We start from the raw sequence: 55,808 nt of genomic DNA, 5'->3' as shown, positions 1-55,808 counted from the left end.
AGCGCCTTGAGCGCAGTGCCCCTTCCCGGTAGATCTTGCCCGCGCAAAACGGCAACAGGCTTGGAAGGCGAACGCGCGGTGTTTTCCTCTCCGTCCCGGCCAAACACCCGGGTCACGGTATAGGCCATCTGCACCGTGCCACTGGGCTCGGTGGCCAGCAGAGCCGGGGGAACTTTACGATTGATGTCGACCTTGGCAGTTGCCTCGGCAGCGCTCACGGCAGCAAGCGCGCGGGGGGGCTGTGCGCCCCAGATCAGTTGGAGTTTATCGTCCTCCTCCAACAATTCACCTCCGTCCTCGGCGAGCCAGGGGATGGTCACTTGCGCACCTGCGGCGACATCCCCGGGCGTCAGGTTATCTGCCTGTCCGGAGTCATCGCCGACAATGGTGGCCAATTTCAGATTGCCATGCCCTGGCAGCTCCGGATCGGGATCGGGCCCACCCGGCAGCCGCAGGTCGACATTGACGCTCGCCGGGGGCGTCGCTTCGCCGATCTTGAAGCCGGCGCGCCACAGTTCATAGCTGACCGCCACGGCTCCTATCAGCGGCCCAGCACTGGTAAGCGGGTACAGCAAAACCAGTTCCAGCAATGGGTCTGCTGGCGACGGCAATACCTTGACTTCGTGTTCCTCCGAACGTTGCGTTCCCCAAAGCACGACGACCTTGTCGCCGATACGAGCCCCGGTGACGTGGGGAACCACCAGCTTGATGCCTGCACAGGCATCTTTGTCGAGAATCAGCGGGTCGCCCGGCTCGTCAAAGCCTGGCACTTCAGGCGTAGGCAGAACGACGGGTATATCCTGCAACAGCAACTGCAGGGTGTTATGAGGCACGGACTCGACCGAGAGATTCCCCGCCCGATCCTGAGATGTGTAAGTGAATGTGATCGGGGTATTGTCCTGGAGCTTTTGTAGCTCCACCAGCTGCAACGCCACAAGCGTGAGGTCAATGCTGCTGGTGACGGAAAATGGACCGACCGGCACTGTGGTGGAGCCGTCGGTCATTTTTACCATGATCTGGTCACCGGGCTTCTGCGCCACATAGCCCCTGACATGGACCGTGAGCACGCCCTCTACAAAGTCCGTTGTCAGGATGCGCTTCCTGGCCTCGATGTCCGAAGCAAACGATAGCCTGGCGAGCGTACCCGGGCTGCCACCCGGCGCCAGTTTGTCAATGCGGATGACCCGGTTGGGCCCTCTGTCGTATTCAACTGAAAACTGTGGCCGAACCGAGTAACCCACCTGGAAGGTAAGATCCTCCCCATCCCCAATGAAACCCCAATAGGAACTCGGGAGTTCCAGAGGGAACTCGTGATCAGGTTTCGCCGCTTCCATGTCCGTGATCAAATGCCAGGCCCCGTCCACGCCTTCGAGTTCTTCGTCACCGTTTACATACAACGCGATGACCATACCTTCCTCGACGTCATCCCAGTTCGGCACCCTCACTCGCAACGGTTGGCCATGTTCCGCCACCGGCAGGAGTTCAGCAGGATTGTCCACGCCGTCCTCAACCAGCCCCTCGACAATCAGGTCCTTGAATTCCAACACCCCACCCTGTGGGAACAACACTCTGGAGCGTTTACCCGCGGGCCGCAGCAACTGACCGCTGAGTGGTTTGGGTACAGGCTTGTTCATGGCCATTTTCCTAATCGATTCTACAGGTACGCGGCCCTGCACCCTCACGGATTCAGGGGCAACGAGTTCGTCACGACCCAAGGCACTAGCCAACCAGTGATGGAAACACGATCAGGGAGGAAACGGCTGCCGTCGTCGTGCTGTAGATGTAACAAACTCCCGCCCGTCCAACACCTGACAAAAATGCCAGGTGCGGACGGGTTCAGGGTCTGCCGAAGGAAACGCCGCAGGCGCGGGAAACGGACAAGATCAGAGACAATGGCACCCGATCGAAGTATCAGGTAACCACATTCATGCTCGGTTCAAGGCCGGGCATTGATCTGCTGTTGCAAGTTCTGGATCTGGCTCTGCAGGGTATTGATGTTGCGGGTCGTCTGCCCACGGAAGGCATCGAACTCCTGCACCGAAGCGCCGCCTGCAGGGGCGGCCGGGCGATTGTCCACCTGGCTTTTGAGCACCAGCACATCCTGCGCCAGGCTTTCGATGGCCGCGCTCGGATTACCCTGTTTCTTCAGCGCCGCCACCTCATTGCTCAGGCTCTTGAGCTGGCCATCCAGCTTGCCGCCCTCCACCTGACCCGACTTGAGCGCCGCCAGCTCGGCGTTGACTGCCTTGAGCTGCGCCTGCAGTTGCCCTTGCAATTCGGTCACCGTCTTCTGCTGCTCGCGGGTGTCGGCCAGCACTTGCTCCAGGCGCTTGCCCAGGTCGCCCGCCTGCCCAGCGACGCCCTGCTGCTGCTTGCCCTGCTCGGCCAGCGAGGCCTGCAACTGGCGGATCTGCAGCTTCAACGCCTCGCTGCCGGTACTGCTGCTGGACTCGCTGGCATCGACCTTGCCGCTGATCGCCTGCAAGCGCCCGGCCGCCTCCTCGCTGATGCGGGCAAAGCTTTCCTGGGTCGCGACCAGTTGCTGCTCCATCAGCGTGATCTGCTGGAAGCTCCACCAGCCCAATCCGCCCAGGGCGATGAACGAGGCGCCGAGCAAGGCCCACAGCGGGCCGTTGCTGCGTGGGCGCGCCGCCTTCTGGCGGCTGCGGGCCACATGGGCGGGCAGCAGTTCGTCGTCATCGGGGGTGCCGGCACGCAGGGTGGGCACATCGTCAAAATCATCGTGGGCGTCGTTACGCATGGGTGCATTCAACCGCGGTGGTAGCAAAGAGACATGAGTATAAACCGCCTGGGCGGCGCACTGATGACCATCATCCCGCCCACAGGTTCAGCGTTGCCCCATCTGCGCCTGCCACCAGGCACAGAATTCATCCAGCGCGGACCACACATCGGGCTGGGGGCGGTAGTCCAGGTACTGCCGGGCGCGGCCGATATCGAGGGTGAAATCGGTGCTCATCACCCGCACTGCCGTGCGGCTCAAGGTCGGCTGCGGGCGCCCGGGCCAAAGCATGCAAGCGGCCTCGTTGAGCGCCGCCAGGCCATAGGCCAGGCTTGGGGAACGGTAGCGGGTGACCTGCGGCAGTTGCATGCGGCGCATCACGTAGTTGACCACGTCCCATAGCGGCAACGGGTGGCCGTTGCTGATGTTGTAGGCCTGGCCAAGGGCCTGTTCCTCGGCGAAAAGGGCGCTGAGCAACGCCTCGTTGAGGTTGTGCACACTGGTGAAGTCGACCTTGTTCAGGCCATTGCCGATGATCGCCACGCGCCCCTTGGCCTGCATGCGCATCAGCCGTGGGAAAATGCTCGCGTCGCCAGCACCGGTGACGAAACGCGGGCGCAGCGCCAGCACTTCCAGGCCGAACTCCTGGGCGCCAAACACTTTCTGCTCGGCCAGGTGCTTGGTCAGCGCGTAATGGTCATGGAAGCGGCGAGGTACCTGATCCTCGCGGATATCCAGGCGTGAACGGCCGGTGAAGTAGACCGACGGCGACGACAGGTGCACCAGGCGCCGTACATGCTCCTTGATGCAGCCCTCGACCACGTTCTCGGTCAGCACCACGTTGCCCTGGTGGAAGTCCTGGTAGCGGCCCCAGGTGCCCACGGCACCGGCGCAGTGCACCACCGCGTCGACGCCCTGGCACAGGCGCCGGGCCAGCTCGGCATCGCCCAGGTCGCCCGGAATGAACTGCGCCCCGCGCTTGACCAGGTGCTCCACGCCCTCCGCCCGCCGGCCGTTGACCCGCACCTCCAGGCCCTGCTCCAGGGCGAAGCGCGCAAAGCGCCCGCCGATGAAGCCGCTCGCGCCGGTGACCAGAATTCGCATGTAAGACTCCGCCTTGCTTTTTTTCGGATGCAGCTGACGCTAGAAGTGCCTACAAGGGCACTAGCCAGTCCCGCGCCGAATGGCGCAGGTGCTCGGTCAGCTGGGCGAGCAACTGCCCGCCGTTGCGCCAATGATGCCAGTACAGCGGCACATCGATAGGGGTATCGGCGCAGATTTCCACCAGTTCGCCACGGGCCAGCTGTTCGGCCACCTGCCGCTCCGGCACCAGCCCCCAGCCAAGGCCGGCCTCGGTCATGCGCAGGAAACCTTCCGAAGAGGGACACAGGTGATGCAGGAAACCTTCCTGTACGCCCAACGACGCCAGGTAGCGATGCTGCAGGAAATCGTCCGGCCCAAACACGATTGCCGGGACACGGGCCAGGCGCTCGACCGCGAACCCGTTGGGAAAGTAACGCGCCATGAACGCGGGGCTGGCCAGCGCCCGATAGCGCATCGAGCCCAACGGCAAGCTGCGCGCTCCGGCCACCGGCCGTTCGCTGCCACACAGGCAGGCCGCCACTTCACCGGCGCGCATGCGTTTCAGGCCGACGTCCTGGTCCTCGACAACCAAATCGAGCAGCACCTGCTGCTCGGCACAGAACGGCCCCAACGCACCGGCCCACCAGGTTGCCAGGCTGTCGGCGTTGAGGGCGATGCGCAGGCGCTCGGGCATGCCTTCCTGGTCCAGTGCCGGCACCTGGCGTTGCAGGTCGCGCTCGAGCAGGCGCACCTGTTGCACATGGTTGAGCAACTGGCGCCCGACTTCCGTCGGGCTCGGTGGCGTGGCGCGCACCAGCACCGGCTGGCCAACCCGTGCTTCGAGCAGCTTGACGCGTTGCGAGATGGCCGATTGCGACAACCCCAGCACCTGGGCCGCGCGCTCGAAACCACCTTGCTCGATCACTGCGGCGAGGGCAGCTAGCAATTTGTAGTCGAACATCGATTTCTCTAATGACTGATCAGCTCTATTTGTTTTTCTTATAGTGCCACAGCCGCCACAATAGCCACATCTTTCCTGGTGACCCGCGCCGATCCCGCATCGGCGCCCGTGGAGTGTTCCCGCTATGTGGCAAAGCTATCTCAACGGCATGCTGGTGGCCTTCGGCCTGATCATGGCCATCGGCGCGCAGAACGCCTTCGTCCTGGCGCAGAGCCTGCGCCGTGAGCATCACCTGCCGGTGGCGGCGCTGTGCGTGGTCTGCGACGCGCTGCTGGTCGCCGCCGGGGTGTTCGGCCTGGCCACCGTGCTGGCGCACAACCCCACCCTGCTGGCCGTGGCGCGCTGGGGCGGCGCGGTATTCCTCATCTGGTACGGCGCCAAGGCACTGCGCAGCGCGTTTTCCAAACAGAGCCTGCAGCACCGGGAAGGCCAGGGCATGCGCTCGCGCCGCGCGGTACTGCTGAGCGCGCTGGCGGTGACCCTGCTCAACCCCCATGTGTATCTGGACACCGTGCTGCTGATCGGCTCCCTCGGCGCCCAGCAGACCGTACCCGGCGCCTACGTGGCCGGCGCCGCGAGTGCCTCGCTGGTGTGGTTCTCGACCCTGGCGATCGGCGCCGCCTGGCTGGCGCCTTGGCTGGCGCGCCCGGCGACCTGGCGCATGCTCGACTTGATGGTGGCGGTGATGATGTTCGCGGTGGCAGCGCAGTTGATTTTCAACTGAACCGCTCCTATCAAGAATTGCACATCGCCTGGAAGGGGCCGCCTGTCGGCCCCCGCCAACCGCTCTGGAACCTCTATTCCCCACAGATGTTGCGTGGTTAAGCGCCCGGGCCGGTGCTATGATCCAGCCCTCGCGTCGCAAAGAGTACAAACTCGCCGACGCTCATCAGGCCACCCGTGAGGCCTGGCGCAAACCGCAAACAGACCTGAATCAGGAGATCCACCATGGCTTTTGAATTGCCGCCGCTGCCGTATGCCCACGATGCCCTGCAGCCGCACATCTCCAAGGAAACCCTGGAGTTTCACCACGACAAGCACCACAACACCTATGTCGTGAACCTGAACAACCTGGTCCCAGGCACCGAATTCGAAGGCAAGACCCTGGAAGAGATCGTCAAGAGCTCCTCCGGCGGTATCTTCAACAACGCCGCTCAAGTCTGGAACCACACCTTCTACTGGAACTGCCTGGCACCAAACGCCGGCGGCCAACCAACTGGTGCTCTGGCCGAGGCCATCAACGCCGCCTTCGGTTCCTTCGACAAGTTCAAGGAAGAGTTCACCAAGGTCTCCGTCGGCACCTTCGGCTCCGGCTGGGGCTGGCTGGTGAAGAAGGCCGACGGCTCCCTGGCCCTGGCCAGCACCATCGGCGCCGGCAACCCGCTGACCAGCGGCGACACCCCGCTGCTGACCTGCGACGTCTGGGAACACGCCTACTACATCGACTACCGCAACCTGCGTCCGAAGTACGTCGAGGCCTTCTGGAACCTGGTCAACTGGAAGTTCGTTGCCGAACAGTTCGAAGGCAAGACCTTCAAGGCCTGATTGTTCGCCTTGAATGCAAAAGACCCGGCCTGAGTGCCGGGTTTTTTGTTGCCTGGCCGGATGCCGTCGCATTCGGCAACGACATACCTGACAGAAATATTTGCAACCGATCCGTGCGCTCTTGCTCAGACCGCATAGCGCGCTAACATCAACCATCTGGAAAGTTGACGCAGCGCACTCAAGTCGCATGACCGCTCGACCGATACAGAGCCAAGGGCATTTCCATCGACGGACGGGTTGCCTGACGGGGTCTCGGGCCGATAGTCTCTCGCCATGGTTGATGGCAAAATAATGGCATGCGCATGGATTAAGGAAACCCCATTGAAGCTGGAATTTCGAAACAGCTTATCGGTCAAGCTGCTGAGGGTCGTACTGCTCTCGGCGCTGGCTGTCGGCGTCGTACTCAGCTGTGCGCAGATCGTCTATGACGCCTACAAGACCCGCCAGGCCGTGAACAACGATGCCCAGCGCATCCTCGACATGTTCCGCGACCCATCGACCCAGGCGGTGTACAGCCTCGACCGGGAAATGGGCATGCAGGTGATGGAAGGCCTGTTCCAGGACGAGTCGGTGCGCATGGCCTCCATCGGCCATCCCAACGAAACCATGCTGGCGGAAAAGTCACGGCCGCTGCAGGACATGTCCATGCGCTGGCTGACCGACCTGATCCTCGGCCAGGAGCGCACCTACACCACGCAACTGGTCGGCCGTGGCCCTTACAGCGAGTATTATGGCGACCTGAGCATCACCCTCGACACCTCCTCCTACGGCGAGGACTTCCTGATCAACGCCGTGATCATCTTCATCTCCGGCGTGCTGCGCGCCCTGGCCATGGGCCTGGTGCTGTACCTGGTGTACCACTGGCTGCTGACCAAGCCGCTGTCGAAGATCATCGACCACCTGACCCAGATAAACCCCGACCGCCCCAGCCAGCACCAGATTCCGCAGCTCAAGGGCCACGAGCGCAATGAGCTGGGCCTGTGGGTCAACACCGCCAACCAACTGCTGGCCTCCATCGAGCGCAACACCCACCTGCGCCACGAGGCCGAGAACAGCCTGCAGCGCATGGCCCAGTACGACTTCCTCACCGGCCTGCCCAACCGCCAGCAGTTACAGCAGCAGCTGGACAAGATCCTGGTCGACGGCGGCCGCCTGCAGCGCCGTGTCGCCGTGCTGTGCGTGGGCCTGGACGACTTCAAGGGCATCAACGAGCAGTTCAGCTACCAGGTCGGCGACCAGTTGCTGCTGGCCCTGGCCGACCGTCTGCGCGCCCACAGTGGGCGGCTCGGCGCCCTGGCTCGCCTGGGCGGCGACCAGTTCGCCCTGGTCCAGGCCAACATCGAGCAACCCTATGAAGCCGCCGAGCTGGCCCAGAGCATCCTCGACGACCTCGAAGCGCCCTTCGACCTCGACCAACAGCAGATCCGCCTGCGCGCCACCATCGGTATCACCCTGTTCCCCGAGGACGGCGACAGCACCGAGAAGCTCCTGCAGAAGGCCGAGCAGACCATGACCCTGGCCAAGGCCCGCTCGCGCAATCGCTATCAGTTCTACATCGCCAGCGTCGACAGCGAGATGCGCCGCCGTCGCGAATTGGAAAAAGACCTGCGCGAGGCTCTGTCACGCAACCAGCTGTACCTGGTGTACCAGCCGCAGATCAGCTACCGAGACCACCGAGTGGTCGGCGTAGAAGCGCTGCTGCGCTGGCAGCATCCGGAGCTGGGCATGGTCCCACCCGACCAGTTCATCCCGCTGGCCGAGCAGAACGGCAGCATCATCGGCATTGGCGAATGGGTGCTCGACCAGGCCTGCCGGCAGCTGCGCGAATGGCACGACCAGGGCTTCAGCGAGCTGCGCATGGCGGTCAACCTGTCCACGGTGCAACTGCACCACAACGAGCTGCCGCGGGTGGTCAACAACCTGCTGCAGGCCTACCGTCTGCCGCCGCGCAGCCTGGAGCTGGAAGTCACCGAGACCGGCCTGATGGAAGACATCAGCACCGCCGCCCAGCACCTGCTGAGCCTGCGCCGTTCGGGCGCCTTGATCGCCATTGACGACTTCGGCACCGGCTATTCCTCGCTCAGCTACCTGAAGTCGCTGCCGCTGGACAAGATCAAGATCGACAAGAGCTTCGTCCAGGACCTGCTTGACGATGACGACGACGCCACCATCGTTCGCGCCATCATCCAACTGGGCAAGAGCCTGGGCATGCAGGTGATCGCCGAAGGCGTGGAAACCGTCGAACAGGAGAGCTACATCATCGCCCAGGGCTGCCACGAGGGTCAGGGCTACCATTACAGCAAGCCGTTGTCGGCGCGCGAACTGACCAGCTTCCTCAAACAGGCACAACGCAACCAGGTTTCCGCCCTGTAAGCCCTGCCAGCCTTGGCGGTGCACCTTGAACGGGCGTTTGCATGAAATGCACGCCCGCCCCTTTACAGCAAATGCAAATCTTTCGCATGATGTATTGGTTTCGCGTGCCACGGCGCACGGTCCAACCACACCACGCAGGAAACCAACAATGATTCGAATGCCTCTGGCCTCCGCCAGTCTGCTGGCCATCGCCATCGCTCTCGCCGGTTGCGGCGAAGGCAAGGACGACAAGGCTGCCGCACCGCAAGCCCAGGCACCTGCCGCCGCCAGCACCACCGCCGCGGCGCCGGGGGCTGTCGATGAGGCGGCCGCCAAGGCTGTGGTCAAGCACTACGCCGAAATGGTCCATGCCGTGTACAGCGACTCGCTGAGCACCGCCAAACAACTGCAGACCGCCGTCGACGCGTTCCTGGCCAAGCCCGACGACCAGACCCTCAAAGCCGCCCGTGATGCCTGGGTCGCCTCGCGCGTGCCGTACCTGCAGAGCGAAGTGTTCCGCTTCGGCAACACCATCATCGACGACTGGGAAGGCCAGGTTAACGCCTGGCCCCTGGACGAAGGCCTGATCGACTACGTCGACAAGAGCTACGAGCACGCCCTGGGCAACCCGGCGGCCAACGCCAACATCATCGCCAACACCGAGATCCAGGTCGGCGAAGACAAGATCGATGTCAAGGACATCACCCCCGAGAAACTCGCCACCCTCAACGAACTGGGCGGCTCCGAAGCCAACGTCGCCACCGGCTACCACGCCATCGAGTTCCTGCTCTGGGGCCAGGACCTCAATGGCACCGGCCCTGGCGCGGGCAACCGTCCAGCGTCCGACTATCTGGAAGGCAAGGGCGCCACGGGCGGCCACAACGACCGTCGCCGCGCCTACCTGAAAGCGGTCACCGACCTGCTGGTCAAGGACCTCGAAGAGATGGTCGACAACTGGGCGCCGAACGTCGCCGACAATTACCGCGCCACCCTCGAAGGCGAGCCGGCCAACGACGGCCTGCGCAAGATGCTGTTCGGCATGGGCAGCCTGTCGCTGGGCGAACTGGCCGGCGAGCGCATGAAGGTCTCGCTGGAAGCCAACTCGCCGGAAGACGAGCACGATTGCTTCAGCGACAACACCCACTACTCGCACTTCTACGACGCCAAGGGCATCCGCAACGTCTACCTGGGCGAGTACACCCGTGTCGACGGCACCAAGCTGAGCGGCCCGAGCCTGTCATCGCTGGTGGCCAAGGCCGACCCGGCCACCGACGCCACCCTCAAGGCCGACCTGGAAGCCACTGAGGCCAAGATCCAGGTGATCGTCGACCACGCCCTCAAGGGCGAGCACTACGACCAGCTGATCGCCGCCGACAACGCCGCCGGCAACCAGATTGTGCGTGATGCAATCGCCTCGCTGGTCAAGCAGACCGGCGCGATCGAGCAGGCCGCTGGCAAGTTGGGCATCGACAACCTGAACCCGGATACCGCCGATCACGAGTTCTGATCAGCGTCGCAGTTCAGCAGAGGCGGCCTTCGGGCCGCCTTTTTGTTTTTCAGCAACACCATCGCTCCCACAGGCAACGTGTCCGACGATAAGTGACAACTGACACCGATTTCATCCAGCAATTGCAAATTGCTCTTATTCAAACACCCCCAGCCTGATAAGCTTGCACGCCGGTTTTTCGCCCATGCCCAGGATCCTCGATGTCCTTGCTCCGCCTAAGCCCCCTGCTCTTGGCCTTCGCCCTCGCCGCCTGTGACGACGCCCCGCGTTTCACCCAGGCCGAGCCCGGCGAAGCCCTCTCCGGCGGCAAGGCCACGGTGCAACGCAGCGACCGCAACGCCTATTCGCTGCCCTCGGCCAACCTGACACCCGAGCGGCGCCTGGATTTCGCCGTGGGCAACAGCTTTTTCCGCAACCCCTGGGTAATCGCCCCCTCCACCACCACCGCCCGCGATGGCCTCGGCCCGTTGTTCAACACCAACGCCTGCCAGAACTGCCACGTGCGCGACGGTCGCGGCCATCCGCCGGAGCCGGACGACAGCAACGCGGTGTCGATGCTGGTGCGCCTGTCGATCCCCGACCAGCCCTACTACGCCCGGGAGATCGAGCGCCTGGGCGTGGTCCCCGAGCCGGTCTACGGCACCCAGCTGCAGGACATGGCCATCCCCGGCGTGGCCCCGGAAGGCAAGGTGCGGGTGAGCTACGACAAGCACAGCGTCACCTTCAAGGATGGCCACCAGGTCGAACTGCGCCGTCCGACGCTGCAGATCACCCAGCTCGGCTACGGCCCGCTGCACCCGGACACCCGCTTTTCGGCCCGGGTCGCCCCGCCGATGATCGGCCTGGGGCTGCTCGAGGCCATCCCCGAAGCCGACCTGCTGGCCAACGAAGACCCGGACGACCTCAACCGCGATGGCATCCGCGGCCGCGCCAACCGGGTGTGGGACGACGCCCAGGGCAAGACCGTGATCGGCCGTTTCGGTTGGAAGGCCGGGCAGCCCAACGTCAACCAGCAGAACGTGCACGCCTTCGCCGGCGACATGGGCCTGACCACCACCCTGCTGCCGAAGGACGATTGCACCGCCACGCAGGTCGATTGCCTGGCCGCGCCGAACGGTGACGGCCAGAGTGGCGAGAAGGAAGTCAGCGACAACATCCTGCGCCTGGTCACCTTCTACACCCGCAACCTCGCCGTGCCGGCCCGACGCAATGTGGATACGCCCGAAGTGCTGGCGGGCAAGAACCTGTTCTATCAGGCCGGCTGCCAGGGCTGCCACACCCCGCAGTTCACCACCGCCGCCGATGCGTCCGAACCGGAACTGGCCGGCCAGGTGATCCGTCCCTACAGCGACCTGCTGCTGCACGACATGGGCCCGGGCCTGAGCGACGAACGCACCGAGTTCGCCGCCAATGGCCAGGACTGGCGCACCCCGCCACTGTGGGGCATCGGCCTGAGCGAGACCGTCAGCGGCCACAGCCAGTTCCTCCACGACGGCCGCGCCCGCAACCTGCTTGAAGCCGTGCTCTGGCACGGTGGCGAGGCCCAGGCGGCGCGCGATCACGTGTTGACCTTCAATGCCGAGCAGCGCGCCGCGCTGCTGGCGTTCCTGAATTCCCTTTAAACCGCACAAGGAGCCGGGCATGTTCCGACCCAAACTGTTGTTCACCAGCCTCGCCGCACTTGCCCTCGGCGCCTGCTCGCCGCAAGATCCGCAGGCGGTGACCTCCGCTGCCATCGCCAAGCAAGTGATCCTGCCGACCTACAGCCGCTGGGTCGAGGCCGACCGGCAGCTGGCCGCCAGCGCCCTGGCCTACTGCGAAGGAAAACAGTCCCTGGAGACCGCCCGCGCCGACTTCCTCAACGCCCAGAAGGCCTGGGCCGAGCTGCAGCCGTTGCTGGTCGGCCCGCTGGCCGAGGGCAACCGCCCGTGGCAGGTGCAGTTCTGGCCGGACAAGAAGAACCTGGTCGGTCGCCAGGTCGAGCAGCTGGTCAACGGCGAACAGGCGGTCACCGCCGAGTCGCTGGGCAAGGCCAGCGTGGTGGTGCGTGGCCTGTCGGCCTACGAATACATCCTGTTCGACAGCAAGCCGGACATCGCCAGCGCCGAGCAGAAAGCCCGCTACTGCCCGCTGCTGGTTGCCATCGGCGAACACCAGAAGGCCCTGGCCGAGGAAATCCTCAAGGGCTGGAACAGCACCGACGGCATGCTGTCGCAGATGACCAAGTTCCCCAACCAGCGCTACGCCGACTCCCACGAGGCGATCGCCGACCTGCTGCGGGCCCAGGTCACCGCCCTGGACACCCTGAAGAAGAAACTCGGCGCGCCGATGGGCCGCCAGAGCAAGGGGATCGCGCAGCCGCTGCAGGCCGAGGCCTGGCGCAGCCACTCGTCGATCAAGAGCCTGGAAGCCTCGCTCAAGGCCGCCCAGACGGTCTGGGTCGGGGTCGACAACCAGGGCCTGCGCGGCCTGCTGGGCAAGGATCAGGCGGCACTGGCGCAAAAGATCGACGACGCCTACGCTGCGGCGATCAAGCTGCTGGCCGACAACCAGAAGACCCTGGGCGAGCTGCTGGCCGACGACGCCGGCAAGCAGACCCTCAACCAGATCTACGACGCGCTCAACGTCGTCCACCGCCTGCACGAAGGCGAGCTGGCCAAGGCGTTGAACATCCAGCTGGGCTTCAATGCCAACGACGGTGACTGATCATGCTGCGACGCCAGGCCCTGAAACTCGGTAGCGTGTTGCTCAGCGCCCTGACCCTGGGCGGCTGGAGCCTGTTCCGCGGCAAAGGCAGCGAACCGTTGCTGCTGTCGGCGCGCGACGACGGCGACGGCAAGCACTACGCCGTGGGCTTTCGCCTGGACGGCACCCAGGTATTCAGCACCCAGGTGGCCCAGCGTTGCCATGCGATCATCAACCACCCGACGCTGCCGATCGCCTTGTTCGTCGCGCGCCGCCCCGGTACCGAGAGCTACCTGGTCGACCTGCGCGACGGCCGGCTGCTGCAGACCCTCGCCTCGCAACCGCAGCGGCACTTCTACGGCCATGCGGTGATCCACAAGGACGGCGAGTGGCTGTACACCACCGAGAACGACACCACCGACCCCGGTCGCGGCGTGCTGGGCGTCTATCGGTTCGAAGGCGAACGTCTGGTGCACAGCGGCGAGCTTTCCACCCACGGCATCGGCCCCCATGAGGTGGCCTGGCTGCCCGATGGCGAGACCCTGGTGGTGGCCAACGGCGGTATCCGCACCGAGGCCGAAAGCCGGGTGGAGATGAACCTCGACGCCATGGAGCCGAGCCTGGTGCTGATGCAGCGCGACGGCACCCTGCTGAGCAAGGAGACCCTGGCCCAGCAGATGAACAGCGTGCGCCACCTGGCGGTGGGCGACGATGGCACCATCGCCGCCTGCCAGCAGTTCATGGGCGGCTCCGAGGAGACCGCCGAACTGCTGGCGATCAAGCGTCCGGGGGAGCCGTTCAAGGCCTTCCCGGTGCCGGAGCGCCAGCTGCAGTCGATGGCCCAGTACACCGCCAGCGTCGCCATCCACAGCGACCTGCGCCTGGTGGCCCTGACCGCGCCACGGGCCAATCGCCTGTTCATCTGGGACCTGGACAGCGGCGCGGTGAAGCTCGATGCGCCGATGCCCGATTGCGCCGGGGTCGGGGCGGTGAAGGATGGTTTCGTCGTTACCTCCGGGCAGGGGCGTTGCCGGTTCTACGATTGCCGCAAGGCGCAGCTGATCGGCCAGCCGATGAACTTGCCTTCAGGCTTCTGGGATAACCACCTGCATCTGGTCTGATTTGTCGTAAAAACTATCGCGGTGCGACTTGCACCGCGATTTGGCCGGCACAAGTTTGTCCCTCCTCTTTTCCAGAAAAGCGACAATACTTTCCCCCAGCGCACGTGGGCCGGATCGCCTGTGGTCGTGCCCAGTGAAAAACAAACCCACCTCCAGGGAACCGGACCATGTTGCGCCGCCGCATGCTGATCATGTTGGCCGTCGTCCTGCTGATCGTATTGATCCTGGGGGGCACCAAGGCCTTTTCCATCTACAAGCAGGTGCAGATGTTCTCGCAGCCCCGGCCGCCGGTCAGCGTGGCCGCGGCGCAAGCCGAGCTGCGCCAATGGCAGGAGCGCCTGCCAGCGGTTGGCAGCCTCAAGGCCTATCAGGGCGTTGAACTGAGCCTGGAAGTCGCCGGTACGGTGAAGTCGCTGCACTTCGAATCCGGGCAACAGGTGAAAGCCGGCCAGTTGCTGCTGCAACTGGACAGCGACCAGGAAACCGCCCTGCTCGGCACTGCGCAGGCCGACCTGGGGCTGGCCAAGGTCGACTTCGGCCGGGGTAGCCAGTTGGTCGGCGATTCGGCCATCTCCCGCGGCGAGTTCGACCGCCTGACCGCCCAGTACCGGCGTAACCAGGCAGTGGTCGAACAGCTCAAGGCCGCGCTGGCGAAAAAGAGCATCAGCGCCCCGTTCAGCGGCACCATCGGCATTCGTCAGGTGGACGTCGGCGCCTACCTGGCCAGCGGTACGGTGATCGCCACCTTGCAGGATCTCTCAAGCCTCTATGTCGACTTCAATGTGCCCGAGCAGGCGCTGCCGCACCTGAGCCTGGGCCAGCGAGTACTGGCACAAGTGGCCGCCTACCCCGACCAGACCTTCTCCGCCAGCCTCAGTGCGATCAACCCCAAGGTCGAGGAAAGCACCCGCAACCTGCTGGTCCGCGCCACCCTGGCCAACCCCGAAGGCAAGCTCCTGCCGGGCATGTTCGCGAGCCTTCAAGTGCTGTTGCCCGACCCGCAGCCGCTGGTGGTGGTGCCGGAGAACGCCATCACCTATACCCTCTACGGTAATTCGGTGTACCGGGTCAGCGAGAAAAAGGGCGAGGACGGCCAGCCCCAGCGTGACGCCAACGGCCAGCCAAAGCTGATTGCCGAACAGCTCACCGTGCAGACGGGCGAGCGCCGTGAAGGCTGGGTCGTGGTGCTCAAGGGGCTGCAGGCCGGCGATCAGGTGGTCACTGCCGGCCAGCTCAAACTGAGCCCCGGCGCGGCGATCCGCATCAGCGCCGACAACGCCCTCAAGCCCGCCGCGCCCGGCGCGAAGTGAACGGGAGGCGGCCATGGCGTTCACCGACCCGTTCATCCGCCGCCCGGTGCTGGCCTGCGTGGTCAGCCTGCTGATCCTGCTGCTCGGCCTGCAGGCTTGGAACAAGCTGCAGATCCGCCAGTACCCGCAGATGGAAAACGCACTGATCACCGTCACCACCGCCTACCCTGGGGCCAATGCCGAAACCATCCAGGGCTATATCACCCAACCCTTGCAGCAGAGCCTGGCCAGTGCCGACGGCATCGACTACATGACCTCGGTGAGCCGGCAGAACTTTTCGGTGATCTCGGTCTACGCGCGAATCGGCGCCGACACCGACCGCCTGTTCACCCAGTTGCTGGCCAAGGCCAACGAGGTGCGCAACAAGCTGCCCCAGGACTCCGAGGACCCGGTGCTGAGCAAGGAGGCCGCCGATGCCTCGGCGCTGATGTACATCAGCTTCTACAGCAACGAGATGAGCAACCCGCAGATCACCGACTACCTGTCCCGGGTCATCCAGCCCAAGCTGGCCACGCTGCCCGGCATGGCCGAGGCCGAGATCCTTGGCAACCAGGTGTTCGCCATGCGCATCTGGATCGACCCGGTGAAGCTGGCCGGCTTCGGCCTGTCGGCGGTGGACGTGACCAACGCCGTGCGCCGCTACAACTTCCTCTCCGCCGCCGGTGAGGTGAAGGGCCAGTACGTGGTCACGAGCATCAACGCCACCACCGAGCTGAAATCCGCCGAGGCCTTTGCCGCCCTGCCGGTCAAGACCAGTGGCGACAGCCGGGTGTTGCTGGGCGATGTGGCGCGGGTGGAAATGGGCGCGGAAAACTACGACACGGTCAGTTCGTTCGACGGCACGCCGTCGGTGTACATCGGCATCAAGGCCACGCCGGCAGCCAACCCGCTGGAGGTGATCAAGGAGGTGCGGCGGATCATGCCGCAGCTCGAGGAGGCGCTGCCCGCCAGCCTCAAGGTGTCCATCGCCTACGACGCCACCCTGTTCATCCAGGCGTCCATCGACGAAGTGATCAAGACCCTCGGCGAAGCGGTGCTGATCGTCATCGTCGTGGTGTTCCTGTTCCTCGGCGCCCTGCGCTCGGTGGTGATCCCGGTGGTGACCATCCCGCTGTCGATGATCGGCGTGCTGTTTTTCATGCAGATGATGGGCTACTCGCTGAACCTGCTGACGCTGCTGGCCATGGTGCTGGCCATCGGCCTGGTGGTGGACGACGCGATCGTCGTGGTGGAAAACATCCACCGTCATATCGAGGAGGGCAAGTCGCCCTTCGACGCAGCCCTGGAAGGTGCCCGCGAGATCGCCCTGCCGGTGGTGTCGATGACCATCACCCTGGCCGCGGTGTACGCGCCCATCGGTTTTCTCACCGGGTTGACCGGTGCCCTGTTCAAGGAGTTCGCTCTGACCCTGGCCGGGGCGGTGGTCATTTCCGGCATCGTCGCCCTCACCCTGTCACCGATGATGTGCGCCCTGCTGTTGCGCCACGAGCAGAACCCCAGCGGCCTGGCCCATCGCCTGGACCTGATCTTCGACGCGCTCAAGGTGCGCTACCAGCGCCTGCTGCACGGCACCCTGAACAGCCGCCCGGTGGTGCTGGTGTTCGCCGTGCTGATCCTGTGCCTGATTCCGGCCTTGCTGATGTTTACCCGCAACGAACTGGCGCCGGAGGAGGACCAGGGGGTGATCTTCATGATGAGTAGCTCGCCGCAGACCGCCAACCTGGACTACCTCAACGCCTACACCGACCAGTTCACGCCGATCTTCAAGCGCTTCCCCGAGTACTACTCGTCGTTCCAGATCAACGGTTTCAACGGTGTGCAGAGCGGGATCGGCGGCTTCCTGCTCAAGCCCTGGAACGAGCGCGAGCGCACGCAGATGCAGTTGTTGCCGCTGGTGCAGGCGGAGCTTGAGCAGATTGGCGGGCTGCAGATCTTCGGCTTCAACCTGCCGTCGCTGCCCGGCACCGGCGAGGGCCTGCCGTTCCAGCTGGTGATCAACACCGCCGGTGACTACCCGGCCCTGCTGGAGGTGGCCCAGCGGGTCAAGGAGCGCGCCCAGGCGTCGGGCAAGTTTGCCTTCCTCGATATCGACCTGGCCTTCGACAAGCCGGAGGTGGTGATCGACATCGACCGCGCCAAGGCGGCGCAGATGGGGGTGTCGATGGACACCCTGGGCAGCACCCTGGCGACCTTGCTGGGCGAGGCCGAGATCAACCGCTTCACCCTGGAGGGCCGCAGCTACAAGGTAATCGCCCAGGTCGAGCGCCCATACCGGGCCAACCCTGGCTGGCTGAACAACTACTACGTGAAGAACGAGCAGGGCCAGCTGCTGCCGCTCGCGACCCTTATCACCCTCAACGACCGTGCCCGGCCGCGCCAGCTCAACCAGTTCCAGCAGTTGAACTCGGCGATCATCCAGGGGGTGCCGCTGGTGAGCATGGGCGAGGCCCTGGAAACCGTGCGCGCCATCGCTCGCGAGGAGGCGCCCGAGGGCTTCTCGCTGGACTATGCCGGGGCGGCGCGGCAGTTCGTCCAGGAGGGCAGTGCGTTGTGGGTGACCTTCGGCCTGGCGCTGGCGATCATCTTCCTGGTGCTGGCGGCGCAGTTCGAGAGTTTCCGGGATCCGCTGGTGATTCTGGTAACGGTGCCGTTGTCGATCTGTGGGGCGCTGTTGCCTCTATTCCTGGGAGTTTCGAGCATGAACATCTATACCCAGGTGGGGTTGGTGACCCTGATCGGGCTGATCACCAAGCACGGGATTCTTATTGTCGAGTTTGCCAATCAGCTACGGGATGAGCGGGGGCTGGGCGTACGGGAGGCGATCGAGGAGGCCGCCGCGATTCGCCTGCGGCCGGTGCTGATGACCACGGCGGCCATGGTGTTTGGCATGGTACCCCTGATTTTGGCCTCCGGGGCCGGGGCGGTCAGCCGGTTTGATATCGGGATGGTGATAGCTACCGGGATGTCGGTTGGGACATTGTTTACGTTGTTTGTTTTGCCTTGCATTTATAGTGTTTTGGCGCATAAGGGGGGGCACGGTATTGTTGATGTTCGCGGGTGATTGTTTTGGTTTTTTATGCGCATTCGTAGAATATATCGACATTTAGTCACCTTTTCGCCTTTACGGCGACCTACTTTTCTCTAGGGAAAAGTAGGCAAAACCGTTCCGCTCCGTTCATCCGGCCCCTGCGCTTCGCTCCGGAGCGAAGCGCAGGGCCAGATGAATGGAGCGATGTACGGGCGGAAAGGTGAATAAGCGTCGACATCACAAATGAATGCGTATACAACTTCCAAAACCACCAAACAACAACAACAACAACAACAACAAGGGGCGAATCAGAAGTCAAAATAACCAACCCCAATTCGCCCCCTGTCAAACCCCTGAAATCAATTCAAGGCATCAAGCAAAGCCTGGTTCATCTCCGGCGTCCCAACGGTAATCCGCAGGAACTGCGCAATCCGCTCCTGCTTGAAGTGCCGAACAATCACCCCCTGCTCACGAAGGCGCGCCGCGATCCCGGCAGCATCCTGCCCGGGATGCCGGGCGAAGATGAAGTTCGCCGCCGAAGGCAACACCTCGAACCCACGCGCCACCAACTCGGCAACCAGCACGTCCCGGCTTTCGATAACCTTGCGACAGGTCTGATCGAAATACGCACGGTCATCGAACGCCGCCGCCGCCCCGACAATCGCCATGCGATCCAACGGATAGGAGTTGAAGCTGTTCTTGATCCGCTCCAACGCCTCGATCAGGTCAGGATGACCAACCGCCAACCCAACCCGAAGCCCCGCTAGCGAACGCGACTTGGACAAGGTCTGGGTCACCAACAGGTTGTCATAGCGATCGACCAGGCTGATGGCCGTCTCGCCCCCGAAATCGATGTAGGCCTCGTCAACCACCACCACCGAATCCCGGTTGGCCTGCAGCAGTTGCTCGACCGCCTCAAGCGGCAACAGGCAGCCAGTCGGCGCATTCGGGTTGGGGAAGATGATCCCGGCATTGGGCCTGCTGTAGTCCGAAACCCGGATCTGGAACTGCTCATCCAGCGCCACCTGCTCGAACGCGATACCGTACAGGCCGCAATACACCGGGTAGAAGCTGTAGCTCACGTCCGGGAACAGCAGCGGCCCACGATCATGCTGGAACAGGCCGTGGAAGATGTGCGCCAGCACCTCGTCCGAGCCGTTGCCGACGAATACCTGCGCCGGCGTCACGCCGTAATACTCGGCCACCGCCTGCTTGAGCCGGTCACCGTTCGGGTCCGGATACAGCCGCAGGTTGTCGTTGAGCTCGCCACGCATGGCCTCCAGCGCCTTGGGCGACGGACCATACGGGTTCTCGTTGGTGTTCAGCTTGACCAGCCGCGCCAGCTTCGGCTGCTCGCCCGGCACGTAAGGCACCAGGTCCTTGACGAAGGGACTCCAGAAACGACTCATGCTCAGTTCCCCTTCTCGTTGAGGATGCGGTATTCGGCGCTGCGCGCGTGGGCGGTCAGCGATTCGCCCCGGGCCAGCACCGAAGCGGTGTGACCCAGCTCGGACGCGCCCTGCTCGGAGCAGAAGATGATCGACGAACGCTTCTGGAAGTCATACACGCCCAGTGGCGAAGAGAAGCGCGCGGTGCCGGAAGTCGGCAGCACGTGGTTGGGGCCGGCGCAGTAGTCGCCCAGCGCCTCGCTGGTGTGGCGGCCCATGAAGATCGCGCCGGCGTGGCGGATCTGCGGCAACCAGGCCTGTGGATCAGCCACCGACAGCTCCAGGTGCTCGGGGGCGATGCGGTTTGCCACCTCGATGGCCTGCTGCATGTCACGCACCTGGATCAGCGCGCCTCGGCCGTTGATCGACTTCTCGATGATCTCGGCGCGCTCCATGGTCGGCAGCAGCTTGCCGATGCTGGCGGCCACCCGATCGAGGAACTCGGCATCCGGGCTAACCAGGATGGCCTGGGCGTCCTCGTCGTGCTCGGCCTGGGAGAACAGGTCCATGGCGATCCAGTCCGGATCGGTCTGGCCGTCGCACACCACCAGGATCTCCGAAGGGCCGGCGATCATGTCGATGCCGACCTGGCCGAACACATGGCGCTTGGCGGTGGCCACGTAGATATTGCCCGGACCGACGATCTTGTCGACTTGCGGCACGCTTTCGGTGCCGTAGGCCAAGGCCGCGACCGCCTGGGCGCCACCGAGGGTGAACACCCGGTCGACCCCGGCGATGCAGGCCGCGGCCAGCACCAGCTCGTTGACCTCGCCACGCGGGGTCGGCACGACCATCACCACCTCGGCCACACCGGCGACCTTGGCCGGAATCGCGTTCATCAGCACCGACGACGGGTACGATGCTTTTCCGCCCGGCACGTACAGGCCGGCGCGGTCAAGCGGGGTAACTTTCTGGCCGAGCACAGTGCCGTCGGCCTCGGTGTACTGCCAGGAATCCTGCTTTTGCCGTTCGTGGTAGATACGCACACGGTTGGCGGCTTTTTCCAGGGCTTCGCGCTGCACCGGAGTAATGCGGGTCAGGGCCAGCTCCAGGCGCTCGCGGTCGAGGATCAGGTCATCGATACCCTTGGCATCCACACCGTCGAAACGCTGGGTGAACTCCACCAACGCCGCATCGCCGCGCTCGCGCACGGCCTTGATGATGTCGAGCACGCGCTGGTTGACCGCGTCATCGGACACGCTTTCCCAGCTCAGCAGATGATCCAGATGTCGGGCGAAATCCTGGTCAGCGGCGTTGAGACGGGCAATTGCAGTGGACACGGTCATGGCGAGGGCCTCGTTATTAGCGGATGTTCAGGCGCCCTAAAGCTACCACTCCATCCGCGCGGGCACCTGAGAAAATTGGCTATGACGCGGATAGACGGGCGCGACAGCGGAGGTCGCGCGCAGAGGTCAGCCGCGGTGTCGCGATTCGACGGCGTTGCGCAGGGTGTCGATCAGGCTCTGGATACGGGCGTGCTGCATTTTCATGGAAGCCTTGTTGACCACCAGGCGCGAGCTGATCGTGGCGATCAGTTCCTGGGGCTCGAGGCCGTTGGCGCGCAGGGTATTACCGGTGTCGACCACGTCGATGATCTTGTCGGCGAGGTTGATCAGCGGCGCCAGCTCCATGGAGCCATACAGCTTGATGATGTCGACCTGGCGGCCCTGCTCGGCGTAGTAGCGCTTGGCTACATTGACGAACTTGGTGGCCACGCGCAGGCGGCCCTTGGGCTCGGGCGTGCCGGTTACGCCGGCGGTCATCAGCTTGCACTGGGCGATCTGCAGGTCCAGGGGCTCGTACAGGCCCTGGCCGCCGTATTCCATCAGCACGTCCTTGCCGGCCACACCGAGGTCGGCGGCGCCATGCTCGACATAGGTCGGCACGTCGGTGGCACGCACGATGAGCAGGCGGACATCATCCTGGGTGGTCGGGATGATCAGCTTGCGGCTCTTGTCCGGATTCTCGGTCGGCACGATACCGGCTTCGGCCAGCAGTGGCAGGGTATCGTCGAGAATCCGGCCTTTGGATAGCGCGATGGTCAACATTGGAACGTCGGTCCTTAAGCAGCTATAGCCAGCCGGGCACAGCCCGGCCGCATAAAATTCGGGGCGCGTCCCTGCGCCATGCAGACTAGCCCGGTACGCGACGGATCTTCGCGCCCAGCATCTGCAGTTTTTCCTCGATGCATTCGTAGCCACGGTCGATGTGGTAGATGCGGTCGATCAGGGTGTCGCCTTCAGCGACCAGCGCCGACAGTACCAGGCTGGCGGAAGCGCGCAAGTCGGTGGCCATCACCGGAGCACCTTTGAGCGCCTTGACGCCAGTGACGATGGCGGTGTTGCCCTCGACCTGGATCTGCGCGCCCATGCGGTGCATCTCGTAGACATGCATGAAGCGGTTTTCGAAGATGGTCTCGATCACCGCGCCGGTGCCTTCGGCGATGGCATTGAGCGAGATGAACTGCGCCTGCATGTCGGTCGGGAACGCTGGGTACGGGGCGGTACGCAGGTTCACGGCCTTCGGACGCTTGCCGTGCATGTCCAGCTCGATCCAATCTTCACCGGTGGTGATATCGGCGCCGGCTTCCTTGAGTTTCTCGAGGACGGCTTCGAGGATGGTCGGATCGGTGTCCTTGACCTTGACGCGGCCGCCGGTCACGGCAGCGGCGACCAGGTAGGTGCCGGTTTCGATACGGTCAGGCATGACCCGGTAGTTGGCCGAGTGCAGGCGCTCGACGCCATCGATGGTGATGGTGTCGGTGCCAGCGCCCTGGATCTTCGCACCCATGGCGATCAGGAAGTTGGCCAGGTCGACCACCTCCGGCTCGCGGGCGGCGTTCTGCAGCACGCTGCGGCCCTTGGCCAGGGCGGCGGCCATCATGATGTTCTCGGTACCGGTGACGCTGACGGTGTCGAAGAAGAAGTGCGCGCCGCGCAAGCCGCCCTCGGGTGCCTTGGCTTTGATGTAGCCGCCTTCGACGTCGATTTTCGCACCCATGGCCTCCAGGCCGCGGATGTGCAGGTCGACCGGACGCGAACCGATGGCGCAACCGCCCGGCAGCGCCACTTCGGCCTCACCGAAGCGGGCGACCATCGGACCGAGCACAAGGATCGAGGCGCGCATGGTCTTGACCAGCTCATAGGGCGCGACCAGGGTCTTGATGCTGCGCGGATCGATTTCCACCGAGAGCTTCTCGTCGATCACAGGCTCGATGCCCATGCGACCGAACAGCTCGATCATGGTGGTGATGTCGTGCAGGTGCGGCAGGTTGCCGACCGTGACCGGACCATCGGCCAGCAGGGTGGCCGAGAGAATCGGCAGGGCAGCGTTCTTCGCGCCGGAAATGCGGATCTCGCCGTCGAGGCGCGGGCCGCCAGTGATAATCAGTTTGTCCATACGTATCTCGCCGCCAAGTTGGCTCAGGTGCGCTCAGCCCAGGCTGCGCTGCTGAAGAATTTCATGGTTACCGCGTGAATGCTGCCGTTGGCGATCCACGGATTGAGGTGAGCATAGATCGCCTGCTGGCGCTTGACCGGGCTCTGGCCGGCCAGCTCGTCGCTGATCACGTTCAACTGGAAGTTGCAGCCTTCGCCTTCAACTTCGACCCGGGTTCCCGGCAATTTCTCTTCCAGAAAGCTTTTGACTTCTACGGCCTGCATGCTCAACCTCGATCGGCGCCCAACGCGCGCGGGTCGGCCATCATACAAAAAAGCCCCTCGCCTGCGAAGCCCATGAGTGGGCGCGCTGACCGAGGGGCCTTTGGCGAACGGCAGGGCATCAGCCTGCCAGCACTTCATCGAGGTCATAGACCCCGGCGATTTCCCGCATATCCTCAGGGATACCGCGCAGTTCCCAGGTCTTGCCGGCCGCCTGCGCATCGCGCATGAAGCCCAACAGCAACGACAGGCCGACGCTGCTGGACTTCTCCACCGCGGAGCAGTCGAGCACCAGGCGTGGCTCACGGCACGCCGCGACCAGCGCCTTGCCCTGCTTGCGCAGGGCCGGACCGCTGCGATAGTCCAGCACGCCGGCCAGGGCGAGGACGCCCGGCTCTGCCATGCTCACGGCGGCGTCACTCATTTGACTTCCTTATCCGGCGAGCTGTCCGCCGCTTCCTTGGCCTTGGCCACTTCGCCGGCCCAGCCGTCGATGGTCTTGTCCAGGTTGTTGCCGTTGCGCTGCATGGCGTCCTGGAACTGGTCGCGGAACAGCTTGCCGATGTTGATGCCGTTGACGATGACGTTGCGCACCTTCCACTCGCCCTTGAGCTTCTGCATGGTGTACTGCACCGGATAGACCGCGCCGTTGGTGCCGGTGATCTTCATGCCGACGCTGGTGCGGTCGCCGTCCTCGGCCTTGGCCGGGTCGACGGTGATCCCTTGGTTGTTGTACTCCAGCAGGGCGTTGCCGTAGAACTGCATCAGGCTGCGCTTGAAGTTCTCCTGGAAGCGCTGCATCTGCTCGGGCGTCGCCTTGCGCGAATACTTGACGGTCATGATGCTCCTGGAAATGCCGTCGGCATCGACCACCGGGCCGAGGTTGCTGTTGAGCGCGTTGTAGAACGCCTCGGGGTTGGCCTTGTACTGCTCCTTGTTGGCCTTCAGGTCGCTGAGCAGCTGCGTGGTGGTGCCCTGGATCACATCACGGGCGGATTGCCCCGGCGCCGCCAGGGCCAGCAAGGGGAAGGCCGCCAGCAGAACCAGCAGGCCACGTCGCAGGATCGAAATCATGGAAACTCCTTAATTAGCCGGTTGTGCTTCTTTCGGTTCCTTGCCCACCGAGTTGAGCAGGAACTTGCCGATCAGGTCTTCCAGCACCAGCGCCGACTGGGTGTCGTGGATGGTGCTGCCGTCCTTGAGTACCGCCTCCTCGCCACCCACGCTGATGCCGATGTACTTCTCGCCCAGCAGGCCTGCGGTCAGGATCGAGGCAGTGGAGTCGGTCGGCAGGTTGTCGACATGCTTGTCCAGCTGCAGCGTGACCCGACCGGTGTAGGAATCGCGGTCCAGATCGATGGCCGTGACCTTGCCGATGGTCACACCGGCCATGGTCACCTTAGCTCTGACCGTCAAACCGGCGATATTGTCGAAGTACGCATAAACTTTGTACGTGTCGCTGCTCGGGCTGGCCGACAGCCCGCTGACACGCAGGGCCAGCAGCAGCAGCGCCAGGATCCCGGCCAGGAGGAACAGGCCGACACCGATTTCCAGGGTGCGGTTTTGCATCAGAAATCTCCAAACATCAAGGCGGTCAGAATAAAGTCCAGACCCAGGACTGCCAACGAGGCATAGACCACGGTCTTGGTGGTGGCACGGCTGATCCCTTCTGAAGTGGGCTCACAGTCGTACCCCTGGAATACGGCGATCCAGGTGACGACGAAGGCGAACACCAGGCTCTTGATCAGCCCGTTGATCACGTCGTCGCTGAACGAAACGCTGTTCTGCATGTTGGCCCAGAACGAACCTTCATAGACGCCCAGCCAGTCCACGGCGACCCACGAGCCACCCCAGATGCCGACCACGCTGAAGATCAGCGCCAGCAGCGGCAGCGAGATGAAACCGGCCCACAGCCTGGGGGCGACGATGTACTTGAGCGGGTCGACGCCGATCATCTCCAGGCTCGACAGCTGCTCGGTGGACTTCATGTTGCCGATCTCGGCGGTCAGCGCGGAGCCCGCGCGGCCGGCGAACAGCAAGGCGGTGACCACCGGCCCCAGCTCGCGCAGCAGGGTCAGGGCGACCATTTGCCCCACAGCCTGCTCCGAGCCGTACTTGGTGAGGATGCTGTAGCCCTGCAGGGCCAGTACCATGCCGATGAACACGCCGGACACGACGATGATCGCCAGCGACAATACGCCCACCGAATACAGTTGCTTGACCAGCAGCTGGAAACCGCCGCCGATGCCGCTGCGCCCACCCAGCGAATGGCCGAGGAACAGGCACGAGCGTCCCAGCACAGCCAGTACATCGATGGCCGAACGGCCGAACAGACGGATACGTTCGAGTAAGGATTTTCTGCGCATCAACGCGCCCCCAACAGATCGGCGCGGTAGTCAGGCGCAGGGAAGTGGAAAGGTACCGGGCCGTCCGGGTCGCCTTTCATGAACTGGCGGATGCGCGGGTTGTCCGAGCCCATCAGTTCGTCCGGCGTGCCCTGCCCCAGCACCTGGCCGTCGCCAACCACATAGATGTAGTCGGCGATGCTCGCGGTTTCCGCGAGATCGTGGGAAACCACGATGCTGGTGATGCCCAGGGCGTCGTTGAGCAAGCGGATAAGACGCACCAGCACGCCCATGGCGATGGGGTCCTGGCCGACGAACGGTTCGTCGTACATGAGGATCTGCGGATCGAGGGCGATCGCCCGTGCCAGTGCCACGCGGCGCTTCATGCCGCCGGACAACTCGTCGGGCATCAGGTCGATGGCGCCGCGCAAGCCCACGGCCTGCAGCTTCATCAACACGATGTCACGGATCATCTCGTCCGACAGCTGCGTATGTACCCGCAGCGGGAAGGCCACGTTCTCGAACACATCCAGGTCGGTGAACAGCGCACCGCTCTGAAAGAGCACGCCCATCTGCTTGCGCGCGTCGAACAGGTCGCTGCGCGACAGCGCGGGCAGGTTCTGCCCGTTGACCCAGACCTCGCCCCCAGACGGGCGCAACTGCGCGCCCATCAGGCGCAGCAAGGTGGTCTTGCCGCATCCCGAAGGCCCCATGATGCCGGTGACCTTGCCGCGGGGAATGCGTATGTCCACGTTGCTGAAAATGCTGCGCGAACCGCGCTTGAAGGTGACACCCTTCAACTCGACCGCGTAGGCGCTATCCACACTCATCTAGACTCCTTGCTAGTGCAGCCTCGTCATGTGGACGCCTGCCTTCATCTTGAAGGCACACAGGTCCCCTGCGGGCCGAATAGCGGCGAACTATAGCACCGCTGATAGGCCCGCCCCAAGGGCGTCCCCCCACTCGTTCAGGCCGCAGACAGGCTGGTGCGGCATCCATATGACATTCGAAGGATGAGCCTTTCACACATTGCGGCTATAATCGCCGCCTTTTCATCAGGCATTGCGTTTCAACATGACCCAATCCAGCGAGCTGATCCAATCCGCCCAGCGCACCCTGCGCCTCGAACTCGAGGCCGTGGAGGCCCTGCTGGCCCGCATCGACGGTGACTTCGTCAAGGCCTGCGAACTGATCCTGGCCAGCAAGGGACGGGTCGTGGTGGTGGGCATGGGCAAGTCGGGGCATATCGGCAACAAGATCGCCGCCACCCTGGCCAGCACCGGCACCCCGGCGTTCTTCGTGCACCCGGCCGAGGCCAGCCACGGCGACATGGGCATGATCACCCGGGACGATGTCATTCTTGCCCTGTCCAACTCCGGCAGCACCGCCGAGATCGTCACCCTGCTGCCGCTGATCAAGCGCCTGGGCATCCAGATGATCAGCCTGACCGGCAACCCGGGCTCGCCCCTGGCCCAGGCCGCCGAGGTCAATCTCGACGCCAGCGTTGCCCAGGAAGCCTGCCCGCTCAACCTGGCGCCGACCTCCTCCACCACCGCCGCGCTGGCGCTGGGCGATGCCCTGGCCATCGCCCTGCTCGAGGCCCGTGGCTTCACCGCCGAGGATTTCGCCTTCTCCCACCCCGGTGGCGCATTGGGTCGTCGCCTGCTGCTGAAGGTCGAGAACGTCATGCATGCCGGCGAGGAACTGCCACTGGTGAAACGCGGCACCCTGCTCAAGGACGCGCTGCTTGAAATGTCTCGCAAAGGTCTGGGCATGACCGTGGTCCTGGGTGACGACGGCAAGCTCGCCGGCGTGTTCACCGACGGTGACCTGCGCCGCAGCCTGGACCGCAACATCGACGTGCACAAGACCCTCATCGACGAGGTCATGACCGTGCACGGCAAGACCGCCCGCGCCGAGATGCTCGCCGCCGAGGCCCTGAAGATCATGGAAGACCACAAGATCAGCGCGCTGGTGGTCGTCGATCAGGAAGACCGCCCGACCGGCGCCCTGAACATGCACGACCTGCTGCGCGCCGGAGTGATGTAAATGAACCAGGACCTGATGCAACGCGCCAAGGCCATCAAGCTGGCGGTGTTCGACGTCGACGGCGTGCTCACCGACGGCCGCCTGTACTTCCTCGAGGACGGCAGCGAGTTCAAGACCTTCAACACCCTCGACGGCCACGGCATCAAGATGCTCATGGCCGCGGGCGTGTCCACCGCGATCATCAGCGGGCGCAAGACCCCGGTGGTCGAGCGCCGGGCAAAGAACCTCGGCATCCCGCACCTGTTCCAGGGCCGCGAGGACAAACTGGTGGTGCTCGACGGCCTGCTTGCCGAACTCAATCTAAGCTATGAACAGGTCGCCTACCTCGGCGACGACCTGCCCGACCTGCCGGTGATCCGCCGCGTCGGCCTGGGCATGGCGGTGCACAACGCCGCGGCATTCGTTCGCCAGCACGCCCATGGCGTTACCCAGGCCCGCGGCGGCGAAGGTGCCGCCCGCGAGTTCTGCGAACTGATCATGCAGGCCCAGGGCACCCTGGACGCTGCCAACGCCCACTACCTGTAAGGCTGCCCATGTTCAGCAAGAAGATCAGAAATGTCGCGCTGCTAGGCGGGATCGCCGCCGTGCTGGTTGCGGTAGGCTACTGGAACATCAGCCCGGAGAGTTTCCTCGACCAGCCGCAGGCCCAGGTCGACCAGAGCGCCATCGACTACTACGCGATCAACGCCCACAGCGTGCAGTTCCTGCCCGACGGCAAGCTGCAGTACGAAATGACCGCCGCCAAGGTCGAGCACCTCAAGGCCAGCGAGGTCACCCTGGTGACCACGCCCGACCTGCACATGTACCGCGGCACCGCCTACCCCTGGCACGTGCAGAGCAAGCGCGCCGAGGTCAACCCGGACGGCACCGAGGTCGAGCTCATCGACGATGTGCGCGTGGCGCGCACCGACGAGAAGCAACGTGAAACCATCATCACCAGCACACGCATGACCGTGTTCCCGCAGAAGCAATATGCGCAGACCGAGCAAGCCGTTAGAATCGACGGCGCCGGTGGCACGACTACGGGCAAAGGAATGAAAGCGTATTTGAAAGAAGGCAGGATGGACCTGCTCTCTAACGTAAGAGGACAGTATGAGGCTCGTTAAAACCATCCCCCTTCTGCTCAGCCTGGGTGTAGCACTGGGAAGCGCGAGCGCCTTCGCCCTGCCGAACGACCGTGACCAGCCGATCCGCATCCAGGCGGACAACGCCCATCTGGACGACAAGCAGGGCGTTGCCACCTACACCGGCGACGTGATCATCACCCAGGGTTCGATGATGATCAAAGGCAACACCGTGACCATGACCCGCGCCGCCTCCGGTGACATCGACGTGGTCACCTCGGTGGGCAACCTGGCCTACTTCGAGCAGCAGCAGAGCGCCGCCAAGCCCGACAAGATGAAAGGCTGGGCCGTGACCATCCAGTACCAGGCGCAGAAAGACATGGTGATCCTCACCGATCGCGCCAAGGTCGAGAACGAAGGCAACACCACCGAAGGCGAGAAGATCGTCTACAACACCAAGACCCAGGTGGCTACCGCCGGTCGCGGTGGCAACGTGACTGCACCACGTCAGCGCATCGACATGGTCATTCAACCGAAGAAAAAGGCCGAGTAAATGGCAACCCTCAAAGCCCAGCACCTGGCCAAGAGCTACAAGGGCCGGCAGGTCGTTCGCGACGTCAGCCTGTCCATCGACAGCGGCCAGATCGTCGGCCTGCTCGGTCCCAACGGCGCCGGCAAGACCACCTGCTTCTACATGATCGTCGGCCTGGTCCAGGCCGACCAGGGTCGCGTGCTGATCGACAGCCTCGATGTCAGCCACCAGCCCATGCACGGACGCGCCCAGGCCGGTATCGGCTACCTGCCGCAGGAAGCCTCTATCTTCCGCAAGCTGTCGGTGGCCGACAACATCATGGCCATCCTCGAGACCCGCAAGGACCTCGACCGCGACGGCCGGCGCAAGGAGCTGGAAAGCCTGCTGCAGGAGTTCCACATCAGCCACATCCGCGACAACCTCGGCATGAGCCTCTCCGGTGGCGAACGCCGCCGCGTCGAGATCGCCCGCGCCCTGGCCACCGCGCCCAAGTTCATCCTGCTGGACGAACCCTTTGCCGGTGTCGACCCGATCTCCGTCGGCGACATCAAGCAGATCATCCACCACCTCAAGAACAAGGGCATCGGCGTTTTGATCACCGACCACAACGTTCGCGAGACCCTGGACATCTGCGAGACCGCCTACATCGTCAACGATGGCCAGCTGATCGCCGAAGGCGACGCCGAGACCATCCTGGCCAACCAGCTGGTCAAGGAAGTGTACCTGGGGCACGAGTTCCGACTCTGACCCCGGCCTGCCCGGAGCACTGGCGCAAGCGCCTGTTCGAGGCTTAAGTTGTTACAGTGCTCTAGGCAAACGCTGCAATTTCAGGCATACAACTTGCTTAAAATCGGCGCCCAGGCGCCCTCCGTGTAGTGGATGGCGCATGCGCGCCGGCAACAAGGTATCAAGCCCCAGCCATGAAACCATCGCTCGTCCTAAAAATGGGCCAGCAACTGACGATGACCCCGCAGTTGCAACAGGCCATCCGTCTGCTTCAGCTCTCCACCCTGGACCTCCAGCAGGAAATCCAGGAAGCGCTGGAGTCCAATCCGATGCTCGAACGTCAGGAAGACGGCGAGGACTTCGACAACAGCGACCCGATGGCGGACAACGCCGAGAACAAGCCGGCGGCCGAAGTCCAGGACAACAGTTTCCAGGAAACCAGTACCAGCAGCACCGCGGAAAACCTCGAAGACGGCGAATGGGCCGAGCGCATCCCCAACGAGCTGCCGGTCGACACCGCCTGGGAAGACATCTACCAGACCAGCGCCAGCAGCCTGCCGAGCAATGATGACGACGAGTGGGACTTCACCACCCGCACCTCGGTCGGCGAGAGCCTGCAGAGTCACCTGCTGTGGCAGCTCAACCTGGCACCGATGTCCGATACCGACCGCCTGATCGCCGTCACCCTGATCGACAGCATCAACGGCCAGGGCTACCTGGAAGACTCCCTCGAGGAGATCTGCGCAGGCTTCGACCCGGAACTCGACATCGAGCTGGACGAGGTCGAGGCGGTGCTGCACCGCATCCAGCAGTTCGAACCTGCCGGCATCGGCGCCCGTTCCCTCGGTGAATGCCTGCTGCTGCAACTGCGCCAACTGCCGGCCTCGACGCCTTGGATGGGTGAGGCCCAGCGCCTGGTCACCGACTTCATCGACCTGCTCGGCAGCCGCGACTACAGCCAGCTGATGCGCCGCATGAAGCTCAAGGAAGACGAGCTGCGCCAGGTCATCGAACTGGTGCAGACCCTCAACCCGCGCCCCGGCTCGCAGATCGAGTCCAGCGAACCCGAGTACGTCGTGCCCGACGTCATCGTGCGCAAGGACAGCGAGCGCTGGCTGGTCGAGCTCAACCAGGAAGCGGTACCGCGCCTGCGGGTCAACCCGCAGTACGCCGGCTTCGTTCGCCGCGCCGACACCAGCGCCGACAACACCTTCATGCGCAACCAGCTGCAGGAAGCGCGCTGGTTCATAAAGAGCCTGCAGAGCCGCAACGAGACGCTGATGAAGGTGGCGACGCAGATCGTCGAGCACCAGCGCGGCTTCCTCGACCATGGCGACGAGGCCATGAAGCCGCTGGTGCTGCACGATATCGCCGAGGCAGTGGGCATGCACGAGTCGACCATTTCCCGGGTGACCACGCAGAAATACATGCACACCCCGCGCGGCATCTACGAACTGAAATACTTTTTCTCCAGCCACGTGAGCACCGCCGAAGGCGGCGAATGCTCGTCCACGGCGATCCGCGCGATCATCAAGAAACTGGTGGCGGCGGAAAATCAGAAAAAGCCATTGAGTGACAGCAAGATCGCTGGTTTACTGGAGGCACAAGGCATCCAGGTAGCCCGTCGCACCGTCGCCAAGTACCGTGAATCGTTGGGCATCGCCCCATCGAGCGAGCGCAAGCGACTGATGTAGCCCCAGGATGTGCCACAGCGTTTCAGTGGCAGGTGCAAGACCTGCCTCTTTATGCACGGGCAACAAAGGAGAAGCTGTATGCAAGTCAACATCAGTGGACAGCATGTAGAAGTCACCCAACCACTGCGCGATTACGTGCTCGAGAAGCTCGCCCGCGTGGAGGGTCATTTCGACAAGATCACCAATGCGACGGTGATCATGAAGGTCGAGAAGCTGCAGCAGAAGGTGGAAGCCACACTCCAGATTCCCGGTGGCGAAGTCGTCGCCAACGCCGAACATCAAGACATGTACGCGGCAATCGACGCCCTGGCCGACAAACTCGATCGCCAACTGAAAAAACACAAGGAAAAACAGCAAAGCCTGCTGCAAGGCGCAGCCGCCCGCTGATCCCCCTCATCCATGATCCGACTTGAAACCATCCTGACCCCCGGCCGTTCCCTCGTGAACGTGCCGGGCGGCAGCAAGAAGCGCGCCCTGGAAAAGGTCGCCAACCTGATCGCCGAGCAAGTACCCGAGCTGGAGATGCAAGATGTCTTCGACAAGCTCATCGCTCGGGAAAAACTCGGTTCCACCGGTTTTGGCAATGGCATCGCCATTCCGCACTGCCGGCTTGTGGGCTGCAGCGCGCCAGTGAGCGCCCTGCTGCACCTGGATGCCCCCATCGATTATGACGCCATCGATGGTGCCCCGGTCGACCTGCTGTTCGTCCTGCTGGTCCCGGAAGCCGCCACCGATGCCCACCTTGAACTGCTGCGCCAGATCGCCAGCATGCTCGATCGCAAGGAGGTCCGCGATCGCCTGCGTGCCGCCGACAGCAGCGAGACCCTTTACCAGGTCGTCCTGGACGTACAGAACGAGCACTGAACATGCGCCTGATCATCGTCAGCGGTCGCTCCGGCTCCGGTAAGAGTACCGCCCTCGACGTGCTGGAAGACAACGGCTACTACTGCATCGACAACCTGCCCGCCGGGCTGTTGCCGCAGCTGGCGGAAAACGCGCTACTCAACACCGAGCTGCTGCAACCGAAGGTCGCTGTGTCCATTGATGCACGCAACCTGCCCAGCCACCTGTCACGCTTCCCCGAACTGCTGGCAGAGGCACGTTCGCGCCATATCCAGTGCGACGTGCTGTACCTGGACGCCGACGAAGACACCCTGCTCAAGCGCTTCTCGGAAACCCGCCGCCGCCACCCGCTGACCAACGACAGCCGTTCGCTGGCCGAGGCGATCCGCGTGGAAAGCGAGCTGCTCGGCCCGATCGCCGACCTCGCCGACCTGAAGATCGACACCACCAGCCTGAACCTCTACCAGCTGCGCGATTCTATCAAGCTGCGCCTGCTCAACCAGCCCGAGCCAGGCACCGCGTTCCTGGTCGAGTCATTCGGTTTCAAGCGTGGCATGCCGGTGGACGCCGACCTGGTGTTCGACGTGCGCTGCCTACCCAATCCGTACTGGAAGCCGGAACTTCGCGAGCATTCCGGCCTCGAACAGCCGGTAATTGATTACCTGGCCGCCCAGCCGGACGTCGAGGAAATGTTCCAGGACATCTCCGGCTACCTGCTCAAGTGGCTGCCGCGCTTCGCCGCCAGCAACCGCGCCTATGTCACCATCGCCATAGGCTGTACCGGCGGCCACCACCGCTCGGTGTACATCACCGAACGGCTTGGCCAACTGCTCCAGCAATCCCTGAAAAACGTCCAGGTCCGCCACCGCGACCTCTAGCCCACAGGATCCGCCCCACGATGCCCGCCCGCGAAATCACCATCATCAACAAGCTGGGCCTGCATGCGCGGGCGGCCGCCAAGTTCGTCGGCGTGGCCGGTCGCTTTCCCTGCCAGGTACGGGTCGGCCGCGCGCCGGACAAGCTGGTGGACGGCAAGAGCATCATGGCAGTGATGATGCTCGCCGCAGGTAAGGGCACGCCAGTGCACCTGCACACCGAGGGTGAGCAGGACACTGAAGCCATGGATGCGTTGGTCGCATTGATCGAGAACTTCTTCGACGAAGGCGAGTAAGCGCCGCTAGCGACTGCGCACGCTCCTACAGGGGGACCGTGCCAGGCTCAAGACAGCGCCGTGTCCATCACCATCATCAGGCAGAACCCGACACACAGCCCCAGGCTCGCCAGGCGGTGATGCCCGTTGCTGCGCGATTCGGGAATGATTTCCTGGGTCACCACCAGCAGCATCGCCCCCGCCGCGCAGGCCAGGCCCAGCGGTAGCAGCAGTTCGGCGATGTTCACCAGCCAGGCGCAGATCACCGCGGCCAGCGGCTCGACCAGTCCGGATGCCGCGCCGATCAGGAACGCCTTGAACCGCGGCATGCCGGCCCCGGCCAGTACCAGCGCGATTACCAGGCCCTCCGGTACATCCTGCAGCGCGATGCCCATGGCCAGGCTGTCGGCATCGGACATGCCCCCGCCGGCGGACACACCGATGGCCATGCCTTCGGGGATGTTGTGGGCGATGATGGCGATGACGAACAACCAGATCCGCGCCGCGATCACCGGCTGCCGATCGCTGCCGACCAAGGCCTCCGGCGAGGCGCCGGAAACCTTGAGGTCGACCAGGAACAGGCACAGCGCACCGAACAGCAAGCCGCCGCTGATCAGGCCACCGGCGCACCATGGGCTGAAACCGATGGATTGGGCCGCATCCAGCCCGGGCATGATCAGCGAGAACGCGGTGGCCGCCAGCATCACGCCGGCACCAAAGCCAAGCAAGGTGTCGGCCACGGCCACCGGCATGTTGCGAATAACCAGTACCGGTACCGCGCCCAACGCCGTCCCCAGTGCGCACAATGCGCCGCCCTCGAGGGCACGCAACATGCGCGGTTCCAGGTCCAGCCAGGCGATGCCCCGCGCCACCAGCAACGCGGTGCCAACCAGCAACAGCATGGTCCCAAGCGCCAGACGGAACAGGCGCACACTGCTGACAGACATCACCTCGGCACGCATACCGGTCAGGCTCACTTCAAGGCTTCAAGGTAGCGACGTTCCACTTCGGCCCAGTCGACCACGTTGTAGAAGGCGCCAATGTATTCCGGACGACGGTTCTGGTACTTCAGGTAATAGGCGTGCTCCCACACGTCCAGGCCGAGGATCGGTGTGTTGCCGTGCATCAGCGGGCTGTCCTGGTTGCCGCTGCTCTCAACGACCAGAGTGTTCTGCGGAGTCACGCTCAACCAGGCCCAGCCGCTGCCGAAACGGGTCAGCGCGGCCTTGGTGAAGGCCTCCTTGAACGCCTCGAAGCCGCCGAGCTGCGCATCGATGGCCTTGGCCACCTGCCCTGCCGGCTGGCCGCCGCCCTTGGGCGACATGACGGTCCAGAACAAGGTGTGGTTGGCATGTCCACCGCCCTGGTTGATCACCGCGCCCTGGAGCTTCTCGGGCAGCTGCTTGACCGCGCCCACCAGGCGTTCCACCGGCCATTCGGCCCACTCGGTGCCCTCGATGGCGGCGTTGAGGTTGTTGATGTAGGTCTGGTGATGCTTGCTGTGGTGGATCTCCATGGTCTGGGTGTCGATGTGCGGTTCCAGCGCATCGTAGGCATAGGGCAACGCAGGCAAGGTATGCGGCATGTCAGTGGATTCCGTAGGCAGGTGTGCGATCAGTGATATCCGTATGTGCGACCAGCTCGCTGGCCACCGGGGCCTGCCGGTTGAGCAGGCGCACGGTACGCGGGTATTGGCCGTATTCGGCGATGAAGCTCAGCAACTCGGTGTAGGTGCGCCCGCTGTGGCGCAACGCAGCGTCGCGCAGGGCCTGGGGCAGGCGCTGGTCCTGACTGGCCTGGAGCAGCCGCTGGTGCGCCGCGCACAGGTAGTCGGCGCTTTCCTGCGGCTGGTTCAGGCGCAGGTGCAGGTCGGCCAGGTTGTGATGGGCGATGACCAGTGCGGCCACCGCCTCGTCGACGTCATGCCAGCGCTCGAACAGCACCTGGGCCAGGGCCAGGGCTTGCAGGTAGTGTTCCCGGGCATCGACCAGCTCGCCCTGCTCGAACAGGCGGTTGGCGTCTTGCATCGTGCGTTTCCAGTGCTGCATGACGTGTCTCCTGGGCGGCCCGGGCTCAGATGCCGCCGGCGGTGAGTTTTTCCGGATCCAGCAGCGCCTCGAGCTGGTCACGCGACAGGTCGGTGTGCTCCAGCGCCACATCGATGATCGGGCGCCCCTGCTTGTAGGCGGTCTTGGCGATCTCGGCGGCCTTGAGGTAGCCGATGATCGGGTTCAACGCAGTGACCAGGATCGGGTTGCGCGACAGCGCCTCCTTGAGCTTGGTGTCATTGACCTTGAAGCTGGCGATGGCCTTGTCGGCCAGCAGGCGGCTGACGTTGGCCATCAGCTCGATGCTTTCCAGCAGGTTGCGGGCGATCACCGGCAGCATCACGTTGAGCTCGAAGTTGCCCGACTGCCCGGCCACGGCGATGGTGGCGTCGTTTCCGATCACCTGGGCCGCGACCATGGCGGTGGCCTCCGGGATCACCGGGTTGACCTTGCCCGGCATGATCGACGAGCCCGGCTGCAGACCCTGCAACTCGATTTCACCGAGGCCGGCGAGCGGGCCGGAGTTCATCCAGCGCAGGTCGTTGGCGATCTTCATCAGCGCCACGGCGGCGGTCTTGAGCTGGCCGGACAGGGCCACGGCGGTGTCCTGGGAGCCGATCAGGGCGAACAGGTTCTCGCCGGGGGTGAACTTGACCTGGGTCAGGCCACTTAACTGGCGGGCAAAGCCTGCGGCGAACTGCGGGTGGGCGTTGATGCCGGTGCCCACGGCAGTACCGCCCTGGGCCAAGGCCTGCAGGCTCGGCAGGGTGGCTTCGAGATGCGCCTGGGCGCCCTTGACCTGCGCGGCCCAGCCTTCGAGCACCTGGCTCATGCGCACCGGCATGGCATCCATCAGGTGGGTGCGGCCGGTCTTCACGTGCTTGTGCACTTCGACCGCCTTGGCCTCGATCACCTGGGTGAGGTGGCGCAGGGCCGGCAACAATTGCTCGTGCAGGGCCAGGGCGGCGCTGACGTGGATGGTGGTGGGGATGATGTCGTTGCTGCTCTGGCCACAGTTGACGTGGTCGTTGGCATTGACCGGCTCGCCCAGCACGCGGCTGGCCAGGGTGGCGATGACCTCGTTGGCGTTCATGTTCGAGCTGGTGCCGGAACCGGTCTGGAACACATCCACCGGGAAGTGCTGGATGAAATCCCCGGTCAGCAGTTGCTCCACCGCCTTGACGATGGCCTCGCCCTGCCCCGCGCTCAGCTGGGACAGCTCGACGTTGGCCTTGGCCGCCGCCGCCTTGGCCAGCAGCAGGGCACGGATGAACTGGGCCGGCATCGGCTTGCCGCTGACCGGGAAGTTGTCGACCGCGCGCTGGGTCTGGGCACCGTACAGGGCCTGGGCCGGCACCTGCAGTTCGCCCATGCTGTCACGCTCGATACGGGTATCACTCATCTTCAAGTCCTTGCATCAGTTCTTCGGGAGAAATCGACGGCAGCAACACGCTGTTGGCAAGCTGCATCGCGTAGGGCTGCCAGCGCAGGTTTTGTTCGCGGCGATCGAGGTTGCGCAGGTCGAGCAAGGGCCGCCAGGCCTGGTCCAGGCACAGGCAGCGCCAATGCCACGGCAGCATGCGATCGTTGGCGGTATCCAGCAGCAGGCGGAAGGCGGTCAGCGCCACGGCCCAGGGCGAGGTTTCGGTGCAGCACACCAGGTAGCGGCCTTCGGCCAGGTAATGCTCGATCAGACGCGGCTCGTCGGGTTCGAGCGCGCAGCGGATGCGCCGGCTGAGCCAGCGCCAGTTTTCCAGGTAGGGCAGTTCGTGGAGGACGGGTTTCATGAACATCATCGCCGAGTTACTGGATAATGATATTCATTATTATGTGATAAATAGAATCAATTCAAGGCGAGCGATGGGCAAAAGAAACCCGGCGCGATGGCCGGGTCCTTTGCGAGACATGAGCGAGGGGCGTCGATCAGCTGCCCGCCACCGTCATCCGTTCGATCAGCACCGAGCCACTATGGATATTGCTGCGGGTCTCGATATCGCTGCCGATCGCCACGATCTGCTGGAACATGTCCTTCATATTGCCGGCGATGGTCACTTCCTGGACCGGGAACTGGATCTCGCCGTTTTCCACCCAGAAGCCCGCCGCACCACGGGAATAGTCACCGGTCACCATGTTCAGGCCATGCCCCATCAGCTCGGTCACCAGCAGGCCGCGACCCATGCGGCGAATCAATGCCGCCTGGTCTTCCACACCGTGGGTGACGAACAGGTTGTGCACGCCCCCGGCGTTGGCGGTGCTCGGCAGGCTCAGCTTGCGCCCGGAATAGGTGCCCAGGATGTAGGACACCAGCTCGCCCTTGTCGACGAACGGCTTGGCGTAGGTGGCCAGGCCATCGCCGTCGAACGCCGCGCTGCCCAGCGCACGCGGGATGTGCGGACGTTCATCGAGGGTCAGCCAGGTGGGAAACAGGCGCTGGCCGAGGGTGCCTTCGAGGAACGACGACTTGCGGTACAGGTTGCCGCCGGAAATCGCCGACAGGAAACTGCCGAACAGGCCGCCGGCAAGCTCCGCCGAGAACAGCACCGGCACCTCGCAGGTCGGCACCGGACGCGCGCCCAGACGGCTGGCGGCGCGTTGCGCGGCGCGCTGGCCGATGCTGCGCGGGTCGGCCAGCAGGTTGCCCTGACGATTGACGTCGTACCAGTAGTCGCGCTGCATCTGCCCTTCGGCCTCGGCGATCATCACGCAGCTCAGGCTGTGCCGGGTGGACGCGTAGCCACCGATGAAGCCGTGGCTGTTGCCATAGACCCGCACGCCCTGATGGGTATTGAGGGTGGTGCCATCGGCATTGAGGATGCGCTTGTCGGCATCGAACGCCGCCGCCTCGCAGGCCAGCGCCATCTCGATGGCCTTCTCCGGCTCGATGTCCCAGTCGTGGTACAGATCCAGGTCAGGGATCTCGCGGGCCATCAAGGCGGCATCGGCCAGCCCCGAACACGCGTCCTCGGAGGTGTGCTTGGCGATTGCCAGGGCCGCCGCGACGGTCTCGCGGATCGCCTCAGGGCCGCTGGCCGAGGTGCTGGCCGAACCCTTGCGCTGGCCAACGTAGAGGGTGATGCCGAAGCCCTGGTCGCGGTTGAACTCGACCGTCTCGACTTCGCGCTGGCGCACCGTGGTGGACAGGCCCTGCTCCAGCGACACCGCCACTTCGCACGCGCTGGCGCCCTGGCGGCGCGCCTCGGCGACGATCGCCTCGACCTGTTCCTGCAACGCCGGCAGGTCCTTGGGGCCTACGCTCTGGACTGCACTCATGGTTCTCTCCACTGAAAATTCTGCGTACGGCGTGGGTCATTCTACGACCGGGCCGGACAAGCGGCCCCCGACTGGTTATCATGGCGGCGATTTCCTGCGGACTGCCCCCATGGTTGATTCTTACGACGACGCCTTCGACGGCGAAAAAAGCAAAACCCAGATCAAGCGCGAGCTGCATGCGCTGGTCGAGCTCGGTGAGCGCCTCACCACCCTCAAGGCCGACACCCTGGCCCGCCTGCCGTTGACCGACGAGCTGCGCAAGGCGCTGGAAGAGGCCAGCAAGCACACCGCCCACGGCGCCCGCAAACGCCACATGTCGTTCGTCGGCAAGCTGATGCGCGTGCAGGACCTTGACGCCATCCATGCCGTGCTCGAGCAGGTCGACAGCTCGACCCGCCAGTACAACGAGCGCTTTCACGGCCTCGAGCGCTGGCGTGATCGCCTGATCGACGGCAACGACGAGGACCTCGAACGCTTCGTCAACGAGTTCCCCGACACCGATCGCCAGCACCTGCGCTCGCTGATCCGTCACGCCCAGCACGAGAAGGCGCGGAACAAGCCGCCTGCGGCTGCGCGTAAAGTGTTCAAGTACATCCGCGACCTCGACGAGGTCCAGCGCGGTCTGCGTTGAGGCCATCGCGGGGCAAGCCCGCTCCCACGCTGCCTTTGCAGGCATCTGTGGGAGCGGGCTTGCCCCGCGATTGATCATCAAGCCCCTGTACCACCGACAGTGATCGCATCCAGCTTCAGGGTCGGCTGGCCAACGCCTACCGGCACCGACTGCCCATCCTTGCCGCACGTACCCACGCCGCTGTCCAGCGCCAGGTCGTTGCCGACCATCGACACACCCCGCATCGCCTCCGGACCATTGCCGATCAGCGTCGCGCCCTTCACCGGCGCGGTAATCTTGCCATCCTCGATCAGGTAGGCCTCGCTGGTGGAGAACACGAACTTGCCGCTGGTGATGTCCACCTGGCCACCGCCAAGGTTGGCGCAATAGATGCCCTTCTTCACCGAGCGGATGATTTCCTCGGGGTCGCTGTCGCCAGCGCGCATGTAGGTGTTGGTCATGCGCGGCATCGGCAGGTGGGCGTAGGATTCACGCCGGCCGTTACCGGTCACCGCCATGCCCATCAGGCGGGCGTTGAGCTTGTCCTGCATGTAGCCCTTGAGGATGCCGTTCTCGATCAGCGTGGTGCATTCGGTCGGGGTGCCTTCGTCGTCGATGCTGAGCGAGCCGCGGCGGCCCTCCAGGGTACCGTCGTCGACAATTGTGCACAGCTTCGAGGCCACTTGCTCGCCGATACGCCCACTGAACGCCGAACTGCCCTTGCGGTTGAAGTCGCCTTCCAGGCCGTGACCGACCGCCTCGTGCAGCAGCACGCCGGACCAGCCCGGGCCAAGCACCACCGGCAGCGTGCCGGCCGGCGCCGGAATGGCCTCGAGGTTGACCAGCGCCTGGCGCAACGCCTCGCGGGCATAGCCCATCACCCGCTCCTCGGTGAAGTAGCGGTAGTCGGTACGCCCGCCACCACCCTGCCCGCCGCGCTCGCGACGACCGTTCTGCTCGACGATCACGCTGACGTTGAAACGCACCAGCGGACGCACATCGGCGGCCAGGCTGCCATCGGCGGCGGCGACCAGGATCCGCTCCCAGACCCCGGCCATGCTCACGCTGACCTGCTGGATGCGCGGATCGAGGGCGCGGGTGGCGGCATCGACGCGCTTGAGCAGCTCGACCTTCTCGGCGCGGCTCAGCACATCCAGGGGATTGTCAGACGCATACAGGGCAGTCACATCCTGGCTGCGGAACGCCTGCACCTTGCCATCCTGCCCGGCACGGGAGATCGAGCGGGCGGCGCGGGCCGCCGAGGTCAGGGCTTCGAGGTTGATCGCGTTGCTGTAGGCGAAGCCGGTCTTCTCGCCGGACTGGGCGCGCACGCCCACGCCCTGGTCGAGGTTGAAGCTGCCCTCTTTGACGATGCCGTCCTCCAGCGCCCAGGTTTCCGAGATCTGGCCCTGGAAATACAGGTCGGCGGCATCGATGCCGGGGCCGGCCAGCTCGCCCAGCACCGTCTGCAGGCTGTCGAGGGTCAGGCCGCCCGGGGCCAGGAGCTGCTCGCTGACGGTGGATAAAATCTCGCTCATAGTCACTCCGAGGTGTGCGCAGGCCGCAAGGCGTCCTGCGAGAAAAAGCGCCGGTGCGTGACCACCGGCATGCGCGCCCGGATGGACGCCTGTTCTTCACTGTCGCGCGTGGCGAGCAATACCGCTTCGCCCCGCGCCTGTTGCGCGACGATCCGCCCCCAGGGGTCGACGATCGCCGCCTGGCCGTGGGTTTCCCGCGGCCCCGGATGCAGGCCGCCCTGGGCGGCCGCCAATACATAGCACTGGGTCTCGATGGCCCGTGCGCGAATCAGTACTTCCCAATGCGCCGCTCCGGTCACCGCGGTGAACGCCGCCGGTGCGCTGATCAGTTCGGCCCCGGCGGCACGCAAGGCGCTGTACAGCTCGGGGAAGCGCAGGTCGTAGCACACCGACAGGCCCAGCCGGCCCACGGGCGTGTCGGCCACCACCACCCGGCTGCCGTGGGCGTAGTCGTCCGACTCGCGGTAACGACCGCGGTTGTCGGCCACATCCACATCGAACAGGTGCAGCTTGTCGTAGCGGGCGGCGATCTCGCCATGCTCATCGACCAGCAGCGAACAGGCGTGGGCCTTGGCTTGCGGCTGGCCGACCGGCGGCAGAGGCAAGGTACCGGCGACTATCCATAACCTGAGGTCGCGGGCGGTGCGTTTCAACCAGGGCAGGATCGACCCTTCGCCCAGCGCCTCGGCCCGACCGATGGCCGCCGCGTCGCGACGGCCCATGGCGGCGAAGTTCTCCGGCAGCACCGCCAGGCGCGCGCCACCGGCGGCGGCCTGCTCGAGCAGTGCCGTGGCACGTTGCAGGTTGGCCAGCACATCGTCCTGGCTGACCATCTGGATCACAGCTGACGTCATGACCACCCCAGGTTATTTGTCGAAAGGTTTCACAAAGGTGATTTTAGGCTCTTTGACCGGACCTTCGACGCGATAGTGCACACTGGCGAAACGCGCCACCCGGTCCCCGATCAGGCGATCGACCAGGAACAACGCGCCGCCGATCGCCGGCGCGCCGACGATCAGCGCGGCCAGCGGCAAGTTGTTGGTCACCGGCAGCGTCACCAACAGCTTGGCATCGATCCGATCACGGACGAAGTCCATGGTGCCGTCGAGCTCGAAGTTGCTCGACGGACCGGTGACGGTGATCGGCTCACGGGTCACGTAGACACCTTCGCTGGCCACCAGCAGCCCCTTGACCCGGTCATAGGCCAGGCCCTTGCTGAACAGGTCGGAGAAGTCCAGGCGCAGGCGCCGGCCGATGGAGTTGAAGTTGAGCAGCCCGAACACCCGCAAGGCTTGGGCGCTGCCCTCGACCTCGACGAACTGGCCGCTGCGCAACGCCGCGTCGAGGCTGCCGGAGTAACGGTTGAGGCTGACCCAGGCCGGCGAGCCCGGCCAGCGGCCGTCCACGTCCATGCGGAAGTCGCGGCTGGTGACGGTAGGCGCGAAGCCCCAGGCCTTGAGCACATCCCCCAGGTTCTTGCCGTCCAGCCGGCCCTTGTACCAGCTCGAACTGCTGCCCGGCTCTCCTTCCCAGCCACCGCTGCCATCGATGTGCAGGCCCTTGAGGTCCAGGTCGATATCGTTCATGGCCATGCCTTTGGGCGTCTGGCGCAGCTTCAGGTTGGCGCTGCCGAACAGGTCGTCACCGCGGTACAGCTTGTCGATGGTCAGGTCCAGCGGCGGCACCTTGCGCGGGTCGACCCCGGCCAACGGATCCGGCGCATGTTCGTCCTGGGCTTCGTTCGGGTCGGCGGGCGGCAGACGCAGGCTCTGCAGGCGGATGGTCATGGGCGTGACCTTGGCATCGGGAATGCGCGCGTTGCCGATGACTTCCTTGCTGTCCAGGCGCAGGTCCCAGGCCGGACCGCCGCGCATCAGGCGGATCACCGCCTGGTTGAGGTCCATGCCGAAGGCCTTGAGCTGGCCGATGCTCAGGTCCACGCTCTGCAGGTTCTGCCGGGCGCTGCCGCCCGGGTCCTTGCCGGCCAGGCGCTCCATCTGTTGCTGCCAGGGCGCCAGGTCCAGGGACTCGAGCCGGCCACGCACACGCAGGCCCTGGCCACTCGGGAGGCTGGCGTCGCCCGTACCCAGCAACAGTTCGCCCCGCCCCTGGGCCAGCTTGTCGGCGGGCGCGGCGTAGGCGAAGCGGGCAAGGTCGGCGTAGCTGGCATCGATGCGCCGCTCGGGGCCTTGCAGGGTCAGGCCGAAGCGGCTGTCACGGGTTTCCCCGGCGGCCTTGCCAAAGGGGGCCGGCAAGTCGATGGCCAGGCCCTTGAGCGAGGAGCTGACACTCAAGCGGTTGTCTCGGCTGCCGAATGTCACCTGCAACTGATAGGGCAACTCGCCCGAGGCCGGCAGCGGCTGCTGGTACTGCAACCAGTCAGTCAGGACCTTGAGGCCGACCTGGCCGTTGGCGTTGATGCGGGTCTGGATCTGCCCGCCCTGTCCTTCGGCGGTGACCTGCGCGGTCACCGGCTTGCCGAAGGCATGCAGGCTGATGCCGTTGCCGCTAAGGCCCTTGTCGAAATCGAACGTGAAATCGCCTTTGAGCTGGGTCAGTTCCAGGCTTGGCGGCGCCACTTTCAGGGTTGCGTCGCTGGTCGAGAAGTCCACCAGCACCTTGGGCCGTTGCCCATGGGCCAGGGGGATATCGAGCTTGACCTTGCCTTTGAGCGGGCCTTCACCCTCCCAGCCAGCAAAGATCTCTCCCGTGCCGATGGGCGCTTCCTTGAGGATCTTCAGGCCATCGCCAAGGCTGCCGTCGAAGTCTCCGTCGAGGAACAGGTGACTGTGCTGGTCGCCCTCGACATGGGGAATGTCGACACTGACATCGCTGACCCGAGTGTCCAGCAGCAGCCCTTTGCGGGCGTGGATGCGCACGCCGGTGTCCTCGATGTAGACATTGCCGTCGACCTGCTGCACCTGCGGCCAGCCCGGCTGGAAATCCAGCGCGGCGTCGTGGACCTTGAAGAACAGGCTGATATCGCGGGCATGGGGCGGCGCATTGTGGTGCAGCGAGCCCTGGTACTGGAAGTAGCCCTCGTCGACATTGCCCTTGACGATGGCGCTGCGCAGCCATTCGTCCAGGGCCGGGCTGAGCACCTCGGGCAGGTACTTGGCGGTGTAGCGACCGTCGCCCTCGGTGAGGCCGACGCGCAGGTCCATGTAGTCTTCATGGCCCGGTTGCAGATGGATGCGAATCAGGAAGTCCGCGGCGATCTTGCCCTCGTCGCCCAGCACCTTGATGTAGGGGGCGACCAGGGTGAAGGCTTCCTTGTCCAGGGTCCAGGTCAGCCGCGCGTTGGCTTTCGGGTAATGCCAGGGTTTGCCGAAGATCGGATACAGATGCAGCATGAAGGCCTGGGTATCCAGGCGCAGTTCGCCGTGCCCGAGGTCACCGCTGATGGCGCCGCTGACGTTGCCGGCGGCCGGCGCGCCGTGATAGGCGTCGAAGCCGACTTTCTCCAGGTTGGCGGCGAACTGCAACCGCTGGTCGCCCTCGGCCTTTGGGCGGATGTCCAGGCGCACGTTGCGCAGGGCGCCAGTCACCTTGAGCGCGTCGACCACCGTCATCAGCTTGTCCGGCAACGGCGCCAGGGCGTCGATCACCGGGGTCAGCGGGGTCAGGTCGAGGCGATCGGCCTGCACCTGCCAGCTTTCCTCGGCCGGGCTCTGGCCAGGACGCTGCGCCAGTTGCAGGTGCGACTCCCAGCGGGTCTTGCCCAGGCTCATGGCCAGGGAGTCGACGACGACGTCAAAGCCCTGGTCCTGGCGCTGGAACCAGGCCGACAGGGCCAGGTTGTCCAGGGTAATGGCCTTGCGCCCGGTGTAGGCGCCCTTGAGCTGTGGGGCGTTGAGGCGAACCATCGCCTGCTGCAACTGCCCCTTGCTCCAGTCGATCCAGAACTCGCCACCGGCACGCAGGGTGTCGGCCTGCCACTGGCCCAGCAGCTGCGGCGGCAGCCAGCGCGCCCAGTCGCTTTGCGGCAGGCTCAGGTAGGCCTGCACGCGACCGTCACGCCAGGTCTTGGCGGTGGCACGACTGTTCAGGCCAAGGGCCAGGGGCTGGCCATCGGGCAGCGTGGCGCGCAGGTCGACGCTCTGGCGCGATGCTCCGGCCTGCAATCCCAGGCTGACATAGGTGAGGGTCAGGGGATCGCGCTGCCAGGGATGCAGGGTGACCTGGCTGTCGAATACATCGATCCGCCCCAGTTGGCGCAGGCGCTTGAGCACATCAGCCGGGTCGAGCGGCGCATCATCCTGCTGCGGCAGGCCTTCGAGGGTCCAGGCGCCCTGCTCGCGTTCGCGCAGGATCAGTTGCAGCCCACTGAGCTGGATGCGCGCCAGGCGCACTTCGCGGGCCTTCAGGCTGGCCCACAGGTCGGGCACCAGCTTGACGTCGTCCAGGCGCAAGGCCGCCTTGCCTTCGCCCAGCTGCAGGTCGCGCACGCGCAACACCGGCGCCAGGCCACTCCAGCGCCCTTCCAGGGCACCGACGTGCACGGGCATGCCCAAGGCCTGTTCGGCCTTGAGTTCGGCGTCGGCACGGTATTCGGCGACCAGGGGTACCAGTTGCCGACCGAGGCTGACATACAGCGCCACCAGCACCGCCAGCAGGGCGCAGATCCCCAGCCCCCAGCGGGTCAAGGCGCCCAGAACGCGGGTCAGACGTTCCATGGCCATGGCCCTCCAAGTCGTACCTTAACTATGGCCGGTGAATAGCGATTTGCCAGCCCGTCCATGGGGCGACCGCCATTAGCGAAGGTCAGAGCAGCACCACATCATATTGTTCCTGGGAATACATGGACTCCACCTGGAAGCGGATGGTTCGCCCGATGAACGCTTCCAGCTCGGCGACGTTGCCCGACTCTTCATCGAGCAGGCGGTCCACCACTTTCTGGTTGGCCAGTACCCGATAGCCCTCGGCCTGATAGGCGCGGGCCTCGCGCAGGATCTCGCGGAAAATTTCGTAACAGATCGTCTCCGGGGTTTTCAGCTTGCCGCGCCCCTGGCACGCCGCGCAGGGCTCGCACAGCACCTGCTCTAGGCTTTCGCGGGTGCGCTTGCGGGTCATCTGCACCAGGCCCAACTCGGTGATGCCGATGATGTTGGTCTTGGCATGGTCGCGTTCGAGCTGCTTTTCCAGGGTGCGCAGGACCTGACGCTGGTGCTCTTCATCTTCCATGTCGATGAAGTCGATGATGATGATCCCGCCGATGTTGCGCAGGCGCAGTTGTCGGGCAATGGCGGTAGCAGCCTCGAGGTTGGTCTTGAAGATGGTTTCTTCGAGATTGCGATGACCGACGAACGCCCCGGTATTGACATCGATGGTGGTCATCGCCTCGGCCGGGTCGACCACCAGGTAGCCGCCGGACTTGAGCGGCACCTTGCGCTCGAGGGCGCGCTGGATCTCGTCTTCCACGCCATACAGGTCGAAGATCGGCCGCTCGCCGGGGTAATGCTCCAGGCGATCGGCGATCTCCGGCATCAGCTCGGCGACGAACTGCGTGGTCTTCTGGAAGGTTTCCCGCGAGTCGATGCGGATCTTCTCGATCTTGGGGTTGACCAGGTCACGCAGGGTGCGCAGGGCCAGGCCAAGGTCCTCGTAGATGACCACGGGCGCCCCGCAGGTCTTGATCTGCGAACCGATCTGCTCCCACAGGCGGCGCAGGTAGCGGATGTCCTGGAGGATGTCCTCGGCGCGGGCGCCCTCGGCGGCGGTGCGCAGGATGAAACCACCGGCGTCCTTCATGTCTTCCTGGGCCATGCAGTCGGTGACCACCTGCTTGAGGCGCTCGCGCTCGGCTTCTTCCTCGATCTTCAGGGAAATGCCGACATGGCTGCTGCGTGGCATGTACACCAGGTAGCGCGACGGAATCGACAGCTGGGTGGTCAGGCGCGCGCCCTTGCTGCCGATGGGGTCCTTGGTGACTTGCACCACCAGCGCCTGGCCTTCGTGCACCAGCGCGGTGATGTTCTCCACCGCCGAGCCTTCGCGCTGGGAGATCTCCGAGGCATGGATGAACGCCGCCCGTTCCAGGCCGATGTCGACGAATGCCGCCTGCATGCCCGGCAGGACCCGCACCACCTTGCCCTTGTAGATGTTGCCGACGATGCCACGGCGTTGGGTGCGCTCAACGTGCACCTCCTGCAGGACGCCGTTCTCCACCACCGCCACGCGTGACTCCATCGGGGTGATGTTGATCAGGATCTCTTCACTCATGGCAGGCTCTCGTCAAAGGTCTTGGGTAATGATGGATCGCTGCGGGATGGCTGGCTAGGCTCGGTACGAAATGTAAAGGCCCTAGCGCGGTGTCGTGTCCTCTTGCTGCTGCCAACAGGGGATGGCGAACTGTTCGAGCAGCTCGGCAGTCTCGCTCAGGGGCAGGCCGACCACGGCCGAGTAGCTGCCCTCGATAGCGCTGACGAACACCGCGCCCAGGCCCTGGATGGCATAGCCGCCGGCCTTGTCGACCGGTTCGCCGCTGTCCCAGTAGCGCAGCGCTTCCTCGAAGGAGATGGTGCGAAAACGCACGGTGGTGCTGACGCAGCGGCTGATGCTGCGCTGGCCGTCGGTCAGCGCCACGGCGGTGAGCACCTGGTGCTCGCGCTTGGACAGGTCGCCAAGCATGGCCAGCGCCTGCTCGCGGTTCTCCGGCTTGCCGAGGATCTGGCCATCGAGCACCACGGTAGTGTCGGCGCCCAATACCACCCCGGCGCCGTCGGTGTGGGCGAAGCCCGCCACGGCCTTGGCCTGGGCCAGGCGCTCGACATAGGCCGCCGGGGCTTCGCCCGGCAGCGGGGTTTCATCGATGGGCGCGCTGACGACGGTGAACGGCACGCCGATCTGGGCCAGCAGTTCACGCCGGCGCGGCGAGCCGGAGGCCAGGTACAGCTGAGTCATATGGACATCTCCCTGTCAGTGGCGGCGGGTCGTCAGTGAATGTGCAGGCGGACGCGCAGGCCGCGCAGGGCGAAACTCACCCAGGGCCAGAGCAGGGCACTGATCACCGCCGACCAGACCAGGGCCAGGGTCGGCAGGCGATTGCCGGTGAGCGCGCTGAGCCACAGCTGGATCAGCTGGGCGATGCCGAAGATCACCAGGATCACCAGGCTCTGCTGCCACATGGGGAACATGCGCAGGCGCTGCTGCAACGACAGCACCAGGAAGGTGATCAGGGTAAGGATCAGGGCATTCTGGCCGAGCAGGGTGCCGTACAGCACGTCCTCGGCCAGGCCGAGCAGGAATGCCGTGGTCATGCCGACCTTGCCGGGCACGGCAAGGGTCCAGAAGGCCAGCAGCAGGGCCAGCCACATGGGCCGGAACACTTCCATGAACTGCGGCATGGGCGAGACGCTGAGCAACAGGCCGATGGCGAAGGTCAGCCAGATGGCCCAGCCGTTTCTGCTACGGGTGCTGGCCATTATTGTCTCCGGGGTTGAGCCGGCGCGGCGGCCGGTTGGGCCGACGCCGGGCTTGCCGTCGTTGGCGCAGCCCCAGGCGCCGTACCTGGCGCGGGCTGCGCGGCATGGGCCGGCGCGGGTGTCGCGGGCGTGGCCGCTGGCGGAGTGTGGCCGGCGCCTTGGCGGTCGGCCTCTTCCTGGGCAATCGCCGCCTCGGTAGCGCGCTCTTCCGGGGTGCGTCGGTCGCTGAACACCAGCAACATGTAGCGGCTGCGGTTGAGCGCGGCGGTCGGAATGGCACGGACGATGGCGAACGGCTGGCCGGAGTCGTGGATCACTTCGTTGACCGTAGCCACCGGGTAACCGGCCGGGAAACGCTGGCCCATGCCGGAGCTGACCAGCAGGTCGCCTTCCTTGATATCGGCGGTGTCGGCCACATGGCGCAGCTCGAGGCGCTCCGGGTTGCCGGTGCCGCTGGCGATGGCGCGCAAGCCGTTGCGGTTGACCTGTACCGGAATGCTGTGGGTGGTGTCGGTGAGCAGCAGCACCCGCGAGGTGTACGGCATCAGCTCGACCACCTGGCCCATCAGGCCGCGGGCATCGAGCACCGGCTGGCCGAGGAACACGCCGTCGCGCTCGCCCTTGTTGATCAGGATGCGGTGGGTGAAGGGATTGGGGTCTACACCGATCAGTTCAGCGACCTCGACCTTCTCGTTGACCAGCGCCGAGGAGTTGAGCAACTCGCGCAGGCGCACGTTCTGCTCGGTCAGGGCCGCCAGCTTCTGCAGGCGCCCCTGCAACAGCAGGGCCTCGGTCTTGAGTTTCTCGTTTTCGGCGATCAGCTCGGTGCGGCTGCCGAACTGGCCGGCCACGCCCTGCCACATGCGCTGCGGCAGATCGGTGATCCAGTAGGATTCCATCAGCACCAGGCCCATCTGGCTGCGCACCGGCTTGAGCAGGTCGAAACGCGAATCGACCACCATCAGCGCGACCGACATCACCACCAGCACGAGCAGGCGAACGCCCAGCGAGGGGCCCTTGGAGAAAAGCGGTTTAATGGGCCGTTCCTCGTGGACGACTCAGAAGGTCATGGGACATGGGGCAATGCACCGGCCTGCTGCGGGTTGACGGAAACGGCGCCCGGGCGGGCGCCAGCACAGCGCATACAGGTAGCACTGTGCGTGCCACCTGTAAACCTGAGGATGCTACTGCGCAGCGATCACTCGCTGGAGAGCAGGTCCATGGCGTGCTTGTCCATCATTTCCAGGGCACGACCACCGCCGCGGGCGACACAGGTCAGCGGGTCTTCGGCGACGATCACCGGCAGACCGGTTTCCTGGGCCAGGAGCTTGTCGAGGTCGCGCAGCAGCGCGCCACCACCGGTCAGCACCAGGCCACGCTCGGCGATGTCCGAGGCCAGCTCGGGCGGCGATTGCTCCAGGGCGCTCTTGACCGCCTGGACGATGGTCGCCAGGGACTCCTGCAGCGCTTCGAGCACTTCGTTGGAGTTCAGGGTGAAGGCACGCGGTACCCCTTCGGCCAGGTTGCGGCCACGGACGTCGACTTCGCGCACTTCGCCGCCCGGGTAGGCGGTACCGATTTCCTGCTTGATGCGCTCGGCGGTGGATTCGCCGATCAGGCTGCCGTAGTTGCGGCGCACGTAGGTGACGATGGCTTCGTCGAAGCGGTCGCCGCCGACGCGCACGGATTCGGCGTAGACCACGCCGTTGAGCGAGATCAGGGCGATCTCGGTGGTACCGCCACCGATATCGACGACCATCGAGCCGCGCGCCTCTTCGACCGGCAGGCCGGCACCAATGGCAGCGGCCATCGGCTCTTCGATCAGGAACACTTCGCGGGCACCGGCACCGAGAGCCGATTCACGGATAGCGCGACGCTCGACCTGGGTCGACTTGCACGGCACGCAGATCAGCACGCGAGGGCTGGGCTGCAGGAAGCTGTTTTCGTGCACCTTGTTGATGAAGTACTGCAACATTTTTTCACAAACGCTGAAGTCGGCGATCACGCCGTCCTTCATCGGGCGAATGGCCGCGATGTTGCCAGGCGTACGGCCCAGCATGCGCTTGGCTTCGGTCCCGACTGCGACGACGCTTTTCTGGTTGCCGTGGGTACGGATGGCAACCACCGAGGGCTCATTCAGGACGATACCGCGCTCACGCACGTAAATAAGGGTGTTGGCAGTACCCAGGTCGATGGACAGATCGCTGGAAAACATGCCACGCAGTTTCTTGAACATGGGAAAGTGACCCTGGGGAAAGCGTGGGTAAAAAAGTGCGGCAAACTCTAACAATGGCAGGGATTTTGGGCAAGGAGCCAATATGTTAAATTGGCTGTTTTTCCGAGCATGCCTGCCGATGATCGCGGCCCTTTGACCGCCAGAATCCCAGCATGTTCCTCATTTGCGGACTCATTCCGTCTGTCGTTTTCCTGGAGATCCCCATGGCGCTTCAACGCTCCGACGTGGAAAAGATCGCCCATCTGGCCCGCCTGGGCCTGAATGAAGGCGAATTGCCACGCACCACCGATGCCTTGAACAGTATTCTCGGGCTGGTCGACCAGATGCAAGCCGTCGACACCACCGGCGTGGAACCCCTCGCCCACCCGCTGGAGACCACCCAGCGCCTGCGTCCCGACCAGGTCACCGAAAGCAACCAGCGCGACCGCTACCAGGCCGTCGCTCCGTCGACCGAGAACGGTCTGTACCTGGTTCCGAAAGTCATCGATTAAGGGATAGCGCCTGCCATGCATCAACTCACTCTGGCCGAGATCGCTCGTGGCCTCGCCGACAAGTCGTTCTCCTCGCAAGAACTGACCGGCGCCCTGCTGTCGCGTATCAAGCAGCTCGACCCGCAGCTCAACAGCTTCATCACCGTCACCGAGACCCAGGCCTTGGAGCAGGCGCGCGCCGCCGACGCCCGTCGCGCCGCCGGTGAAACCGGCGCGCTGCTGGGCGCGCCGATCGCCCACAAAGACCTGTTCTGCAACAACGGCGTGCGTACCAGCTGCGGCTCGAAGATGCTCGACAACTTCACCGCACCGTATGACGCCACCGTGGTCGCCAAGCTGGCCGAGGCTGGCATGGTCACCCTGGGCAAGACCAACATGGACGAATTCGCCATGGGCTCGGCCAACGAGTCCAGCCACTACGGCGCGGTGAAGAACCCGTGGAACCTCAAGCACGTGCCGGGCGGCTCGTCCGGCGGCTCGGCCGCCGCCGTGGCCGCGCGCCTGCTGCCGGCCACCACTGGCACCGACACCGGCGGCTCGATCCGCCAGCCGGCGGCGCTGACCAACCTCACCGGCCTGAAGCCGACCTACGGCCGCGTGTCGCGCTGGGGCATGATCGCCTACGCCTCGAGCCTCGACCAGGGCGGCCCGCTGGCCCGCACCGCCGAGGACTGCGCCCTGCTGCTGCAAGGCATGGCCGGCTTCGACGCCAAGGACTCGACCTCGGTCGACGAGCCGGTGCCGGACTTCAGCGCCAACCTGAATGCCTCGCTGCAAGGCCTGCGCATCGGCCTGCCGAAAGAATACTTCGGCGCCGGCCTCGACCCGCGCATCGCCGACCTGGTCCAGGCCAGCGTCAAGGAGCTGGAGAAGCTCGGCGCGGTGGTCAAGGAAATCAGCCTGCCGAACATGCAACACGCCATTCCGGCGTACTACGTGATCGCCCCGGCAGAGGCCTCCTCCAACCTGTCGCGTTTCGACGGCGTGCGCTTCGGCTACCGCTGCGAGGATCCCAAAGACCTCACCGACCTGTACAAGCGCTCCCGTGGCGAAGGCTTCGGCGCCGAAGTGCAGCGCCGCATCATGGTCGGCACCTACGCCCTGTCGGCCGGCTACTACGACGCCTACTACGTCAAGGCGCAGCAGATCCGCCGCCTGATCAAGAACGACTTCGTCGCCGCGTTCAACGACGTCGACGTGATTCTCGGCCCGACCACGCCGAACCCGGCCTGGAAGCTCGGCGCCAAGAGCGCTGACCCGGTCGCCGCCTACCTTGAAGACGTCTACACCATCACCGCCAACCTGGCGGGCCTGCCGGGCCTGTCGATGCCGGCCGGCTTCGTCGACGGCCTGCCGGTGGGCGTGCAACTGCTGGCCCCGTACTTCCAGGAAGGCCGCCTGCTCAACATCGCGCACCGTTACCAGCAAGTCACCGACTGGCACACCCGCGCCCCCAACGGCTTCTGAGGAGTTCACACATGCAATGGGAAGTTGTGATCGGGCTGGAGATTCATACCCAGCTCGCCACCCAGTCGAAGATCTTCTCCGGCAGCGCCACCACCTTCGGCTCCGAGCCGAACACCCAGGCCAGCCTGGTCGACCTGGGCATGCCCGGCGTGCTGCCGGTGCTCAACCAGGAAGCCGTGCGCATGGCGTGCATGTTCGGCCTGGCGATCGATGCCGAGATCGGCCCGCGCAACGTGTTCGCGCGCAAGAACTACTTCTACCCCGACCTGCCCAAGGGCTACCAGATCAGCCAGATGGACCTGCCGATCGTCGGCAAGGGCCACCTGGACATCGCCCTGGAAGACGGCACCATCAAGCGCATCGGCGTGACCCGCGCGCACCTTGAAGAAGATGCCGGCAAGAGCCTGCACGAAGACTTCAACGGCGCCACCGGCATCGACCTGAACCGCGCCGGCACGCCGCTGCTGGAGATCGTCTCCGAGCCTGACATGCGCAGCGCCAAAGAGGCAGTGGCCTACGTCAAGGCCATCCACGCCCTGGTGCGCTACCTGGGCATCTGCGACGGCAACATGGCCGAAGGCTCGCTGCGCTGCGACTGCAACGTCTCGATCCGCCCGAAAGGCCAGACCGAGTTCGGCACCCGCTGCGAGATCAAGAACGTCAACTCGTTCCGCTTCATCGAGCGGGCGATCAACAGCGAGATCCAGCGCCAGATCGACCTGATCGAGGACGGCGGCAAGGTGGTGCAGGAAACCCGCTTGTACGACCCGAACAAGGACGAGACCCGCTCCATGCGCAGCAAGGAGGAAGCCAACGACTACCGTTACTTCCCCGACCCGGACCTGCTGCCGGTGGTCATCGAGCCGAGCTTCCTCGACAGCGTGCGCGCCGCCCTGCCGGAGCTGCCGCCGCAGAAGGTCGAGCGCTTCCAGAGCCAGTACGGCCTGTCGGCCTACGACGCCAACGTGCTGGCCTCCAGCCGCGAGCAGGCCGACTACTTCGAGCAGGTGGCGAAGATCGGCGGCGACGCCAAGCTGGCCGCCAACTGGGTCATGGTCGAGCTGGGCAGCCTGCTGAACAAGCTGGGTGTCGAGATCGACCAGTCGCCGGTCAGCGCCGAGCACCTCGGCGGCATGCTGCTGCGCATCCGCGACAACACCATCAGCGGCAAGATTGCCAAGACCGTGTTCGAGGCCATGGCCGCCGGTGAAGGCGATGCCGACGGCATCATCGAAAGCAAAGGTCTCAAGCAGGTCACCGACACCGGCGCGATCGACAAGATGCTCGACGAGATGCTCGCCGCCAACGCCGAACAGGTCGAACAGTACCGCGCCGCCGACGAGGCCAAGCGCGGCAAGATGTTCGGCTTCTTCGTCGGCCAGGCGATGAAAGCCTCGAAAGGCAAGGCCAACCCGGGGCAAGTGAACCAATTGCTCAAGGCCAAGCTCGAAGGGTGATCCCGATCGCGGGGCAAGCCCGCTCCCACGCCAGTGGGAGCGGGCTTGCCCCGCGATGATCAGCGGCAACAGCGGAGCATCCGACTTGCTAAGACGCGCCATCACCTCTCTCGCCCTCTTCTCCCTCCTGGCCGGCTGTGCCAGCCATGACATCGACCCGCGCGGCTACGACCAGACCGGCACCGCCTCCTACTACGGCGCCCGCCACCACGGCAAACGCACCGCCAGCGGCGAACCCTTCAACCAGCATGGCCTCACCGCCGCCCACCGCAGCCTGCCGTTCGGCAGCCAGGTGCTGGTCACCAACCTTGCCAACCAGCGCAGCGTCGTGGTGCGCATCAACGACCGCGGCCCGCATACCCGAGGCCGACTGATCGACCTGTCACGCGCCGCCGCAGAAAAAATCGGCATGCTCCGTAGCGGAACCGCGCGAGTCCGGGTACAAGGTCTGAGCGATTGACCTGACTGGAGCCCTCGCCATTTTCGACCTGGCCACCCTCCCCGCCTTCAGCCTGCTGCAACTGGGCCTGGGCCTGGTGCTGCTGATCATCGGCGCCGAACTGCTGGTGCGTGCCGCCCTGCGCCTGGCCGGCCGCCTGCACGTGCGCCCGCTGATCATCGGCCTGAGCCTGGTGGCCTTCGGCAGTACCGCGCCACAGCTGACCGTGAGCCTGCAGGCCGCCTACCAGGGCGCGCCGGACGTCGCGCTGGGCAGTGTCGTGGGCAGCAACATCTTCAACGTGCTGGTGACTCTCGGCCTGGCGGCACTGATCATTCCGCTGCGCGTGTCGCGCCAGCTGGTGCGCCTGGACATCCCGCTGATGATCCTGGCCAGCGCCCTGGTGTACCTGCTCGCGCTCAACGGCCAGCTGGGGCGCCTGGAAGGTGGCCTGCTGCTGCTCGGCCTGCTGGCTTACCTGGCCATGCTTTGGCATCAGTCACGCCACTACGCCCGCACCTACCCCGCGCCGAGCCCCCTGTACGCCAGCCCGCTGCGCTTCTGGAGCAGGACTGTGCTGCAAGTTGTCGTGGGCCTGGTCCTCCTGAGCCTGGCCGGCCACCTGCTGCTGGAGGCGGTGGTCGAGGTGGCCACCGATCTGGGCCTGTCCGAACGCATCATCGGCCTGACCGTGGTGGCCGTGTGCACCTCGCTGCCAGAGCTGGCAGCCGCGCTGATCGCGGCCCTGCGCGGTGAACGGGAGATCGCCGTGGGCACGGTGATCGGCAGCAACCTGTTCAACCTGCTGGCGGTGCTGGGGCTCACTGCGGTGATCACCCCCGAGCCCTTGTCGATCTCCCCCAACGCCCTGGACTTCGACCTGCCGGTGATGCTCGGTGTCGCCGCCCTGTGCCTGCCGGTGTTCTATTCCGGCTACCGGGTCACCCGCGCCGAAGGCCTGGTGTTCCTGTGCCTGTACCTGGCCT

General features: G+C 64.8%; 53 protein-coding genes (2 of these 53 only partly in view). 25 read left to right on the top strand and 28 right to left on the bottom strand.

From position 1 onward, the window contains the following. From ACVWZ5_RS06505 to ACVWZ5_RS06490, 4 genes are all read right to left on the bottom strand, one after another. Positions 1–1,634 carry the 5' portion of a hypothetical protein gene (locus ACVWZ5_RS06505; RefSeq protein ID WP_336196440.1) on the bottom strand. 388 nt of this gene lie to the left of the window's left edge, so 1,634 of the gene's 2,022 nt are visible here — the first part of the coding sequence; the start codon lies at positions 1,632–1,634; the stop codon falls past the left edge of the window. A gap of 302 nt (positions 1,635–1,936) precedes the next feature. Beyond that, positions 1,937–2,761: an ATPase gene (locus tag ACVWZ5_RS06500; RefSeq protein ID WP_084941926.1), complete on the bottom strand. Its 825-nt coding sequence runs from the start codon at positions 2,759–2,761 to the stop codon at positions 1,937–1,939. Positions 2,762–2,848: 87 nt separating this feature from the next. Then, complete coding sequence (locus ACVWZ5_RS06495) at positions 2,849–3,844, bottom strand: NAD-dependent epimerase/dehydratase family protein (protein WP_084941927.1); 996 nt, start codon at positions 3,842–3,844, stop codon at positions 2,849–2,851. Between the two features lie 49 nt (positions 3,845–3,893). Continuing rightward, entirely contained in the window at positions 3,894–4,784 is an 891-nt protein-coding gene (locus ACVWZ5_RS06490; RefSeq protein ID WP_301140215.1) for a LysR family transcriptional regulator ArgP, read from the bottom strand. 124 nt (positions 4,785–4,908) lie between these two features. Between ACVWZ5_RS06490 and ACVWZ5_RS06485 the strand changes: the two genes are divergently transcribed. The 9 genes from ACVWZ5_RS06485 to ACVWZ5_RS06445 all read left to right on the top strand — a co-directional run bounded on the left by ACVWZ5_RS06485 (position 4,909) and on the right by ACVWZ5_RS06445 (position 18,365). Further along, complete coding sequence (locus ACVWZ5_RS06485) at positions 4,909–5,508, top strand: LysE/ArgO family amino acid transporter (RefSeq protein WP_062572928.1); 600 nt, start codon at positions 4,909–4,911, stop codon at positions 5,506–5,508. Between the two features lie 224 nt (positions 5,509–5,732). Beyond that, positions 5,733–6,329, top strand: a complete 597-nt coding sequence (locus tag ACVWZ5_RS06480; protein ID WP_062572927.1) for a superoxide dismutase — start codon at positions 5,733–5,735, stop codon at positions 6,327–6,329. 321 nt (positions 6,330–6,650) lie between these two features. Next, positions 6,651–8,702, top strand: coding sequence for a putative bifunctional diguanylate cyclase/phosphodiesterase (locus ACVWZ5_RS06475; RefSeq protein WP_062364497.1), 2,052 nt, complete (start codon positions 6,651–6,653; stop codon positions 8,700–8,702). Between the two features lie 148 nt (positions 8,703–8,850). Further along, positions 8,851–10,188 carry an imelysin family protein gene (locus ACVWZ5_RS06470; RefSeq protein WP_457340477.1) on the top strand — a complete coding sequence of 446 codons (1,338 nt, stop codon included), beginning with the start codon at positions 8,851–8,853 and terminating at the stop codon, positions 10,186–10,188. Positions 10,189–10,388: 200 nt separating this feature from the next. Further along, a complete protein-coding gene (locus ACVWZ5_RS06465; protein WP_062572925.1) occupies positions 10,389–11,810 on the top strand; it encodes a di-heme oxidoreductase family protein in 1,422 nt (473 codons plus the stop codon). A 19-nt stretch (positions 11,811–11,829) separates the two neighbouring features. Continuing rightward, the gene (locus ACVWZ5_RS06460) at positions 11,830–12,894 is read left to right on the top strand and encodes an imelysin family protein (RefSeq protein WP_096048634.1); all 1,065 of its coding nucleotides are present in this window, start codon (positions 11,830–11,832) and stop codon (positions 12,892–12,894) included. 2 nt (positions 12,895–12,896) lie between these two features. Next, on the top strand, positions 12,897–13,994 hold the full coding sequence (locus tag ACVWZ5_RS06455) for a DUF1513 domain-containing protein (protein ID WP_062572923.1): 1,098 nt from the start codon (positions 12,897–12,899) through the stop codon (positions 13,992–13,994). Between the two features lie 167 nt (positions 13,995–14,161). Further along, on the top strand, positions 14,162–15,304 hold the full coding sequence (locus ACVWZ5_RS06450) for an efflux RND transporter periplasmic adaptor subunit (protein ID WP_084941931.1): 1,143 nt from the start codon (positions 14,162–14,164) through the stop codon (positions 15,302–15,304). 13 nt (positions 15,305–15,317) lie between these two features. Beyond that, positions 15,318–18,365 carry a multidrug efflux RND transporter permease subunit gene (locus tag ACVWZ5_RS06445; protein ID WP_062572921.1) on the top strand — a complete coding sequence of 1,016 codons (3,048 nt, stop codon included), beginning with the start codon at positions 15,318–15,320 and terminating at the stop codon, positions 18,363–18,365. Between the two features lie 326 nt (positions 18,366–18,691). On the opposite strand, the gene hisC is transcribed toward ACVWZ5_RS06445, so the two are convergent. The 10 genes from hisC to ACVWZ5_RS06395 all read right to left on the bottom strand — a co-directional run bounded on the left by hisC (position 18,692) and on the right by ACVWZ5_RS06395 (position 26,614). After that, positions 18,692–19,741, bottom strand: coding sequence for a histidinol-phosphate transaminase (gene hisC / locus ACVWZ5_RS06440; protein WP_062572920.1), 1,050 nt, complete (start codon positions 19,739–19,741; stop codon positions 18,692–18,694). 2 nt (positions 19,742–19,743) lie between these two features. Continuing rightward, a complete protein-coding gene (gene hisD, locus ACVWZ5_RS06435) occupies positions 19,744–21,066 on the bottom strand; it encodes a histidinol dehydrogenase (RefSeq protein WP_457340476.1) in 1,323 nt (440 codons plus the stop codon). Positions 21,067–21,192: 126 nt separating this feature from the next. Then, positions 21,193–21,828, bottom strand: a complete 636-nt coding sequence (gene hisG, locus ACVWZ5_RS06430; RefSeq protein WP_457340475.1) for an ATP phosphoribosyltransferase — start codon at positions 21,826–21,828, stop codon at positions 21,193–21,195. A gap of 85 nt (positions 21,829–21,913) precedes the next feature. Next, entirely contained in the window at positions 21,914–23,179 is a 1,266-nt protein-coding gene (gene murA / locus ACVWZ5_RS06425; RefSeq protein ID WP_062572918.1) for a UDP-N-acetylglucosamine 1-carboxyvinyltransferase, read from the bottom strand. 23 nt (positions 23,180–23,202) lie between these two features. Next, positions 23,203–23,442, bottom strand: a complete 240-nt coding sequence (locus ACVWZ5_RS06420) for a BolA family protein (protein WP_028689666.1) — start codon at positions 23,440–23,442, stop codon at positions 23,203–23,205. Between the two features lie 118 nt (positions 23,443–23,560). Next, positions 23,561–23,863, bottom strand: a complete 303-nt coding sequence (locus ACVWZ5_RS06415) for an STAS domain-containing protein (protein ID WP_062572917.1) — start codon at positions 23,861–23,863, stop codon at positions 23,561–23,563. Next, positions 23,860–24,513: an MlaC/ttg2D family ABC transporter substrate-binding protein gene (locus tag ACVWZ5_RS06410; RefSeq protein ID WP_457340474.1), complete on the bottom strand. Its 654-nt coding sequence runs from the start codon at positions 24,511–24,513 to the stop codon at positions 23,860–23,862. The genes ACVWZ5_RS06415 and ACVWZ5_RS06410 overlap by 4 nt, the downstream gene beginning before the upstream one ends. Positions 24,514–24,522: 9 nt before the next feature. Then, on the bottom strand, positions 24,523–25,008 hold the full coding sequence (gene mlaD, locus ACVWZ5_RS06405) for an outer membrane lipid asymmetry maintenance protein MlaD (protein WP_062572915.1): 486 nt from the start codon (positions 25,006–25,008) through the stop codon (positions 24,523–24,525). After that, positions 25,008–25,805: a lipid asymmetry maintenance ABC transporter permease subunit MlaE gene (gene mlaE, locus ACVWZ5_RS06400; protein ID WP_028689662.1), complete on the bottom strand. Its 798-nt coding sequence runs from the start codon at positions 25,803–25,805 to the stop codon at positions 25,008–25,010. The genes mlaD and mlaE overlap by 1 nt, the downstream gene beginning before the upstream one ends. After that, positions 25,805–26,614 carry an ATP-binding cassette domain-containing protein gene (locus ACVWZ5_RS06395; RefSeq protein WP_062572914.1) on the bottom strand — a complete coding sequence of 270 codons (810 nt, stop codon included), beginning with the start codon at positions 26,612–26,614 and terminating at the stop codon, positions 25,805–25,807. Before ACVWZ5_RS06395 ends, mlaE begins: the two co-directional genes overlap by 1 nt. Positions 26,615–26,858: 244 nt before the next feature. On the opposite strand from ACVWZ5_RS06395, the gene ACVWZ5_RS06390 reads away from it, so the two are divergent. The 10 genes from ACVWZ5_RS06390 (at position 26,859) to ACVWZ5_RS06345 (ending at position 33,863) form a co-directional block, all read left to right on the top strand. Continuing rightward, positions 26,859–27,833 (top strand): KpsF/GutQ family sugar-phosphate isomerase, encoded by a 975-nt coding sequence (locus ACVWZ5_RS06390; protein WP_028689660.1) that lies wholly within the window; start codon positions 26,859–26,861, stop codon positions 27,831–27,833. Beyond that, positions 27,834–28,358 carry a KdsC family phosphatase gene (locus ACVWZ5_RS06385; RefSeq protein ID WP_062572913.1) on the top strand — a complete coding sequence of 175 codons (525 nt, stop codon included), beginning with the start codon at positions 27,834–27,836 and terminating at the stop codon, positions 28,356–28,358. 8 nt (positions 28,359–28,366) lie between these two features. Continuing rightward, complete coding sequence (gene lptC, locus ACVWZ5_RS06380) at positions 28,367–28,939, top strand: LPS export ABC transporter periplasmic protein LptC (protein WP_062572912.1); 573 nt, start codon at positions 28,367–28,369, stop codon at positions 28,937–28,939. Continuing rightward, entirely contained in the window at positions 28,926–29,450 is a 525-nt protein-coding gene (gene lptA, locus ACVWZ5_RS06375; protein WP_011532418.1) for a lipopolysaccharide transport periplasmic protein LptA, read from the top strand. The genes lptC and lptA overlap by 14 nt, the downstream gene beginning before the upstream one ends. Continuing rightward, positions 29,451–30,176: an LPS export ABC transporter ATP-binding protein gene (gene lptB, locus ACVWZ5_RS06370; protein WP_011532417.1), complete on the top strand. Its 726-nt coding sequence runs from the start codon at positions 29,451–29,453 to the stop codon at positions 30,174–30,176. A 173-nt stretch (positions 30,177–30,349) separates the two neighbouring features. Further along, positions 30,350–31,849 (top strand): RNA polymerase factor sigma-54, encoded by a 1,500-nt coding sequence (locus ACVWZ5_RS06365; protein ID WP_028689657.1) that lies wholly within the window; start codon positions 30,350–30,352, stop codon positions 31,847–31,849. 78 nt (positions 31,850–31,927) lie between these two features. Next, positions 31,928–32,236 carry a ribosome hibernation-promoting factor, HPF/YfiA family gene (gene hpf / locus ACVWZ5_RS06360; protein ID WP_011532415.1) on the top strand — a complete coding sequence of 103 codons (309 nt, stop codon included), beginning with the start codon at positions 31,928–31,930 and terminating at the stop codon, positions 32,234–32,236. Positions 32,237–32,248: 12 nt separating this feature from the next. Next, positions 32,249–32,713, top strand: a complete 465-nt coding sequence (gene ptsN / locus ACVWZ5_RS06355) for a PTS IIA-like nitrogen regulatory protein PtsN (RefSeq protein WP_062572911.1) — start codon at positions 32,249–32,251, stop codon at positions 32,711–32,713. Between the two features lie 2 nt (positions 32,714–32,715). Beyond that, positions 32,716–33,570, top strand: a complete 855-nt coding sequence (gene rapZ / locus ACVWZ5_RS06350) for an RNase adapter RapZ (protein WP_062572910.1) — start codon at positions 32,716–32,718, stop codon at positions 33,568–33,570. 20 nt (positions 33,571–33,590) lie between these two features. Continuing rightward, positions 33,591–33,863, top strand: coding sequence for an HPr family phosphocarrier protein (locus ACVWZ5_RS06345; protein ID WP_062572909.1), 273 nt, complete (start codon positions 33,591–33,593; stop codon positions 33,861–33,863). Positions 33,864–33,910: 47 nt separating this feature from the next. Here the strand turns inward: ACVWZ5_RS06345 and ACVWZ5_RS06340 are convergent, their stop codons facing one another. The 6 genes from ACVWZ5_RS06340 to pmbA all read right to left on the bottom strand — a co-directional run bounded on the left by ACVWZ5_RS06340 (position 33,911) and on the right by pmbA (position 39,160). Beyond that, positions 33,911–34,804, bottom strand: a complete 894-nt coding sequence (locus ACVWZ5_RS06340) for a ZIP family metal transporter (RefSeq protein WP_062575684.1) — start codon at positions 34,802–34,804, stop codon at positions 33,911–33,913. An 11-nt stretch (positions 34,805–34,815) separates the two neighbouring features. Further along, positions 34,816–35,427 carry a superoxide dismutase gene (locus ACVWZ5_RS06335; RefSeq protein ID WP_062572908.1) on the bottom strand — a complete coding sequence of 204 codons (612 nt, stop codon included), beginning with the start codon at positions 35,425–35,427 and terminating at the stop codon, positions 34,816–34,818. 1 nt (position 35,428) lies between these two features. After that, positions 35,429–35,890, bottom strand: coding sequence for a hypothetical protein (locus tag ACVWZ5_RS06330; protein ID WP_186599314.1), 462 nt, complete (start codon positions 35,888–35,890; stop codon positions 35,429–35,431). A gap of 25 nt (positions 35,891–35,915) precedes the next feature. Next, positions 35,916–37,292 carry a class II fumarate hydratase gene (locus tag ACVWZ5_RS06325; RefSeq protein ID WP_186599313.1) on the bottom strand — a complete coding sequence of 459 codons (1,377 nt, stop codon included), beginning with the start codon at positions 37,290–37,292 and terminating at the stop codon, positions 35,916–35,918. Beyond that, a complete protein-coding gene (locus ACVWZ5_RS06320; RefSeq protein ID WP_280092772.1) occupies positions 37,285–37,686 on the bottom strand; it encodes a FagA protein in 402 nt (133 codons plus the stop codon). The genes ACVWZ5_RS06325 and ACVWZ5_RS06320 overlap by 8 nt, the downstream gene beginning before the upstream one ends. Positions 37,687–37,813: 127 nt before the next feature. Next, entirely contained in the window at positions 37,814–39,160 is a 1,347-nt protein-coding gene (gene pmbA / locus ACVWZ5_RS06315) for a metalloprotease PmbA (RefSeq protein ID WP_028689648.1), read from the bottom strand. A 109-nt stretch (positions 39,161–39,269) separates the two neighbouring features. Here pmbA and yjgA point away from each other — a divergent pair, with 109 nt between their 5' ends. After that, on the top strand, positions 39,270–39,791 hold the full coding sequence (gene yjgA, locus ACVWZ5_RS06310) for a ribosome biogenesis factor YjgA (RefSeq protein WP_028689647.1): 522 nt from the start codon (positions 39,270–39,272) through the stop codon (positions 39,789–39,791). A 77-nt stretch (positions 39,792–39,868) separates the two neighbouring features. Here the strand turns inward: yjgA and tldD are convergent, their stop codons facing one another. From tldD to mreB, 8 genes are all read right to left on the bottom strand, one after another. Continuing rightward, complete coding sequence (gene tldD, locus ACVWZ5_RS06305) at positions 39,869–41,308, bottom strand: metalloprotease TldD (protein ID WP_062572904.1); 1,440 nt, start codon at positions 41,306–41,308, stop codon at positions 39,869–39,871. 2 nt (positions 41,309–41,310) lie between these two features. Next, on the bottom strand, positions 41,311–42,162 hold the full coding sequence (locus ACVWZ5_RS06300) for a carbon-nitrogen hydrolase family protein (protein ID WP_457340473.1): 852 nt from the start codon (positions 42,160–42,162) through the stop codon (positions 41,311–41,313). A 12-nt stretch (positions 42,163–42,174) separates the two neighbouring features. Then, positions 42,175–45,990: a YhdP family protein gene (locus ACVWZ5_RS06295; RefSeq protein WP_062572902.1), complete on the bottom strand. Its 3,816-nt coding sequence runs from the start codon at positions 45,988–45,990 to the stop codon at positions 42,175–42,177. Between the two features lie 82 nt (positions 45,991–46,072). Beyond that, positions 46,073–47,530, bottom strand: a complete 1,458-nt coding sequence (gene rng / locus ACVWZ5_RS06290; protein ID WP_028689643.1) for a ribonuclease G — start codon at positions 47,528–47,530, stop codon at positions 46,073–46,075. An 81-nt stretch (positions 47,531–47,611) separates the two neighbouring features. After that, positions 47,612–48,211, bottom strand: a complete 600-nt coding sequence (locus ACVWZ5_RS06285; RefSeq protein ID WP_062572901.1) for a Maf family protein — start codon at positions 48,209–48,211, stop codon at positions 47,612–47,614. 32 nt (positions 48,212–48,243) lie between these two features. Continuing rightward, positions 48,244–48,732, bottom strand: a complete 489-nt coding sequence (mreD, locus tag ACVWZ5_RS06280) for a rod shape-determining protein MreD (protein WP_028689641.1) — start codon at positions 48,730–48,732, stop codon at positions 48,244–48,246. Beyond that, a complete protein-coding gene (mreC, locus tag ACVWZ5_RS06275) occupies positions 48,732–49,709 on the bottom strand; it encodes a rod shape-determining protein MreC (RefSeq protein ID WP_253249242.1) in 978 nt (325 codons plus the stop codon). Before mreC ends, mreD begins: the two co-directional genes overlap by 1 nt. 221 nt (positions 49,710–49,930) lie before the next feature. Beyond that, positions 49,931–50,968, bottom strand: coding sequence for a rod shape-determining protein MreB (gene mreB / locus ACVWZ5_RS06270; protein ID WP_003255163.1), 1,038 nt, complete (start codon positions 50,966–50,968; stop codon positions 49,931–49,933). Between the two features lie 203 nt (positions 50,969–51,171). On the opposite strand from mreB, the gene gatC reads away from it, so the two are divergent. The 5 genes from gatC to ACVWZ5_RS06245 all read left to right on the top strand — a co-directional run. Further along, positions 51,172–51,459 carry an Asp-tRNA(Asn)/Glu-tRNA(Gln) amidotransferase subunit GatC gene (gatC, locus tag ACVWZ5_RS06265; protein ID WP_028689639.1) on the top strand — a complete coding sequence of 96 codons (288 nt, stop codon included), beginning with the start codon at positions 51,172–51,174 and terminating at the stop codon, positions 51,457–51,459. Positions 51,460–51,474: 15 nt separating this feature from the next. Further along, on the top strand, positions 51,475–52,926 hold the full coding sequence (gene gatA / locus ACVWZ5_RS06260) for an Asp-tRNA(Asn)/Glu-tRNA(Gln) amidotransferase subunit GatA (RefSeq protein WP_457340472.1): 1,452 nt from the start codon (positions 51,475–51,477) through the stop codon (positions 52,924–52,926). Between the two features lie 11 nt (positions 52,927–52,937). Continuing rightward, positions 52,938–54,383: an Asp-tRNA(Asn)/Glu-tRNA(Gln) amidotransferase subunit GatB gene (gatB, locus tag ACVWZ5_RS06255; protein WP_062572899.1), complete on the top strand. Its 1,446-nt coding sequence runs from the start codon at positions 52,938–52,940 to the stop codon at positions 54,381–54,383. A 55-nt stretch (positions 54,384–54,438) separates the two neighbouring features. Beyond that, entirely contained in the window at positions 54,439–54,843 is a 405-nt protein-coding gene (locus tag ACVWZ5_RS06250) for a septal ring lytic transglycosylase RlpA family protein (RefSeq protein ID WP_084941941.1), read from the top strand. 61 nt (positions 54,844–54,904) lie between these two features. After that, on the top strand, positions 54,905–55,808 hold the 5' portion of the coding sequence (locus ACVWZ5_RS06245) for a calcium/sodium antiporter (RefSeq protein ID WP_186599363.1). 140 nt of this gene lie beyond the right edge of the window; only the first 904 of its 1,044 coding nucleotides appear in the window; its start codon is at positions 54,905–54,907; the stop codon falls past the right edge of the window.

This window comes from Pseudomonas sp. TE6283 (assembly GCF_054060555.1).
Note: the sequence above shows the minus strand (reverse complement) of the source record. Positions and strands in the feature narration are given on the sequence as shown.

What these genes read in the sequence shown, in the direction of transcription:
- ACVWZ5_RS06460 (WP_096048634.1), top strand. Translation starts at nt 11,830, where the DNA reads ATGTTCCGACCCAAACTGTTGTTCACCAGCCTCGCCGCACTTGCCCTC.
- ACVWZ5_RS06465 (WP_062572925.1), top strand. Translation starts at nt 10,389, where the DNA reads ATGTCCTTGCTCCGCCTAAGCCCCCTGCTCTTGGCCTTCGCCCTCGCC.
- mlaE (WP_028689662.1), bottom strand. Translation starts at nt 25,805, where the DNA reads ATGCGCAGAAAATCCTTACTCGAACGTATCCGTCTGTTCGGCCGTTCG.
- ACVWZ5_RS06330 (WP_186599314.1), bottom strand. Translation starts at nt 35,890, where the DNA reads ATGCAGCACTGGAAACGCACGATGCAAGACGCCAACCGCCTGTTCGAG.
- hisC (WP_062572920.1), bottom strand. Translation starts at nt 19,741, where the DNA reads ATGAGTCGTTTCTGGAGTCCCTTCGTCAAGGACCTGGTGCCTTACGTG.
- ACVWZ5_RS06415 (WP_062572917.1), bottom strand. Translation starts at nt 23,863, where the DNA reads ATGAGTGACGCCGCCGTGAGCATGGCAGAGCCGGGCGTCCTCGCCCTG.
- ACVWZ5_RS06470 (WP_457340477.1), top strand. Translation starts at nt 8,851, where the DNA reads ATGATTCGAATGCCTCTGGCCTCCGCCAGTCTGCTGGCCATCGCCATC.
- lptC (WP_062572912.1), top strand. Translation starts at nt 28,367, where the DNA reads ATGTTCAGCAAGAAGATCAGAAATGTCGCGCTGCTAGGCGGGATCGCC.
- ACVWZ5_RS06490 (WP_301140215.1), bottom strand. Translation starts at nt 4,784, where the DNA reads ATGTTCGACTACAAATTGCTAGCTGCCCTCGCCGCAGTGATCGAGCAA.
- ACVWZ5_RS06340 (WP_062575684.1), bottom strand. Translation starts at nt 34,804, where the DNA reads ATGCGTGCCGAGGTGATGTCTGTCAGCAGTGTGCGCCTGTTCCGTCTG.
- gatB (WP_062572899.1), top strand. Translation starts at nt 52,938, where the DNA reads ATGCAATGGGAAGTTGTGATCGGGCTGGAGATTCATACCCAGCTCGCC.
- ACVWZ5_RS06250 (WP_084941941.1), top strand. Translation starts at nt 54,439, where the DNA reads ATGATCAGCGGCAACAGCGGAGCATCCGACTTGCTAAGACGCGCCATC.
- lptB (WP_011532417.1), top strand. Translation starts at nt 29,451, where the DNA reads ATGGCAACCCTCAAAGCCCAGCACCTGGCCAAGAGCTACAAGGGCCGG.
- ACVWZ5_RS06485 (WP_062572928.1), top strand. Translation starts at nt 4,909, where the DNA reads ATGTGGCAAAGCTATCTCAACGGCATGCTGGTGGCCTTCGGCCTGATC.
- hisD (WP_457340476.1), bottom strand. Translation starts at nt 21,066, where the DNA reads ATGACCGTGTCCACTGCAATTGCCCGTCTCAACGCCGCTGACCAGGAT.
- mreC (WP_253249242.1), bottom strand. Translation starts at nt 49,709, where the DNA reads ATGTCGGTCGCGCTGATGGTGGTCGATTCGCGTTTCGACCTGCTCAAG.
- ACVWZ5_RS06495 (WP_084941927.1), bottom strand. Translation starts at nt 3,844, where the DNA reads ATGCGAATTCTGGTCACCGGCGCGAGCGGCTTCATCGGCGGGCGCTTT.
- ACVWZ5_RS06410 (WP_457340474.1), bottom strand. Translation starts at nt 24,513, where the DNA reads ATGATTTCGATCCTGCGACGTGGCCTGCTGGTTCTGCTGGCGGCCTTC.
- ACVWZ5_RS06320 (WP_280092772.1), bottom strand. Translation starts at nt 37,686, where the DNA reads ATGATGTTCATGAAACCCGTCCTCCACGAACTGCCCTACCTGGAAAAC.
- ACVWZ5_RS06500 (WP_084941926.1), bottom strand. Translation starts at nt 2,761, where the DNA reads ATGCGTAACGACGCCCACGATGATTTTGACGATGTGCCCACCCTGCGT.
- gatA (WP_457340472.1), top strand. Translation starts at nt 51,475, where the DNA reads ATGCATCAACTCACTCTGGCCGAGATCGCTCGTGGCCTCGCCGACAAG.
- ptsN (WP_062572911.1), top strand. Translation starts at nt 32,249, where the DNA reads ATGATCCGACTTGAAACCATCCTGACCCCCGGCCGTTCCCTCGTGAAC.
- pmbA (WP_028689648.1), bottom strand. Translation starts at nt 39,160, where the DNA reads ATGAGTGCAGTCCAGAGCGTAGGCCCCAAGGACCTGCCGGCGTTGCAG.
- rng (WP_028689643.1), bottom strand. Translation starts at nt 47,530, where the DNA reads ATGAGTGAAGAGATCCTGATCAACATCACCCCGATGGAGTCACGCGTG.
- ACVWZ5_RS06445 (WP_062572921.1), top strand. Translation starts at nt 15,318, where the DNA reads ATGGCGTTCACCGACCCGTTCATCCGCCGCCCGGTGCTGGCCTGCGTG.
- ACVWZ5_RS06335 (WP_062572908.1), bottom strand. Translation starts at nt 35,427, where the DNA reads ATGCCGCATACCTTGCCTGCGTTGCCCTATGCCTACGATGCGCTGGAA.
- gatC (WP_028689639.1), top strand. Translation starts at nt 51,172, where the DNA reads ATGGCGCTTCAACGCTCCGACGTGGAAAAGATCGCCCATCTGGCCCGC.
- ACVWZ5_RS06285 (WP_062572901.1), bottom strand. Translation starts at nt 48,211, where the DNA reads ATGACTCAGCTGTACCTGGCCTCCGGCTCGCCGCGCCGGCGTGAACTG.
- ACVWZ5_RS06345 (WP_062572909.1), top strand. Translation starts at nt 33,591, where the DNA reads ATGCCCGCCCGCGAAATCACCATCATCAACAAGCTGGGCCTGCATGCG.
- mlaD (WP_062572915.1), bottom strand. Translation starts at nt 25,008, where the DNA reads ATGCAAAACCGCACCCTGGAAATCGGTGTCGGCCTGTTCCTCCTGGCC.
- ACVWZ5_RS06395 (WP_062572914.1), bottom strand. Translation starts at nt 26,614, where the DNA reads ATGAGTGTGGATAGCGCCTACGCGGTCGAGTTGAAGGGTGTCACCTTC.
- rapZ (WP_062572910.1), top strand. Translation starts at nt 32,716, where the DNA reads ATGCGCCTGATCATCGTCAGCGGTCGCTCCGGCTCCGGTAAGAGTACC.
- hisG (WP_457340475.1), bottom strand. Translation starts at nt 21,828, where the DNA reads ATGTTGACCATCGCGCTATCCAAAGGCCGGATTCTCGACGATACCCTG.
- ACVWZ5_RS06385 (WP_062572913.1), top strand. Translation starts at nt 27,834, where the DNA reads ATGAACCAGGACCTGATGCAACGCGCCAAGGCCATCAAGCTGGCGGTG.
- tldD (WP_062572904.1), bottom strand. Translation starts at nt 41,308, where the DNA reads ATGAGCGAGATTTTATCCACCGTCAGCGAGCAGCTCCTGGCCCCGGGC.
- ACVWZ5_RS06300 (WP_457340473.1), bottom strand. Translation starts at nt 42,162, where the DNA reads ATGACGTCAGCTGTGATCCAGATGGTCAGCCAGGACGATGTGCTGGCC.
- mreD (WP_028689641.1), bottom strand. Translation starts at nt 48,732, where the DNA reads ATGGCCAGCACCCGTAGCAGAAACGGCTGGGCCATCTGGCTGACCTTC.
- ACVWZ5_RS06450 (WP_084941931.1), top strand. Translation starts at nt 14,162, where the DNA reads ATGTTGCGCCGCCGCATGCTGATCATGTTGGCCGTCGTCCTGCTGATC.
- mreB (WP_003255163.1), bottom strand. Translation starts at nt 50,968, where the DNA reads ATGTTCAAGAAACTGCGTGGCATGTTTTCCAGCGATCTGTCCATCGAC.
- ACVWZ5_RS06420 (WP_028689666.1), bottom strand. Translation starts at nt 23,442, where the DNA reads ATGCAGGCCGTAGAAGTCAAAAGCTTTCTGGAAGAGAAATTGCCGGGA.
- ACVWZ5_RS06325 (WP_186599313.1), bottom strand. Translation starts at nt 37,292, where the DNA reads ATGAGTGATACCCGTATCGAGCGTGACAGCATGGGCGAACTGCAGGTG.
- ACVWZ5_RS06390 (WP_028689660.1), top strand. Translation starts at nt 26,859, where the DNA reads ATGACCCAATCCAGCGAGCTGATCCAATCCGCCCAGCGCACCCTGCGC.
- ACVWZ5_RS06365 (WP_028689657.1), top strand. Translation starts at nt 30,350, where the DNA reads ATGAAACCATCGCTCGTCCTAAAAATGGGCCAGCAACTGACGATGACC.
- murA (WP_062572918.1), bottom strand. Translation starts at nt 23,179, where the DNA reads ATGGACAAACTGATTATCACTGGCGGCCCGCGCCTCGACGGCGAGATC.
- lptA (WP_011532418.1), top strand. Translation starts at nt 28,926, where the DNA reads ATGAGGCTCGTTAAAACCATCCCCCTTCTGCTCAGCCTGGGTGTAGCA.
- ACVWZ5_RS06480 (WP_062572927.1), top strand. Translation starts at nt 5,733, where the DNA reads ATGGCTTTTGAATTGCCGCCGCTGCCGTATGCCCACGATGCCCTGCAG.
- hpf (WP_011532415.1), top strand. Translation starts at nt 31,928, where the DNA reads ATGCAAGTCAACATCAGTGGACAGCATGTAGAAGTCACCCAACCACTG.
- ACVWZ5_RS06295 (WP_062572902.1), bottom strand. Translation starts at nt 45,990, where the DNA reads ATGGCCATGGAACGTCTGACCCGCGTTCTGGGCGCCTTGACCCGCTGG.
- ACVWZ5_RS06455 (WP_062572923.1), top strand. Translation starts at nt 12,897, where the DNA reads ATGCTGCGACGCCAGGCCCTGAAACTCGGTAGCGTGTTGCTCAGCGCC.
- yjgA (WP_028689647.1), top strand. Translation starts at nt 39,270, where the DNA reads ATGGTTGATTCTTACGACGACGCCTTCGACGGCGAAAAAAGCAAAACC.